Here is a 57,671-nt window from a genome sequence, read left to right on the forward strand (position 1 = left end):
TCGGCGCCGTTGGCGGCCTCGGCGATCTGGTAGCCGGCGGCGGAGAGGGTGAGCTTGACCATTTGCCGGATGCTTGGCGAATCATCGACCGTCAGAATGGTTTTCATGGCTGTTCAATGGCCCCTGTCATCCAGAATGAATGGTCCGCCGCGGCGGCGGATGCTCCCGAACCCAGGAGGCCGCCGCGCGCCAGGGTGTCGAGCAACGCGCCGGCCGCGGGAGCCGAAAGTGTGATGGACTTACCGAGTTTGACCGCGGTGCGCCGGGCGGCGAGCAGTAGTTGGACGAAACTGAGGTCAACATCGGTGGCGCCCGAGCAGTCCACCTCGACCGAATCCCCATCGCGAAAGGCATCCAAGAGGGACGAGCGGATATGCGCGGCTTCCGGCACGGTGAGGGAGCCAGCAAAACGAACAAGTATTGTTTTCTTTTCGTTTACCATTCTCGAAATCTCAGGCATCCAACTGTAAAACTACTAAAACCTCTAGGAATAATTTAATACCGTCACCGGGTTTCGATACTGTTAAAGCTTGCTCATTCAGGCGATATCACGAAGGTGATAAGCTTGCGCTGTCATTTTATAGTTAGATCGACTTAGAACGTTCTTGCTTCATCGTGACGAAGGATGATGAACGATCCCAAATGGACCGCCATGCGACGGATCAAGAAACATCGTGGCGTCACCAAGGAAACGCTGTGATTTTCGCAGATCCAACTGATGTCGGTTGAATACCTTTGCCCTCCGCCGAGGGTACGAAGTTATGTGATAAACAGCATGGGGGATCTGGCCGCTCGTTTATTTTCGATAAATTGATCTAGTCGATCAGGAAAGCGTCGCCATGTGGCAACAAATCTATGCCCCGCTCGGCAACATCTACCTGTCGGCGCTGGGGGCCGCGGTTCCCATCCTGTTTTTCCTCATCGCCCTGACCGTCCTGAAGCTCCAAGGACTGGTCGCGGCGGTCGTGACGCTGGTCATCTCCGCCGCGGTGTCGCTGTTCCTGTTCGGCATGCCGGCTGAGAAGATCCTGAGCGCCGCCGTCTTCGGCATCGCCAGCGGGCTCTGGCCGATCGGCTACATCGTGCTGATGGCGGTCTGGCTCTACAAGCTGGCGGTCAAGAGCGGCAAGTTCGAGGTCATCCGGGGCAGCATCGCCACCATCTCCGAGGATCAGCGTGTCCAAGTCGTGTTGATCGCGTTCTGCTTCGGCGGCTTCCTCGAGGGTGCCGCCGGTTTCGGCGTGCCCATCGCGATCTGCGCGGCGCTGCTGGTCGAGCTTGGCTTCCGGCCGGTGAAGGCGGCCATGCTGTGCCTGCTGGCGAACGCCGCGTCCGGCGCCTATGGCGCCATCGGCATCCCGGTCCTGGTCGGCGCCCAGCAGGGAGGGGTGGACTTGGCCGACATGTCGCTGGTGATGATCGCCATCGTGCAGTTGTCCACCTTGTTCGTCCCGACCCTGCTGGTCCTGGTGCTCGACGGCTTCCGGGGAGTTCGGGAGACTTGGCCGGTCCTGGTCCTGATCGGCGGGCTGTTCAGCGGCGTCCAGTCCGTGACGCTTTACCTGCTTGGACCGGAGCTGACGGATATCGGGGCGCCGCTGGTCTCGATGGGCGCCCTCGCCCTCTTCATGCAAGTCTGGCGACCCAGGCACATCTACCGCGAGGCTGGAGCGCCGCCGATGTCGGACCGGCGCTGGCCGCTGAAACAGGTGATCGCGGCGTGGTCGCCCTTCTACATCCTGACCGGCGTCATCCTGGTCTGGAGCCTGCCGGCCTTCAAGGGCTTGTTCGCCGTAGGCGGGCCGCTGGCCGACACGGTCCTGAGGCTGGCGATCCCCCATCTGCACTTGGCGGTCCAGGAAACGCCGCCGATCGCTGCGGCCGTCCGCGACTTGCCCGCGATCTGGAGCGTGGCGCTGGTCGGCGCGCCGGGAACCGCCATCCTGATCTCGGCCATCCTGACGACGCTGCTGTCGAGCAGGCTGTCCCTTCCCGCCGCCGGGCGGCAACTGGTCCAGACCGTGGCGGAGCTGTGGCGGCCGCTGGCCATGATCTGCCTGATCATGGCGGTCGCCTATATCGCCAACTTCTCCGGCGCCTCCTCCAGCATCGGGCTGGGCTTGGCCGAGACCGGGCGCCTGTTCCCGCTGATCTCGCCGGTGATCGGCTGGCTTGGCGTGTTCATCACCGGCTCCGTGGTCAACAGCAACACCCTGTTCGCCCATCTGCAGTCGGTTACGGCCTCGCAGATCGGGATCAGCCAAGCGCTGCTGGTGGCGGCCAACACCAGCGGCGGCGTCATGGCGAAGCTGATCTCGCCGCAGTCGATCGCCATCGCCGCCGGCGCCGTCGGTCAGGTGGGCAACGAGTCGGCCATCATGCGGACGACGCTGACGTACAGCCTGGCGCTGCTCGCCTATGTTTGCGTCTGGACCTTCGCGCTGTCGTTCCTGCTGTGAGTCAGGCCGTCCGCTCCAGGATGTCGAGCCCCCGGTTCCGGTCGATCACGTAGATCAACTCGCGGTCGTCGACGAACACGTCGTTGCTCTGGGCGCAGGGTTGGCCGGGGGGCGGTTCCGGGATGAACCAGCCGGTCTCCGTCGGCGCCGTGGGGTTGGAGATGTCGAGCATGCGGAGGCCGCCGGAGAACCAGGTGCAGTAGAGCGTGTCGCCGGTGACCCGCTCCTGGAACTGGTGCGCGCCGAAGCGGGCGCCGATGCGGGAGAACGGCGAGTCCAGCTCGCTCAGGTGGAACATGCCGATCGGCTTGATGTCGGTCCGATCCTCGACGTCGAAGAACCAGAGACCGCCGTGGAGTTGGCCGGGGGTGTGGTCGTGTTCCTCGTCCACCGCCACCGCGATCTGGCGCCCCTTCCACTTGACGGGCACGGGAGCGATGGTGTGGGTCGGTTCGGGAAACGGCGGATGGTAGTCGTAGGCGCCGATCGTCCGCGGCTTGGTGACGTCGGAGATGTCGATCACCCGCAAGCCGGCGTACCAGACCGATGCCCATAACTCGTCGCCGAAGCGGAGCGCGTGGTGTAGGCGGTTGCGCTGGCCGGACCAGAAGGGCGTCTCGCCGCCGGCGACGTGCTGTCCGGGCATCCACCAGCGGGAGACCTCGGTGGGCTGGGCCGGATCGGCGATATCGTAGACGACCAGGATGTTGCCGACATAGCCGTCCATCTCGGTCGAGATGTAGGCGTGACGGTCGTCCATGTCGAAGCGGTGGACGCCGACGCCGTGCGTCCTGACATAGGCGATCTCGACCGGCCGGGACTTGTCCGAGACGTCGTGGACCTTGAAGCCGCCGTCCCCATAGCCGTGCTCGAGCACGTGGCGCAGGCGCGGCAGCAGGCTTTCCGGAACCTTGAGGTCCGCCGCCACCTCGGCGTCGGTGGGAGGACGCCCAAGGCTGGCGGTCAGGGCGGCCGTGGCCTCCGCCAGCCGCGCTCCCCGGCGGAGCGCGTGGCGGTCGTTCTGCTCGACATTGGTGATCATCAGGTCGCCGACCACCCGAACCTTGTGGGTGTGGGAATCCTCGGTCGGCAGCTCGATCGACGCGGTGACGCGCGGGCGGGCCGGGTCGCGGACATCGATGATGGTGGTCCCGTGCGGCGGCTTCATGTGGCCGACATAGGCATGGCCGCCGGAGACGGTGACCTGCCCTCCGCCGGGCAGGTCGAGGTGACCCACCAGACGGAGGTTCTTGGACAAGTCCTTCGATGGGGGCATGGTCGACATCAGGCTTGGTCTCCGGTCAGTGCGGCGGGCGCCCGGTCCTGGAGGTTCCTTTGCTGGCGCTCCTGCTGCTTGCCCCGCAGCCAAGGCAGCACCACCGAGAGCACGACGAAGCCCCACAGCACGTTCGCGGTGGTCGATGAGAACAGGATGGTCAGGTCGCCCTGCCCGATCCGCAGCGAGCGCAGCAGGTACTGCTCGAACAGCGGCCCCAGGATGATGCCGATCAGGATCGCGGTGACGTGGTAGTTGGTCTTGCGGGCGATGTAGCCGATCACGCCGAACACCAGCGCCAGTCCCATGTCGAAGACGTATTCGCGGTTGGCGAAGGCGCCGACGATGGTCAGCGACAGGATCAGCGGTACCAGGATCCTGGTCGGGATCAGCACCACCTGGCTCATGTAGCGGGCGAGCGGCAGGATGGTGAAGATCATGACGATGTAGGACAGCGTCATCGAGAAGAAGATGCCGTACGCGATGTTGGGTGATTCGATGAACAGCCGGGGGCCGAGGACGATGCCGTGGTATTGCAGCACGACCATCATGACGGCGGCGGTGCTGCCGCCCGGCACGCCGATCGCCATCAGCGGCACCAGCGTGCCCGAGGTGACACCGTTGTTGGCCGATTCCGGAGCCACCACGCCGGGGGCGAAGCCCTTGCCGAATTCGTCGGGTGTCTTGGAGAACATCCGCGCCTGCTGGTAGGCCACGAACGACGCGATGCTGGCGCCGGCGCCGGGCACCACGCCGATCACCAGACCAACGAAGCTGGTCCAGATCGTCAGCCACCAGTATTTGAGGCTGAGCCGCAGGCCATCGAGGGTGTCGGCCCACTGCGCCTTGGTGTCGACGACCGACGAGCGCGGCACGACGGTGGAGCGCTCCATCATGCTGAAGGCCTCGGAGATCGCGAACAAGCCAATCAGGGCCGGCACCAGCGGCACGCCGTCGTACAGTTCCAGGAAGCCGAAGGCGGCCCGCGGCGTGCCGTAGATGTGGTCGGTGCCGATCGCTCCGATCATCAGGCCGAAGAACCCCGCGATGATGCCCTTGAGCGGATCGTCGGCGGCGATCGCCGCGATCAGCACGAGGCCGAAGACCATCACCGCGACCATCTCGACGCTGCGCAGATAGAGGCCGAGTTGGGCGAGGTACGGCAGCAGGGCGACGGTCGCGAGGCTGGTGACCAGGCCGCCGACGGTGCTCGCCACGAAACACAGGACGAGCGCCTGCTGGGCCTTGCCCTTCAGCGTCATCTGGTAGCCGTCCAGCGTGGTCGCCGCGGCGCCCCCCGTGCCCGGCATGTTGACCAGGATCGCGGGGATGCCGCCGCCGAGATGGGTGGCGCAGTAGAGCGACACCATGAAGGCCAGCGCCACGTTGATGTCCATCGTGAGCGTCAGCGGCAGCAGGATGATCAGCGTGTTCTGGGCGCTGAAGCCGGGAATGGCGCCGACCACGATGCCGAGCAGCACGGCGGGCACCACGATCCAGATCAGCATCAGGCTGTCGGTGAAGAGCGATAGGAAGAGGGCGCTATCCCAACCCATGGTCAGAGCCCCCCGCCGAACAGCGGAGCCAAGCCGTTCTCGATCGGCCCGGCCGGAAAACGCGCTCCCAGCGTCACGATGAAGAGGAGATAGACCGTGGTGGAAACCCCGAGCGCCACGCCAAGCAGCGTCGATGGCGCCCGCACCCCGAGGATCCACATGGCGGCCAACATCACCGCGAACAGTCCCAGCGTCGTCCCGAGCCAGGGTATGGTGATGACGAACACGATCAGGGTGGCGATCAGCATGAGGCGCTGGGCCTGCGCCGGTGTCCATCGGCCGAGATCGCCGAATCCCAGACTGCCCGTGCTCCTGCGGAGTTGGATGACGACGCGGGCGACCTGGATCGCGATCAGGGTCAGGAGGGTGACGCCGACGACGGTCCCATTGGCCCTGGCTTCCCAGACCAGATTGGATGAGGTGATCAGGTAATAGAGGGTGAAGCCGGTCGCCAGGACCGGGATGATCAGGTCGGCGCCCAACCGCGCGTTCCGGCGTTCTCGCAACGCCCGGGATGCGTCTTCGCTCATGGTGTCGCTCCCTATCTCATCGAATTACCGTTGCGCGCTGAGCACCGGTTCGTAGCGCTTGGCCAGTTCGACCATGGCGTTGGCGTAGTCGGTGCAAACCTGACGATCGCCGAACTTGAGGGATTCGACCGGTGCGCCCGTCTTGACGAAGCCGTCGCGGAACTCGGCCGAGGCGTGGGCCTGCTCCGCCGTGCTTTGCAGCAGGGCGAAGTTCTCGGGATGGGCGTCGGCCCATTTGGCGTGGATGGCCCAGGCGCGCGAGGAATAGAGGTCGGGGATCGACGAGCCGAAGGCGGAATTGATGGTGGGCGCGTTCTCGGTGATGCCCGCGAAGATGTTCTCCTTGTTGAAGACGCCCAGCACCTTGAACTGGCTGGTCAGGGAGAGCACGCCGGTGATGGGCAGGGCTCCGATATCGGCCTCGCCGTTCATCACGGCGACATAGGTGGGGTTGCCGCCGCCATAGGGGATCAGGTTGTAGCTGGAGCCGGTGGCCTCGCCCAGCGCCAGCATCCCGATCGACGCCGGATGCGGGATGCGGCTGACCGCGACGTTGAGGGGCTTCTTCTTGGCCGCCTCGACGACCGACTTGATGTCCTTGTAGGGGCTGTCGTTGCGGACGAAGACGCAGCTGTCGTCGATATCGGTCCGGCCGAAATAGATGAAGTCCTCGGGGAAGCGGTAGTTGGGCTTCTGGACGGCGTACATGATCATCTCAGGGCCCATGTTGCCGAACAGCAGGTTGTGCCCGTCCGCCTCGCGCTGCTTGACGAACAGCTCGTAGCCGATCTGACCGGCGGCGCCGGGATGGAAGGTGTATTCGAACTGGCGCTTGAGCAGCTTGGACCAAGCGTCGTCGAAGGCGCGGGCCAGCCGTTCCGCCCCGCCGCCCTGCCCCGTCGGGATGATCACGCGGAAGTTCCGCTCCGGATATGTCCCCTGCGCGAAGGCTCGCGAGACCGGCAGGGCGGCCATCATCCCGGCGGCGGCCAGACCGCCGCAGAACGCGCGGCGGGTGACGAGCGGCGACTGTGTCGGCGAATAGGTCATTGAGGTCCCTCCCATTTTTTGTTGGTTCACCCGCCGGTCTTTCGCCGCGGGGTTCGCACGGGGTCAGCCTTGGGCTGTCCAGCCTATGGCTGGTCAGCCGAGATAGACGGGTTCCGGCTGCTCGAAGAACGAGATCAGGATGTGGTGGACCAGCGCGTGGTTCTTCTGCTGGAAGCTGGCGTGGGCGATGCCCGGCATCACCGCGAAATGCTTGTCCGAATTTGGCAGGGCCGCGAAGAACTTGAGCAGGTCGTCCATCCCGGCGATGCCGTCGTACTCGCCGCGCATGACGATGGTCGGCATCGTGATGCGCTCCGGGTTCACCAGCGGCAGGTTCTCGCACATGTCGATGTAGGTGCCGTTCGGCATCGAGTCATCGAGCGCCAGGATCGCGTCGGCGAAGGCGTCGACGGTCTTCTCGTCGGCGGTGCCGGGATGGTCGCGGCTGAAGATCGAGTGGACGAAGGCGCGGTCGATCGGCCGGCGCCTCATCTCCTTGAACTGGGGCAGCTTCTTCCGGCGGTCGGCCAGCGTCGGGCTTCCCTCCCCCGTCCAGACCATGGCGTCGAGAGCCAGGCGGGCGACCCTCTCCGGATGCCGTTCCGCGAACAGGGCGGCCCGCAGGGCTCCGGACGATATGCCGTAGACCAGCAGGGGACCGGCGCCGCGGGTCTCCTGGATATAGGCGGAGGCGGCCGCCAGATCGTCGGCGCCGTCCGATATGTTGGCCGTGACGTTTCGCGACTTCTCGGAGCGGCCATAGCCCTCCATGTCGACGCACCAGGTGTCGAACCCGCGCCGGCTGAACACGTCCATCACCGAGCTGTCATCGCGGCCCGGCACCTGGAGGTCGAAGGTCGGTGTCGACGCCATTGATGAGCCATGGACGAAAAGGATCGTCCCGCGCTTCGGCGTTCCGCCGACCGCTGGCTTTTCCCATAGGAACAGCCGCGCGTCGCCCTTATTGGTCCAATGTTCGGTGCCGGTGGGAGTGTTCTGGTTGCCTTGGCCCATGGTGATTTCTCCTCCCCTTGGGTACGCCAATTTCTAACCAATTTTCTATAGGTTCACATTGGGCGGCAGCTGCCCACCGTTGTCAAGCCCATGTTTCCTCAAGCATGTTGATTGCTGCGCAGCGGAAACCAATTTCAGATTGGTTGGACCGCCGGCCGAGCCTCGGGTCAGATGCCGAGCTTGCGGAGCTGGCCTTCGGGATAGCGGGGGCCGGAGGCGGCGCCGGGTGGGAACGCGGTGTCCAAGGCGTCGAGATCGGATTTGGCGAGACGGATCGCCGTCGCCGCCACGTTCTGCTCCAACCAGGAGCGGCGCTTGGTTCCGGGGATGGGCACGATGTCGGCTCCTCGGGAGAGCACCCAGGCGAGCGCCACCTGCGCTGGCGTCCGGCCGAGCCGGTGCGCCATCTGGTCCAGCGTGTCCAGCAGGTCGAGGTTGCGTTCGAAGTTGCCTTCCTGGAAACGCGGATGCGCGTGGCGGCGGTCGCTGGCGATCAGGTCGTCGCGCTTTCGGAACATCCCGGTCAGGAAGCCGCGGCCGAGCGGGCTGTAAGGGACCAGGCCGATGCCAAGCTCGCGGAGAACCGGCAGGATCCTGTCCTCGGCGTCCCGGCTCCACAGGGAATATTCCATCTGGACCGCCGAGAGCGGATGGGTGGCGTGGGCGCGGCGGATGGTATCCGGACCGGCCTCGCACAGCCCGATGAAGCGGACCTTGCCCGCCTCGACCAGCCGCGCCATGGCGCCCACCGTCTCGGCGATCGGAACGTCGGGATCGACGCGGTGCTGGTACAGGAGGTCGATGACATCCGTCCCCAGCCGCGCGAGGCTGGCGTCGCAGGCCTTGAGGACATGCTCGGGCTTGCCGTTGACCCTGCCCCGCTCGCCGTTGGGTCCCCGGATGTTGCCGAACTTGGTCGCCAGCACCAGACCGTCGCGCTGGCCCTTGATCGCGCCAGCGATCAGCTGTTCGTTGCGGCCATCGGCGTAGGCGTCGGAGGTGTCGAGGAAGGTGACGCCAAGCTCGATGGCGCGGTGGATTGTGGCGGTGGATTCCACGTCGTCGGGGATACCGTAGTCGCCGGTCATGCCCGAACAGCCGAGGCCGATGGTGGAAACGACCAAGCCGGCGCTTCCAAGGTTGCGGCGCTGCATTCTCCGTCCCTCCCGATGCTGTTTTTGGTTGTTTGACGTCTTGGTTCAGTCTCCCGCGTAGGCCACGATGCCTTGCAGGAGGTAGACGAGGCCGACGCCCAGCACGATACGTTGGGTCCAGTCGCGGAACTGAACGTCGGTCAGCCGTTCCAGGGTCGCCCGGCTGAGGCTGGTTCCCGCCATCGCCAGGACGACGGAGATCACCAGCACCGGCCAGCCAAGTTCGGCGCCGCCGTCACCGATGATCCGGCCGAAATAGACCAGCTTCAGCAGGTGGGTCGCGACTTGGCAGGCGGCCTTGGTCGCGACCACCGCCCGGCGGTCGAGCGGGCAGCGCACGAAGAAGACGTCGAGCAGTGGACCGGACACGCCGGACAACAGTTGGAAGGCCGTTCCGATGAAACCGCACAGTTCGGCGCCGCCGAAGCGGTCGGCGCGGGGCGCCAGACGCTCGGGCACCATCCAGGCGAGGAAGGGCGTCAATCCCAGCACCAAAAGCACGAGCGCCGGATCCGGCACGAAGCGCACTAGGGTGAACGCGCCGAAGGCGAGCGCCGATCCGATCAGGTAGCGCAGCAGGATCCGCCACACCACGTAGCCGCGCCACAGGTAGGCCCGCCAGCCATTGGAGGCCGTCTGCGTGACGCCGTGCAGCACCATGGCCGCCGGGACGGGCAGTAGGAGCAGCAGCGCTCCCATGTAGATCATGCCGCCGGCCATGCCGAAGATGCCGGACAGGAAGGAGGTCGCCAGCACGATCACCGCGATGATCACGACCGCCCCGGCGCTCATCGCGGGGGCGTCCCGGATGGCGCCCTGGCCGTCACGGCGCCAATCCCAGGCCAACCGCCCATCAGGAGACCGCCGAACCCAGCAGGTTGGAGCGGACCAGAAGCAGGTGGTCGCGCAGTTCTGACCGCGCGGTGTCGGCGTCCCGATCGGCCAGCGCCTCCACGATGCGCCTGTGCTGGTCCTGGTAGACCTGGCGCCGCTCCGGCGTCAGGGAGCGATGCTTGAGCCTCAGCCACTCCGGCTGGTTGCGGGTCTCGTTCATGGTCGAGTACAGGTCGATCAGCAGGCTGTTCTTGGACGCCGAGACGATGGCGACATGGAGTTGCCCATCCCACAGCTCGAAGGTGCCGACATCCTCGGCGGCCTCGGACTTGGCGACGCATTCCCGGAACCGCCGGACGTCCGCGGCGTTGGCGCGGAGCGCCGCCAGTTCGACCGCGGCGGGTTCGATCACCAGCCGGACCTCCATGATCTCCGCCGGGCTGGCGCCGTGGATGCGGCGGACGAGGCTGTCGGCGGCTTCCGGATCTGGGCCAGGACCTGTCGCCTGTCCCGGGGTCGCGACGAACGAGCCCCGGCCGACGTGCCGGACGATCCGGCCCTGGTCCTGGAGCAGCTTGAGGCTCTTGCGCAGGGTGTTGCGCGAGACGCCGAACTGCTTTTCCAGATCGCGTTCGGGCGGCAGCCGATATCCCGCCGTCCAAGACCCGTCCGCGATGTTGTCCTCGATCATCTGGACCAGGGCGCTGGCTCCCGTCGCTGCGTGACTTCGAATGTTCCGTGTATCCATGGGCAGCTCCAGAGGTCCGCGATGGTGAACCAAACAGAGCCCATTTCTAGCCGTCGGCGCCAAAGGCGGCAATACCGTCGAGAGCGGCGAACATGAGCGTTTTCAGCGGGTATTCCAGACGAGGCGGTTTTCGGCGCGGCGGTGAATCTTGATCCATCATTGCGTAACCAGCGCCATTTGGCAATAATGGTTTTGGTAATGGCTCACTATTGGATCAGGAGACACCGATGAAGTTCGCCACACTTGGGGACATGGGCGCGAGGGATGGCCAGGGAAAGGTCGCGCTGGTCGATCCGGTCGCCGGCACGGCGTGGCCGGTCGACGCGATCCTGGGAGAGCGCGTCGCCGGCATGGTCGACCTGATCGAGCGCTATGGCGACCTGAAGGCCCGCATCCGCCCAACCGGCGACGCCATCGATCTCTCCTCCGCGCGGATCGAGGCGCCGATCCCGCGCCCCGCCCGCAACATCATGTGCGTCGGCAAGAACTACTTCGACCACGCGCACGAGTTCAGCCGGAGCGGGTTCGACAGCAGTTCCAAGGACAAGTCCGACGCGATCCCGGAGGTGCCGATCATCTTCACCAAGGTGCCGGAATCGGTGATCGCCGACGGTGACGACATCCGGTATCCGGAGGGCGTCAGCGACAGCATCGACTACGAGGCCGAATTGGCCATCATCATCGGCGAGGGCGGCCGCGGCATCACGAAGGAGCGGGCGCTCGACCATGTCTGGGGCTACACCATCATCAACGACGTGACGGCCCGCGACGTTCAGGGGCGGCACAAGCAGTGGTTCCTCGGCAAGTCGTTCGACACCTTCTGCCCGATGGGTCCCTGGATCGTCACGGCGGACGAGGTGGACGCCGCTTCGCTGGGGGTGCGCTGCTGGGTGAACGACGAGCTGCGCCAGGACGCCAACACCAGCGACCTGATCTTCGACATCCCGACCCTGATCGAGACCATCTCCGCCGGCATCACGCTGCGGCCCGGCGACGTGATCGCCACCGGCACGCCGGCGGGAGTCGGCATCGGCTTCAACCCGCCGCGTTACTTGAAGCGCGGCGACCGGGTGACGATCGAGATCGACGGCATCGGCCGGCTGACGAACACGCTGCGTTGATCGGAGGAATGGCCATGCTGACGGAAGCCGATCACACCAAGGCCGGTTGGCGCAGTCTGCTGTTCGTACCGGCGACGCGGCCCGACCGCTTCGCCAAGGCGGCGGCGAGCGGCGCCGACGCGGTCTGCGTCGATCTGGAGGACGCCGTGCCTCCCGATGCCAAGGACGGAGCGCGCGAGGAGGCGGTGCGCTTCCTCACCGCCCCGGCGGCCGCGGGATGCCAGAGCGTCGTCCGGATCAACAGCGTGCGCACCGAGAGCGGGCTCCGCGACGTGCTGGCGATCCTCGAGGTGCGGCCCGGAGGGGGCTTCATCGCGGTCCCGAAGATCGATTCCGCCGAGGAGGTGCAGTGGATCGACCAATTGCTGACTTCGGCCGGTGTCGGGCTGGGGATCGTGGCCCAGATCGAGACCCTGCGCGGCATCGAGAACGCCACCGCCATCGCGGCCGCCTCTCCACGGATCGCGGCCATCATGTTCGGCGGCCTGGATCTGGCGGCGGAACTCGGCTCGTCGGTGACGTGGGACGCCCTGTTCCGCAGCCGCGCGCGGGTCGTCCACGCCTCGGCCCTGGCGGGCGTTCCCGCGATCGACATGCCATTCGTCGATGTCGGCGATCCGGACGGCTGTGCCGGGGAGGCCAGACGGGTCCAGGGGCTTGGCTTCTCGGCCAAGATGGCGATCCACCCGACCCAGGTGCCCGTCATCAACGCCGCGTTCTCCCCGACCGATGAGGAGGTCTCCCAGGCCCGCCGCGTCATCGCGGCGCTGGATGAGGCCAACGCCGCGTCGGCCGGCGTCGCGTTGTTGGATGGCAGGATGATCGAGCGGCCGGTGGCCCTGGCGATGCGGCGCGTCCTGGCCCGGGCGCGCTAGCGCGGGCGGGATTTCCGCGACGGCGGCCGCTTCCTCGGCTAGGGTCGATCCAACGTCGTGAACGACAACGCCTGGGAGGGCGAGTGATGGACTACCGGTATTTGGGCAAGAGCGGCGTCAAGGTCTCCCCGATCACGCTGGGCACCATGATGTTCGGCGGACCAACCGACGAGGCGACCTCGCGCCGGATCATCGACAAGGCGCGTGACCGCGGGATCAACCACATCGACACCGCCGACGTCTACAACAAGGGCCGGTCGGAGGAGATCGTCGGCCGCGCCATCGCGGCGGAACGCGACTGGTGGTTCGTCGCCACCAAGCTCGCCAACCCGATGGGCGACGGCGTCAACCAGGGCGGGCTGTCGCGGAAGTGGATCAATCAGGCCGTGGACTCCAGCCTGAGGCGACTGGGCACAGACCACATCGACCTGATGTACCTGCACCGCGCCGTCTTCGATTCACCCCTGGAGGAAACGGTGCGGGCGCTGGCCGACCTGATCCGGCAAGGCAAGCTGCGCTATTTCGGCGTGTCCAACTTCCGCGGCTGGCGGATCGCCGACATCTCGCGGATCGCGGACCTGGTGGGCATCGATCGGCCTGTCGCCAGCCAGCCGCTTTACAACATCGTCAATCGGACCGCCGAGAGCGAGCAATTGCCAGCGGCGGGCCATTTTGGGCTGGGCGTCGTCTCGTACAGCCCCCTGGCGCGCGGGGTCCTGACCGCGAAATACGCGCCGGACGCGGCACCCGATCCGGAAAGCCGCGCCGGCCGGTCGGACAAGCGCATCCTTGAGACGGAATGGCGGCCGGAATCGATCCGGATCGCGCGCGAACTGGCGGCGCACGCCGAGGCGCGTGGCACGACGGCCGCCAATTTCGCGCTGGCCTGGGTGCTGAACAACAAGCTGGTCGCCTCCGCCATCGCCGGCCCGCGCACCGAGGCGCATTGGGATGGCTATCAGGCGGCGCTGGACTATCGGTTCACCGCCGAGGACGAGGCGCTGGTCGATCGGCTGGTGGCGCCGGGGCACACCTCGACCCACGGCTTCACCGATCCGGCCCATCCGATCGAGGGGCGGGTTCCGCGCAACGCGATCGGTGACGTCACCGGCGGCGTCACTGCCGGGTAGCGCCAGCAGGGGAAGACGGGAGGGCCGCCGCCGTCGCGTCGGTCAGCGCGAGGCGGTCGGCGATCCTGACCAAATCGGGCAGCGACTTGGCCTCCATCTTGAGCATCATCCGGCCGCGGTGGATCTTGACCGTGATCTCGCTGAGGCCGAGTTCGGCGGCGATCTGCTTGTTCATCAGGCCGGAGGCGACCAGCGCCATGATCTCCCGCTCGCGTGGGGTCAACCGCTCGAAGCGCTCGCGGAGTTCGCCAACCAAGGCGCCGCGCTCGCGGCGGAGCCGATCGCGCTCGATCCCCTTGTGGACCGCGTCCAGGAAATCCTGATCGCGGAAGGGCTTGGGCAGGAACTCGATCGCTCCCGCCTTCATCGCGGCCACCGACATGGGGATGTCGCCGTGGCCGGTGATGAAGATGACGGGAAGCTGTATCCCCGCCGCCACCATCTCGCGCTGGAACTGGAGCCCGCTCGACCCCGGCAGGCGGATATCGAGAACGAGGCAGCCCGGCGATTCGGTATGGCCGGCCCGCAGGAAATCCTCGGTCGAGGGGAACGACATCGGCTTTAGGCCGACGGAACGCAGCAACGTCTCCAAGGACCGGCGCATCGACGGATCGTCATCGACGATGAAGACGATGGTTTCGTCCGGTATCAAAGCTTTTCCCCCGTGATCGATGGGCCCCGTCCGCCACCCGCGACCGAGACGGGCTGAATAGACATACCATTCTGGCCGGACCTTCGCAGCCAGCTTCGGGCGGCGTCACCATGGACCTTTTCGACGACGCCACGTGTTTCCATGGTATCCACCAACAAGGTGAACTCCCATGCGTTTCACGATCAACGGTCGTTCGTACGAACTCGACCCGGATATCCGAACATCGCTGCTCGACCTGCTGCGCGAGCATCTCGACCTGACGGGCAGCAAGAAAGGCTGCGATCACGGGCAATGCGGAGCCTGCACCATCCTGGTCAATGGGCGGCGGATCAATTCCTGCCTGACATTGGCCGTGATGCACCAAGACGACGACATCACGACGATCGAGGGGATCGGGACACCCGAAAACCCGCACCCGATGCAGCAGGCCTTCGTGCGGCACGACGGGTACCAGTGCGGCTACTGCACTCCCGGCCAGATCTGCTCGGCGGTCGGCATGCTGGATGAGGTCGCGAAAGGGTGGCCGAGCCACGTAACGGCCGATCTTGGCGCGGTGGAGTTGGACGAGGCCGAAATTTCCGAGCGGATGAGCGGCAATCTGTGCCGTTGTTCCGCCTACCCCGGCATCGTCGACGCCATTGGCGATGTCGCCGGAGCCAAGCCATGAGGACCTTCGACTACGCCAGGGCGGACACCCCGGAAGCGGCGGTGGCCGGCTTCGCCCAGACTGGAACCCGCTTCATCGCGGGCGGCACCAACCTGCTCGACCTGATGAAACTCCAGATCGAGACGCCCACGCGGCTGGTCGACATCAGCCGCCTGCCGCTGGCGGACATCGAGGAGCGCGAGGACGGCGGGCTGACGATCGGCGCGCTGGTGCCGAACAGCGATCTGGCCGCCGACAAGCGCGTGATCGCCAAATACGAGATGCTGAGCCGCGCCCTTCTGGCCGGTGCTTCGGGCCAGCTGCGCAACAAGGCGACGACGGGCGGCAACCTGCTGCAGCGGACGCGCTGCAACTACTTCTACGACACGGCGGCGCCGTGCAACAAGCGGGCACCGGGGACCGGCTGCGCCGCGATCGGCGGGTTCAACCGGATCATGGCCGTGCTGGGCACCAGCGACCATTGCATCGCCAGCCACCCCAGCGACATGGCCGTGGCCATGCGGGCGCTCGACGCCACCCTGGTGACCTTGCGAGCCGAAGGTGGACAACGTCGCATCCCGATCGCCGAGTTCCACCTTCCGCCGGGGGACACGCCCCATATCGAGACGGTGCTCCAGCCCGGCGAGTTGATCACCCATATCGAACTACCTCCCCCACCCGCCGGCAGGCAGATCTACCGCAAGGTCCGGGACCGGGCGTCCTACGCCTTCGCGCTGGTTTCCGTCGCCGGCGCCGTGTCCGTCGAGGACGGCAGGATCGCCAGCGCCACGTTGGCGTTCGGTGGGCTTGGCGTGATGCCATGGCGCGACCCCGCGGTCGAGCGGGCGCTGATCGGGCAGGCACCCGGGAGCCCCGCCTTCGAGGCGGCGGCGGATGCGCTGCTGGCCCCCGCCAAGGGCCACGGCTCGAACGACTTCAAGATCCCGCTGGCGCGCAGGACGCTGATTTCCTGCCTGCGCCACCTGACCGGAACGTCGCTGTGACCGGCGCCGGAATAACGCGACACCAGAGGATCGCGCATGTCTGAATACCAGATGAACGAGAAGCATGCCGGCATGGCGCTGGACCGCGGTGTCCAGGGCGTGCTCGGCCAGCCGATCAGCCGGATCGACGGGCTCGCCAAGGTGACGGGCACGGCGACCTACGGGCTCGAGCACCGGATCGACAACCTCGCTTACGGCGTCGCGATCACGGCGCCGATCGGCAAGGGCCGCGTCACCGCGATCGACACGGAGGCGGCGCGCCGCATGCCGGGCGTGATCGACATCATCGCGGGCGAGGCGTCTATCCCCCGCGAGACGCCGGTTTTCGGCCAGAAGAGCGCCCACGGGTACGACGGCAAGGTCGAGAGCTATGGCGAGATCGTCGGCGTGGCGATCGCCGACTGTTTCGAGGCGGCGCGCGCCGCGGCGATGGCCGTGGTCGTGACCTGCGTGGCGGAACCCGGCCGGTTCGACATCCGCGACGGCGAGGCCGACGCGGAATCACCGCCTGAGGGAGCCCTGCTGCCGGACACGGTCATCGGCGACATCGACAAGGCGATGGGCGAGGCGGAGGTGACGCTTGACGTGACCTACACGACACCACCCCAGGTCCACGCCGCCATGGAGCCCCATGGCACGATCGCGTCGTGGGAGGGCGACCGGCTCACGATCCGGGCACCGGTCCAGATCGTCGGCGGCGCCATTCCGGTGATCGCCGCGACGCTGGGCATCGTGGCCGAGAACATCCGCGTGTTGACGCCCTATATCGGCGGCGGCTTCGGCGGCAAGACCATGTCGGCCGACATCATCCTCGCCGCGGTCGCGGCGAAACGGACGGGGCGCACGGTCAAGGTTCCACTCAGCCGCCAGCAGATCTTCCATGTCACCTATGGCAGGAGCGATACCATCCAGCGCGTCCGCTTGGGCGCCGACCGCGCGGGGAAACTGTCGGCCGTGGGTCAGGACAGTCTGGTCGGGCAGAAGGCCGGCGCGTCGCAATTCTTCGAGCCGGTGGCGCTGGGAGCGGTGGCACTCTACGCCGGGGCCAACCGGAGCTTCACGACGCGGACGGCGCAAGTCAACCTGACCGCGCGCGGTCCGGTGCGCGCACCCGGCGAGGCGGTCGGCATGATCGGGATGGAATGCGCGATGGACGAGATGGCCGCCAAGCTCGGCCTCGACCCGATCGCGTTCCGCAAGGCGAACGAGCCGGAGGTCGATCCCTCCACCGGGAGCCCGTTCTCGTCGCGGCGGCTGATCGAGTGCTACGACGAGGGCGCCCGGCGCTTCGGATGGGCCGATCGCCGGAAGCGGCGCGAGGGTGACTGGCTGATCGGGCACGGCATGGCGACCGCGTCGCGGGTCAACTTCCTCGCGAAATCGGCGGCTCGGGTAAGGCTTGGGGCGGATGGCCGCGCGTTGATCGAGACCGACATGACCGATCTGGGGACGGGCACCTACACCATCCTGGCCCAGGTCGCGGGGGAGTCGCTGGGGCTGCCGATCGGGAGCGTCGATGTCCATCTCGGCGACAGCGATTTTCCGACCGGCGCCGGGTCGGGCGGTTCGTTCGGGGCGGCGTCGAGCGCGTCGTCGGTCGCCTTGGCCTGCGAGGATGTCGTGGTGGAACTGGCGCGGCGCATGGGTGCCGATCCGGCCGACATGACGCTGAAGGATGGACACGCCATCTCCGGCAATCGGCGGGTGTCGCTGGCCGAGTTGGTGGGCGGGTCGCCGATCGAGGGCATGGGAACGATCCAGCCTGGAAGTACCGGTCAGGCGTTCAGCCAGTCGACCCACGGCGCCCATTTCGCCGAGATCGGGGTCAACGCGGTGACCGGCGAGATCCGGGTGCGGCGCATGCTGGCGGTGTTCGACTGCGGCCGCGTGCTGAACCACAAGACGGCGCGCAGCCAAGCGATCGGCGGGATGATCTGGGGCATCGGCTATGCCCTGCACGAGCACGCGGTGGTCGATACCCGGACGGGAGCCTATGTGAACCGCGACCTCGCGGAGTATCACGTGCCGACCAACGCCGACGTGCCCCAGATCGAAGCGTATTTCGTCGAGGAGATCGACCGTCACGCCAATCCGGTCGGTGCCAAGGGCCTTGGCGAGGCGGGCATATCGGGTGCGGCGGCCGTGGTCGCGAACGCGATCCACGACGCCTGTGGCGTGCGGGTGCGCGACTTCCCGATCACGGCGGACAAGCTGCTGGAGGGCCTGCCGCCGGTGTGACCAACCATTTACAATCGTAGGTCGGGTAGAGCGGAGCGGCACCCGACAAAGCAGGCGAGTTGGTGTCGGGTGCCGCTTCGCTCTACCCGACCTACGCATAATGAATTTTCAATTCTCGGTAGTGCGCTTCCAAAGCTTCGGCAGGGGGCCGCCGGCGCCTGCGACGGGGTCCGTGTCGGGGAACTCGATGTGGGGCAACCGGGCCGCCATCTCGGCGGTCGGGGCCTCGCGGCGGATGTCGCCGGTCTGGCCGGGCGGGTAGGCTCCGACGACCATGAAATCCGGCGCGGCGGACAGACGGCGGTGGCCGGTGCCGGCGGGAAGCACCGCGACGTCACCGGTGCCGACCTCGACCTCGGGGCCACCGGGACCGCCAAGCATGAGCCGCGCCGATCCGGCGGCGAAGCCCAGCACCTCGTGCGAGGCCGGATGATAGTGGTGGTACGGGAAGACGCCATTCCGCCATTGAGCCGGCCAGCCATGGCGGTCGAACAGCGCCTCGAACTCGGACGCCGTTCCATCGGCGTCCTTGCCGGTGACGACACCGCGATAGAGCAGCACGGGCAGGACCGGGTTGTTGGGAACCCAATCGCTGGCGGGAAGAAGCAGGGTCTCGGGTTTCATGCGGTCCCTTTGACGTTTCCTCGGGGGGATGACGGATCAATCCTTGAAACACCCGACGGCATGGATTGAGTTCCACATGATTTTCCGTCATCTTTCCAGGGCTCTCCCTGGAACGAGGTGCGCCTTCATGTCGAATGAAAACGTGTCCCTCAAGGTTGGCGCCAGACTGCGTCACGCGCGTTTGCTGAAGGGAATGCGAATGCGGGATCTCGCGGCGATTGTCGGATGCGATGAAAGCATGATTTCAAAAATTGAATCAGGGAAGGTTTCACCTTCGCTTCCCATGCTTGGCAAGCTGGTGACCGCGCTCGACCGCGACATGGCCTCTTTTTTCGGCTTGAGGATCGATGATCACAAGTTGGTCCAGAAACCCGAGGACCGTTTGAAAGTCTTCGTCGACGCCTTGAGGGGCGGTGTTGGGGTATCCTATGAGCGTCTGGTTCCCGCTGGGGCGGGAAATCTACTCGAGGCCAATATTCATGTGGTGGAGCCCGGTGGCGAGAAGATCGACCTGATCACCCATCAAGGCGAGGCGGTCGGATATCTTGTTTCCGGTGAGATAGAGCTGACGATCGACGACACGACGTTCCGCATGTCTGCGGGTGATTCATTCTTTTTCAAAGCCTATTTGACCAACCGGTATCGGAATATTGGCGATACCGAAGCGCGGATTGTTTGGGTCAACACACCCCAAGTCCATTGAACGTCCAGCGCGGACTTGTCCAAAGCGGCATGGCGGCGCTCCGGAGCATGATTTTTAAGCATGTGCTTCGATATCCGCCATTCGCGATGGGGAAACGCCGCGGCCAATCCTTCGAACCCGATTGAAATCCAGAAACGGCGCGGCGTCGCGGAAACGGCACGGGCTTTGCGATGGGTGGACCGGACGCCGCGATCCCGAGGTTCCTAGCGGCGCCAGCGCATTCAACCGGGTCGGACTGGAAGGCAGATGCACTTCATCTGGAAACGCCTGCTCGCCACCATACCAAGCCTGTTCGGCGTCGTGATCCTGACGTTCCTGCTGTCGCACGCCCTGCCCGGCGATCCCGCCGCCTATTTCGCGGGTCCCGCAGCCAACGCCGACAGTATCGCGGAGGTTCGGCAGAAATTGGGATTGGATCGGCCCCTGATCGTCCAGTTCCTCCACTATGTGGGCGATCTGGCGCGGGGCGAATTGGGGAACTCGCTGACCACGGGCCAGCCGGTGCTGAAGGATCTGGTCGACCGCCTGCCCGCCTCGCTGGAACTGTCCGCCTTCGCGCTGCTGTTCGCGATCGGCGTCGCCATCCCGATGGGCGTCCTGGCGGCGATCCGGCTGAACGGGCCGGCGGACCACGCCTGCCGGGCCATCGTCACGGTTTGCGCCGCGTTTCCAACCTTCTTCATCGGGCTGCTGCTGGTCTACGTCTTCTATTTCCTGCTGGGAATGGCGCCCGAGCCGCTCGGCCGCCTGAACGAGATCCTGTACACGGCGCCGCCGCGGGTGACGGGCGCCTTCACCGTGGACGCGCTGATCGCCGGTGACATGGAGGTCTTCCGGGCCTCGCTGGCGCAGCTGGTGCTGCCCGCCATCTCGCTGGGGCTGTTCGCGCTGGCCCCGATCGCGCGGATCACCCGCGCCGCCATGCTGGAATCCCTGTCCAGCGACTTCGTCCGCACCGCCCGCTCCAGCGGGCTGCCGACATCCAAGGTGCTGTTCACCTACGCGTTCCGGAACTCGCTGCTGCCGATCTCGTCGGTGATGGGCATGGTGTTCTCGTTCCTGCTCGGCTCGAACGTGCTGATCGAGCAGGTGTTCGGCTGGCAGGGCGTCGGCGCCTACGCGGTTTCCGCCGTGCTCGCCTCCGACTACGCCGCCGTCCAGGGCTTCGTCCTGATGATGGCGATCCTCTATATCCTGCTGAACCTGGTGGTGGACGTGCTCGCGACCTTGATCGACCCCCGCGTCCGGTTCGAGGGCTGAGCGATGAGCTTCACCACCCTCGCCCGCAACACCGGCCACGCGTTCGGCGAAAACCCGCTGACGCTGGTCGCGGTCGTCATCCTGGCGCTGCTGCTGGTCTGCGCCCTGTTCGGCGGCTGGATCGCCCCCTACGATCCACTGACGACCGACGCCACCGCCAAGCTGGCGCCGCCCAGCCTGGACCATTGGTTCGGGACCGACGCGCTGGGACGGGACATCCTGAGCCGGGTCATCGTCGCGACCCGGCTCGACCTGGGCATGGCGTTCTCCGCCGTGGCGCTGTCGTTCGGCGTCGGCTTGGCGCTGGGCTCCGCGGCCGGCTATCTGGGCGGCTGGACCGACAGGATCATCGGCCGCCTTATGGACACCATCATGGCCTTTCCGCTGTTCGTGCTGGCGATGGGCATCGTCGCGGCGCTGGGCAACAACGTCGCCAACATCATCATCGCCACGATGATCATCAACCTGCCCTTCTACTGCCGCTTCGCCCGCGCCGAGGTCAACGTGCGGCGCGACCTGGGTTACGCCGAGGCGGCGCGGATGGGCGGCAACCGCACCCTGACCGTGCTGGTCGTCCACATCATCCCGAACATCCTGCCGCCGATGATGGTGCAGGCCTCGCTCAACATGGGTTGGGCGATCCTGAACGCGGCCGGCCTGTCGTTCATCGGGTTGGGCGTGCGTCCGCCGACGCCTGAATGGGGGATCATGGTGTCGGAAGGTGCCAGCTTCATCGTCTCGGGCGAGTGGTGGGCCTTCGTGTTCCCCGGCGCCGCCCTGGTGCTGGCCGTCTTCTCGTTCAACCTGCTGGGCGATGGCTTGCGCGACCTGCTCGACCCGAGGAAGCGGGTATGACCGATCACCTGACCATCAAGGACCTCGGCCTGGAGTTCCGCACCCGGCACGGTGTCGTCCGCGCGCTGGAGGATGTCAGCCTGACGGTCAAGCGGGGCGAGATCGTCGGTGTGGTGGGCGAGAGCGGGTCCGGCAAGTCGGTCATGGCCTATTCCGTGATGGGCCTGAGCGACGCCGCCGCCGAGATCAAGCGCGGTTCGATCGTGCTGGGCGGCATGGACCTGCTGGCGACCAAGGGCGAGGCGTTGCGCGCCATCCGGGGCCGCGAGATGGCGATGATCTTCCAGAGCCCGCGCACGGCGCTGAACCCGATCCGCAAGGTGGGCCGCCAGATCGAGGACGTGCTGATGGAGCACGAGGCGATTCCGCGCCGCGACCTGAGAAAGGCCGCCATCGCGGCGCTGGAGCGGGTCCGCATCCCCGATCCGGAACGGCGCTACGACGCCTATCCATTCGAACTGTCCGGCGGCATGTGCCAGCGGGTGATGATCGCGATAGCCCTGGCCTGCTCGCCGTCGCTGCTGATCGCCGACGAGCCGACCACCGGGCTGGACGTGACGACCCAGGCGGTCATCATGGACCTGATCCGCGACAAGAGCCGCGACGGCCGCATGTCGACGCTGCTGATCACCCACGACCTGGGGTTGGCCGGCGAATACTGCGACCGCATCGTGGTGATGCACGCGGGCCACGTGGTCGAGGTGGCCCCGACCGAAGTCCTGCTGTCCCGGCCGGCGCACCCCTACACGCTGCAACTGCTGGCCGCCACGCCGACGCCGACCTCGACGCTCGACACCCTGCCCTCGATCGGCGGGCAGTTGCCCGACCTGCGGCGGGACCTGCCGCCGTGCCGGTTCAGCGAGCGCTGCGCGCGGAAACTGCCGCAGTGCGACGTGCCGCCGCTGCCCTGGACCACACTGTCCCCCGATCACATCGTCCGCTGCCGGGTGCCGCTATGACCGCCCTTCCGGAATACGCCGCACATCCAACCCCCCTGCTCGACGCCCAGCGGCTGAGCAAGCTCTACCCGGTCAAGGGGAGCGCCAAGGGGACGCTGCTGCACGCGGTCGACGATGTCGATCTGCGGATCGGGGCCGGCGAATGCGTCGGACTGGTCGGCGAGAGCGGCTGCGGCAAGTCGACCATGGTGCGGCTGCTGGCACGCCTGATCGATCCGACCTCCGGCCAGATCCTGATGGGCGGCAAGGACATCACCGGCATGACTCAGGCCAAGTTCGTGGCCTCGCCCGACCGGGGCCGCATCCAGGTGGTGTTCCAGGACCCGACCGAGAGCCTGAACCCGTCGTTCCGCGTGTTCCAGGCCATCGCCGATCCGCTGAGGCGGCTGCTGAGGCTGTCCGACGCCGATGAGATCGCCACCCGGGTCAACCGGGCCGCGACGCTGGTGGGTTTGCCGCGCGAACTGGTGCAGCGCTATCCCCACCAGTTGTCCGGCGGGCAGCGGGCGCGGGTCGGCATCGCGCGGGCGATCGTGGTCGAGCCGGAACTGCTGATCCTGGACGAGCCGACCTCCGCGCTGGATGTCTCGGTACAGGCGGTGATCCTGCGCCTGCTGGCCGATCTGCGGGCGAGGTTGGGGATGAGCTACCTGTTCGTCTCCCACGACCTGAACGTCGTCCGCCTGCTGTGCTCCCGCGTGGTCGTGATGTATCTCGGCAAGGTGGTCGAGGTCGGGCCGGTGGAACAGCTGTTCGCCAACCCGCGCCATCCCTATACCCAGGCGCTGATCGCCTCGATCCCCGACCCGGCCCGGCGCCGGGAGGCCCGGCCGCGGCTGGACGGCAGCCCCTCCAGCCCGATCTCGCCCGACCCGAACGTCTGCCGGTTCCAAAGCCGCTGTCCGAGGGCGGCCGCCGAGTGCGTCACGACCATGCCGGCGCTGCGGGATTTGGGCGGCGGCCAGTCCGCCGCCTGTCATTTCGCCTGAAGACCGGTCGCCTGAACATCGTTGAATAAATAACAACCAGGGAGAGGTGCCATGAGCCAGGAGAACGAGATCTGCCGCATGGACGCCGTGACGGTGGCGGCCAAGGTCGCGGCCAAGGAGCTGTCGGCGGCCGAGGTCACCGAAGCGGTGCTGAAGCGGATGGATGTGCTGGAGCCGCATATCCACGCCTTCTGCACGCCGACGCCCGACGTGGCGCGCGCGGCGGCGAAGGCGGTGGACGCGAAGATCGCGGCGGGGGAGGACCCCGGGCCATTGGCCGGCGTGCCGATCGGCATCAAGGACCTGGTCGCGACCAAAGGCATCCTGACGGTGATGGGCTCGCATCTGTACCGCGACTTCATCCCCGACGAGGACGACATCGTCGTGGAGCGGCTGAAGGAGGCCGGCGCCGTCATCATCGGCAAGACCAACGTGCCGGAGTTCGGCTATTCCGGCGTCGGCCACAACCCGGTGTTCGAGGCGACGCGCAATCCGTGGAACCTGGACCTGACGTCGGGCGGGTCGAGCGCCGGGTCGGCGGCGTCGGTCGCGACCGGGGTCGCCCCGTTCGCGATCGGCAGCGACGGCGGCGGATCGATCCGCATCCCGTCGGCGCTGTCTGGCCTCTATGGCATCAAGGCGTCGATGGGGCGCGTGCCGCTCTATCCCGGCTGCCGGGACGAGCGCTATCCCGGCGTGTCGAGCTGGGAGTCGCTGGAGCATGTCGGTCCGATGAGCCGCACGGTGGCGGATTCGGCTCTGATGCTGAACGTCATCACCGGTCCCGACCCGCGCGACCGCTATTCGATCCCGGCCGCCGATTTCGACTACCTCGGCGCCACGACCGAGAGCGTCAAGGGGCTGCGGATCGCCTATAGCGAGGACTGGGGCTACGCGCCGGTCGATCCCGAGGTGCGCCGCGTCGTCTCGGAGGCGGTCAAGGTGTTCGAGACCGATCTGGGCTGCGTGGTCGAGCGGGTCGATCCCGGCTGGGAGGATCCCCTGCCCCATTTCTGGACCATGGTCGCCGCCGACACCGACCTGACCGGCATGCGCCGCCTGATGAAGGGGCGCGAGCACGAGATATCGCCGCATCTGCTCGATCTGGTGTTCCGCGACTGGAAGGCCGAGGAGTTCACGGACGCCAAGTTCGTCCGGCAGGGTGTCTGCAACAAGATGTGGCGGCTGATGGCCAACTACGACCTGCTGCTGACCCCCACCTTGGCGGTGCCGGCCTTCCCGCTCTACATGCAGGGACCGGAGATCATCGAGGGCAAGATGGTGCGGTCGGCCGCGTGGCTGGCCTTCACCTTCATCTGCAACCTGACCGGCCAGCCGGCCGCCAGCATCCCCGCCGGCTTCACCAAGGATGGGCTTCCGGTCGGCCTCCAGATCATCGGACGCCATTTGGACGACCGCACCGTGCTGGCGGCGTCGGGCGCCTTCGAGCGCGCCCACCCCTGGGCCCATGCCTGGCCGAAGCTGGTCGGCGACCTCGGCCTTTGATCACCGAACCTATTCTTATCGTCCTCCTCCATCCGCCACAGGAGTTCCCCATCGATGAAGATGACTAGACGCGTATTCGCCATGTCGATGCTGATGGCGTCCGTCGCGGTTCCGGCGACGGCACCGCTCGCGGCGCCGGCGCCAAAGGACACCCTGGTCATCGTCTCCGAGATGGGACCGAACGGGTTGGACACCATGGTCCCGACCGCCAACGACCACAGCCGCCTGGTGTCGTGGCACGTCTATGACCGGCTGGTCAGCCATGGCGAGAAGACGCTGGCGGACGGCACCGTCTCCTACGACGCCAAGGTGATGACCCCCGAGCTGGCGGAGAGCTGGGACGTCAGCGAGGATGGGCTGACCTATGTCTTCCACCTGCGGGAGGACGCGACCTTCCACGATGGCGCCAAGGTGACGGCGAAGGACGTCAAGTGGTCGTTCGATCGCGCCATCGCGGCGGGAGGCTTCCCGGCGATCCAGATGGCCGCCGGCTCGCTGGTCAAGCCGGAGCAGTTCTCGGTGATCGACGACCACACCTTCAAGGCGACCTTCGATCAGGTCAACAAGCTGATCATGCCGGACCTGGCGGTGCCCGTGCCGGTCATCGTCAATTCCGAACTGGCAAAGAAGCACGCCACGGCCGCCGATCCCTGGGCGTTCGACTGGGTGTCGCGCAACGACGCCGGTGGCGGCGCCTTCAAGATCGAAAACTGGACCTCGGGGCAGCAGACCGTCTTCGTCCGTTTCGACGAGTGGAAGTCCGGCGCCTTGCCGAAGCTGAAGAAGGTGGTCTACCGCCAGATCCCATCGGCCGGCACCCGCCGCGCCCTGCTGGAGAAGGGCGACGTCGACATCTCGGTCGGCCTGCCGCCGAAGGACTACGCGGAACTGGCGAAGGACGGCAAGGTGAAGGTCATCGGCGTGCCGGTGCAGAACGACCTCGTCTACCTGGACATGAACGTCCAGATCCCGCCGTTCGACAACCCGAAGGTCCGCGAGGCGGTCTCCTACGCCCTGCCCTACAAGGAGATCCTGTCATCGGCCCTGTATGGCCGCGCCAAGGGGATGTTCGACGGCGACCCGGCGACGCCGTATGAGCCGACCTGGCCGGTGCCGATCAAGCATGGGCAGGACTTGGCGAAGGCGAAGCAATTGCTGACCGAGGCCGGCTTCCCCGATGGCTTCAAGACGACCCTGTCGTTCGACCTGTCGGAGGCGACCGTCCGCGAACCCACCGCGATCCTGATGCAGGAGGCGCTGAAGAAGATCGGCGTCGAGGTGACCTTGGAGAAGGTCCCGGGCTCCAACTGGTTCGCCCAGATGGCGTCGAAGAAGATGCCGATGGTGATCGGCGAGTTCTACGGCTGGCTCGACTATCCCGACTATCACTTCTTCTGGACCTATCACGGCGCCAACAACTCGGTGTTCAACACCGCAAACTACGTCAACCCGGCGCTGGACAAGGACATCGACACGGCGCGCTTCACCTCCGATCCCGCCGTCTACAAGGCGAGCCTCCAGAAGATGGTGGATACCGTGATGACCGACCTGCCGCGCATCCCGCTGTATAACCGGTACGCCGACTACGCGATGCAGAAGAACGTCGAGGGGTTCGAGTATTGGTTCCACACCCATCCGGACTTCCGGAAGCTTTATAAGAACTGACCAGCGGTTAATCGAGTTAGCGGTAGGTCAGGTGGAGCGGAGCGGCATCCGGCAAAGCGGGCGAGATGGTGTCGGATGCCGCTTCGCTTTATCCGACCTACGCCTACCGTCATTTATCATTGAAGGGGGACATGTGATCAAGGACGCGCTTGGCGCCTTCGTTCCGGGAACGGATGTTCGGGTGCAGGGTTCGGCGGAGGGACCGCTGAGCGGGTTGAGCTTCGCGGTCAAGGACCTGTTCGACGTGGCTGGCCACGTCACCGGCTGCGGCAATCCCGACTGGGCGGAAAGCCACGCACCCGCCGAGAGCCACGCCTGGGCGGTGCGGACCCTGCTGGACGCGGGAGCCAGCGTCGCCGGCAAGACCATCACGGACGAAATCTCGCTGGGTTTGGTCGGCATCAACCGCCATCACGGCACGCCGGTCAATCCCCGCGCCCGCGATCTCGTGCCTGGCGGATCTTCGAGCGGATCGGCTTCCGCCGTGGCCGGTGGGGTGGTGGACTTCGCGCTGGGGACGGATTCGGGGGGATCGGTCCGCACGCCGGCGAGTTTCTGCGGGCTGTACGGGCTGCGTCCCACCCATGGCCGCATCCCTGTCGAGGGGTTGATGACCCAAGCCCCGAGCTTCGACACGGTCGGGTACTTCACCCGTGACGCCGGGATGTTCGCGCGGGTCGGCAGCGTGCTGCTGGGAGAGACGATCGGCGAGGACTTGCCCCCTGGGATCCTGGTCGCGACCGACTGCTTCGGGATCGCCGACGCCGCCGTCACCGACGCCTTGCGGCCAGTGCTGGATCGGCTGAGGGCCGTCGTGCCGGAGACCCGTGATTGCCGCTTGGCGGACGATGGCGCCATCGCGGACTGGTCGCGTCATCAGCTGGTGCTGCAATCGACCGAGTTTCAGGACACCTTCCGCGACTGGATCGACCGGGTCAATCCGCGCTTCTCCAGCGAGGTCGCCGGCGCCTTCGCCAGCGACGGCACGGTCCCCGCCGAGGTGGTGGAATCCGCAAAGGCGTTCCGGATCGCGGCGCGCGAGCGACTGGAGGGATTGCTGGATGGCAAGCGGGTGCTCTGCCTGCCGACCGCGCCGATTCCGCCGATCCGCCGAGACGCCCGCCTGTCGGAGATCCGCCGCGCGGTCAGCAGGGTCATCGATTTGACGGCGATCGCCGGGCTGACCGGATCGCCGCAGGTCAACCTGCCGTTCGGCTGGGCCGGCGGGATTCCCATCGGTTTGTCGCTGATCGGCTGGCACGGCGGCGACGCCGCCTTGATCGGGATGGCGAAGGCGATGGAGCCGTTGTTACGATCAAAGGTGGCATTACCGCTTTGTTGACGGACCAGAATTAAACTCCACATTGGCACCTTTCATCGGAGTGCCGCGCCTGACCTGAACGTCGGGAGCAGGGTCGCCTTGACGTGATGAGGGGAAGGTTTTGGTCGCGATGAATGACTTGGACGAATCGCGGGAGACGCGCCGCCTCGACACGCTGCTGGCCTATGACATCCTGGACACCGAACCCGAGGCACCCTTCGACCGTCTGACCAAGGTGGCGGCCGGCCTGTTCGACACGCCGGTGGCGCTGGTTTCCCTGATCGACGAGAAGCGGCAGTGGTTCAAGTCGTGCCACGGCCTTTCCGTGCGCGAGACCCCCCGCGACATGGCGTTCTGCGAGCACGCCATCCGCGCCACTGGCGTGATGGTGGTCACCGACGCCTCGCGCGACCCTCGTTTCCAGTCGAACCCGCTGGTGGTGGGGCCTCCCCATATACAGTTCTACGCGGGAGCGCCGTTGCGGGCTCCGGATGGGTCGGTGCTGGGAACGCTCTGCGTCATCGCCTTCGAACCGCGCGATCCGGCTCCCGAGAAGATCGATCTGCTGGCCTGCCTCGCTGATGCCGTGATCGACGCTTTGGAATTGCGGCGGCTGCTGGAGCGCCAGCGCGGCGAGATCGACCGTAGGACGCGCGCGGAGGCGGCGCTACGGGAGAGCGAGGCGTTGAACCGCTCCATCCTGGAAAGCTCACTCGACGCCATCGTCACCGTCGATGATGCCGGCCGCATCGTTGAATTCAACCCGGCCGCGGAAAAGCTGATCGAGCAGCCCCGATCGGCGGTCCTTGGCCAGGAGATGGCCGGTTTGCTGGTGCCGGAGCGGTTCCGTGCCCGCCATTCCGCGGCCATGGCGGCCTATCTCGCCAGCCACCAGTCAAACATCCTGGGCCGCCGGATCGAGCTGCCGGTGCTTGGGTCCAAGGGACGCGAGTTTCCGGCGGAACTGGCGATCGCCCCGATCCGGGTCGGCGAGCGGACCTTCTTCACCGCGCATATCCGCGACCTGACCGAGCGCAAGGCGGTGGAGGAGCGCATAACGCTGCTCCAGTCGGCCGTGCTGCACGCCAATGATTCGATCCTGATCACCGAGGCCGAACCGATCGACGGCGGCGGCCCGAAGATCGTCTACGTCAATGACGCCTTCACCACGATCACCGGCTATACGGCGGACGAGGTCATCGGCGCCACGCCGCGCCTGTTGCAGGGTCCCGGCACCGACCGCGCGACGCTGGACAGCATCCGCGCCGCCCTGACCGCTTGGCAGCCGATCCGGGTGGAACTGTTGAACTATCGCAAGGACGGGTCGGAGTTCTGGGTCGAATTGGATATCGCCCCCGTCGCCGACAGCCTTGGATGGTACACGCACTGGATCTCGATCCAGCGAGACACGACCGAACGGCGGCGGGCGGAGGAGGCGGCGCGCGAGCGCGAGGCGACCGTGCGCCACCTGCTGGAGCGGCAGACGGGATTGCTCGACGCGCTGCCGGCCCATGTGGCGCTGCTGGACGCCTCCGGCGTGATCGTCTCCGTCAACAAGGCTTGGCGCGCGTTCGCGCTGGAGAACGACTATCCGGGCGGAGGGGTGGCGATCGGCGCCAATTACGTTTCCGTCTGCGAGGCCGCCTCGGGCGACTGCGCCGAGGAGGCGAAGCCGATCGCCGTCGGGTTGCGCCGCATCCTGCGCGGGGCGTCGCCCTTCTTCAGTCTCGAATATCCCTGCCACTCACCGACCGAGGATCGCTGGTACCGCTTCATGGCGGCACCCCTGACATCCGGCAGGCGCGATGGCGCCGTGGTCATGCATGTCGACATCACCGAGGCCAAGCACGCGGAACAGGCGATCATCCGCGCCAAGGGAGAAGCGGAGCGCGCCGGACGAGCCAAGTCGGAATTCCTGGCGACGATGACCCACGAGATCCGCACCCCGATGAATGGGGTGATCGGGTTGGCCGGACTTCTGCTGGACACCGGTCTGGACCCGTCGCAGCGGCGGCTGGCGGCGGCTTTGCGGGCGTCGGCGGACCATCTGCTCCAGATCGTCAGCGACGTGCTGGACTTCTCGAAACTGGAGGCTGGGCAGACGAAGTTCGAGGAGATCCCATTCGACCTGGAGCAGGTGGTCAACAGCACGCTCGACATGCTGGTCCCCCGCGCCCACGCCACCGGCCTGGAGATTGGCTTCGTGCTTGGCGAGGGCGTCCCAACCCGCCTAATCGGCGATCCCAGCCGCCTGCGGCAGATCCTGCTCAACCTGATCGGCAACGGCATCAAGTTCACCCAGCAGGGCGGCGTCTGGCTGGAGGTCGATCTGCTGGCGCTGGATGGTGACGACGCCGTGCTGGGTTTCTCGGTGCGCGATACCGGCATCGGCATAGCGCCCGACGCCATCTGCCGGCTGTTCCGCGAATTCTCCCAAGTCGACGGCAGCACCGCCCGGCGCTATGGCGGCACCGGCCTGGGACTGGCGATCAGCCGTAAACTGGTCGCCCAGATGGGTGGCGACATCGCGGTGGAGAGCGATCCCGGCGAGGGCAGCCGCTTCCACTTCGACGTCGTGCTGGTTCGGGACGCGTCGATCGTTCCCGATGGCCCGCCACGCTGCATCGTCCGCGGCTTGCGGGTTTTGGTCGCCGACCCCAATCCGGTGGGACGCCGCATTCTCGAACGCCAGTTGAGAGCCCTCGGCGTGGAGGTGGAGACCCGCGCCTCGCTTGGCGAGGCGCCGCTGGCCGGCCGGCCCTTCGACATCTCGCTCATCTCCCTGGATCCGGCGGACGGCGGCGCCGAGGCCGGCGGTTTCCGCTTCCTGACGGCGACCCGTCTGTCGCCAGTCGCCCAGCCGGGTTCCGTCCCCGACATCGTGCTGAGGAAGCCGGTGGCATTCTCCGAACTGACGCTCTGCTTGGCGACGCTGAGCGGGCGAGCCGACGGCGTGGCGCCGAAGGGCTTCGAGCCGGCCGCCCGGCGAAAGCGGGCGGCGCTGCCGAGATTGCGGATCCTGCTGGCCGAGGACGATAGGACAAACCAGCTGGTCGCGGTCACCATGCTGGAACGTCTGGGTCTCCGCGTCGATGTGGCCGCGAACGGGTTCGAGGCGGTCGAAGCCGTGAGTTCCCGGCCCTACGACTTGGTGCTGATGGACGTGATGATGCCAGACATGGATGGGATGCAGGCGACGCGGGCGATCCGCGCCCTGCCCGGAGCCGCCGGACGGATCCCGATCCTGGCGGTCACCGCGAACGCCTTCTCCCACGACCGGGACGCTTGCCTGTCCGCCGGGATGAACGGGTTCGTGTCCAAGCCGATAGCCTCGGATCGGCTCATCCAGGCGATCGAGGAACTGACCCATCGGACACCGGACGCGTCACCGGAAGGCGACTTGTCCCGGATCGGCACGGCCGCCCTGTTCGACGTGGTGGCTCCGACGCTGCTGCTCCGCGACATCGGGATCGACGGCGTGCGGGAAACCGTCGTCGTGATGGTCGAGGAAACGCAGGCCCGGCTGGAACGGATGCGGCGGTTGGCCGATGATGGCGACATCGATGGGCTGACGCGCGAGGCCCACTCCCTCAAGAGCGCCGCGGCCAGCTTTGGACTGTCCAGGCTCTCGGAACTGGCGGGCGCGCTGGAGGCGGCGGGGCGCGGGGGCTCGGACCAGAACCGCGCGACGTTGATCGACGCGCTCGGACATGCCTTCGACGAGAGTTGGCGCGGATTGCGGCTGTGGATGGAGGCGCTGGAGCCGGTCGGCTAGTCGAGCCTGTCGGAACCCGACCACGCGCGTCGTTTGCGGTGGATCGTCGAAACGTTGATGCCCAACTTCTGCGCGGCTTTCGATAGGTTGCCGCCGCACAGCCTGATCGCGCGTTCGACCGTTTCCCGCTCGACCTCGGCCAGGGGAATGATGGCGCCGTCTTCCAACCGGCCGGGTGCGGGTCCGCGCCCCTCGACATGGCCGGCCGCCGCGGCCGTCCGCGTGGTCCCGCCAGGCGGATCGTCCGGCAGCATGGCCGCGGTGATGGTCAGGGCGTCGTTCAACACCACGACGCTGCGCAAGGTGTTCTGCAATTGGCGGATATTGCCTGGCCAGGCTGAGCGCAGCAGGCGATCCTCCGCGTCTGGACCGAGATCGCGCGGAGCCGTGCCTTCCTGTTCCGCGATGCGGGCGAGCAGGTGCCGGACGATCAACAGCACATCGCGCCCACGCTCCCGCAGCGGCGGCAGGTGGATGGGCAGGACATGGAGCCTGTAGTAGAGATCCTCGCGGAAACGGCCGGCGCGGACCTCCTCCAGCGGGTTCCGGTTCGTGGCGCAGACCAGCCGGACATCGACCTGGACGGTGCCGGCGCCGCCGACCGGCTGGATGGTGCCGGTCTGGGCGAAGCGGAGCAGCTTCGCCTGGGTCGACAGATCCATCTCGCACAGTTCATCCAGGAAGAGCGTCCCGCCATCCGCCTGGGCGACCAGGCCCACCCGATCGCGCACGGCTCCGGTGAAGGCGCCGCGGGCATGGCCGAACAACTCGGCCTCCACCAGGTCACGCGGGATCGCCGCGCAGTTTACCGCCACCAGGGGTTTGTCCTGGCGCGTACCACGGCGGTGAATCGCCTCGGCGCAGAGTTCCTTGCCGGTGCCGTTCTCGCCGGTGATGAACACCGGTGCCGTGCTGCGGGCCGCCATGTCGATGACGCGGTAGACCGCGCGCATGGTCATGTCGGCTCCGATGAAACCCTCGAAGCGGTCGCCATCCGCCTCCCCACCGAGGATCTCCACGACACGCGACAACCGGCGCCGCTCCAGCGCGTTGCCGATCGTGGTTTCGAGCCGGGGAGCGTCGAAGGGCTTGGTCAGGAAATCGTCGGCGCCCGCCCGGATGGCCGATACGGCGGTCTCGACCGAGCTGTTGGACGTGATGACGACGATGACGGTGCTGGGGCTGGACCGTCTGACCTCGCCGATCAACGACATGCCGTCGCCATCCGGCAGGTGCAGGTCGCACAGCACGATGTCGGGCTTGTGTCGGGCGAACATGTCACCGGCTTCCACCAGCGACGCCGCGTGCAGGGCCGACAGGCCGGCTTGTTCGAGGTAGCGGAGATAAACGCGCGCCAGACTCAAGGTATCCTCGACCAGCAACACGAGCCTGGCGTCAAGCAAACGACCCCTCCAATCGCATCCACCGCTCCCAACAATCAAAATTCTTTTTTGATCGATGCAAAATAGGATGGTGTCGCAAAATGCCATGGCGAAATGCCTCTCGGACATCCTGAAACCTGAAAATTAGGGTTTGATTCATCAATGACGACGCCAATCGATAGGAGCTGACATGAACTGGCACATTTTCTGCTAATTAGTCCCGTATCTCGAATGAGGAACTGGCGCGATGCGGAAAATCCTGGTTGTCGAAGACGATAGAACCTACCGGACCATCATGGTCAAGGCGCTTTCCCGCGCCGGCTATCTCGTCTCGGAAGCCATTTCCGGCGTCGAGGTCATCACTCTCCTGAAATCCGATCCACCCGACGCCATCGTGACGGACATCCTGATGCCCGACATGGATGGCCTGGAGTTGATCCGCATGATTCGTGCCATGAACCGCGACATCGTGATCATAGCGGTGTCCGGCGGCGCGCCGAACTTCGACTTCCTGCCCGCCGCGGCCCTGTTCGGGGCCAACGCGACGATGCGGAAGCCGCTCGCCTTGGGTGAACTGATCGCCTTGGTCCAATCCAAACTGGACGGCCAAGCCCCTCTGGTGGCCGCCGAATAATTCCCCTCGGCGCGATCGCACCCCCTCTTCACTGAAAATCGTGAAAGAATCCATCAAGATGTTCAGCATCCGCAAGTCCAGCGCCCTGAAGGAACTCACCGCCCAGTTGGACGCCATCGGCAAGTCGCAGGCGGTCATCGAGTTCGAGCTGGACGGCACCGTGATCACAGCCAACGGCAACTTCCTGGCGGCGCTCGGCTACACGCTTCCCGAGATCCAGGGCAAGCATCACCGCATGTTCGTTGAACCTGATGTGGCGGCGAGCGCCGAATACGCCGACTTCTGGCGGAAACTGCGTGAGGGGGAGTTCCAGGCGGCACAGTTCAAGCGCGTCGCCAAGGGTGGCCGCGAGGTTTGGATCGAGGCCTCCTACAACCCCATCCTCGACTCGAACGGCCGGCCCTACAAGGTGGTCAAGTTCGCCACCGACATCACCAAGCGCAAGCAGTGGGACGCGGAGATGCAGGGGCAGGTCAACGCCATCAACAAGTCGCAGGCCGTGATCGAGTTCGAACTGGACGGCACCGTGATCACCGCCAACGAGAACTTCCTGTCGGCGGTGGGCTATTCCCTGGACGAGATCAAAGGCCGGCACCACCGCATGTTCGTTGAGCCGGAAATGGCGGAAAGCGCCGAGTACCGCGCTTTCTGGGCCAGCTTGGCTCGGGGGGAGTTCCAGGCGGCGCAGTACAAGCGGCTAGCCCGCGGCGGCAGGGAGATCTGGATCGAGGCCTCCTACAATCCGATCCTGGATGCCAGCGGGCGGCCCTACAAGGTGGTCAAGTTCGCCACCGACATCACCCGCCAGGTCCGCTTGCTGGTCCATCTGAAGACGTTGATCGACCGCAACTTCGGTGAGATCGGCGCTGCGCTGATCCAGTCGAGCGGTCAGGTCGATGGGGCGATGGACGCGGCGACGCTGACTTCCGAAACCGTGCAGGCGGTCGCGGCCGCAGCCGAGGAACTGGCCAGCTCCGCCCAGGAAATCTCGTCCAGCATGGCCAAGTCGCGGGCCACGGCCGACACCGCCCAGCGACAGGCGGAGGACGCCGACCACGCCACCGGTCGGATGGCGGCCGCCACCCGCCAGATGAACGGCATCGTCGACTTGATCAGGAACATCGCCGGGCAGATCAATCTGCTGGCGCTGAACGCGACTATCGAGGCTGCGCGCGCCGGTGAGGCCGGACGGGGGTTCGCCGTGGTCGCCACGGAGGTCAAGAACCTCGCCAGCCAGGCCGCCAAGGCGACGGACCAGATCTCGACCGAGATCGAGGGCATCCAGTCGATATCCGGCGATGTGGTCGGCGCCCTGTCGGGCATCCGCCAGTCGATCGAGACTGTTCGCGACTACGTCCTGACCACCGCCAGCGCCGTCGAGGAGCAGACCTCGGTCACCACCCAGATGTCGCGCAGCATGCAGGGCGCCTCGACCTCGGTCTCCGCGATCACCCGCAATCTCGGCGACATCGTCTCGTCGGTGCGCCAAGTCACGGCGGCGGTTGACAAGACCGCGGAGGCGGCCCGCGTCCTCGCCCGCTGACGCGGCCTCGCCCGCCAAGGCGGGCGATGGAGTGGTGCGGTCACGCCACCGCCAGCGCCGCCTTCTCCAAGACGATCCGCAAGGTGTGGACGCCACCGTCGAGCGGGACCGCCAAGGGGCCGTCGGACGGATCCACCACGGCGCCGTCGAGTTCGGTAAGGCCGATCCCGCGGCAGCAGCCGGCGGGGTTCTCGACCGAGATGTCGTAGCGGGTGGCGCCCCGGCGCACGGCGACCTGGAAGCCCGGCCAGTCCGCGGGGATGCACGGATCGATCAGCAGAAGGGCGCCCCGCTGGCGGATGCCCAGGACAGCCTCGATGCCAGCCCTGTACATCCAACCCGCCGACCCGGTGTACCAGGTCCAGCCGCCTCGTCCGGCGTGGGGGGCGACGGAGTAGACATCGGCCGCGACGACATAGGGTTCGACCTTGTAGCGGGCGGTCCCGGCAGGGTCGCTGGCGTGGTTGATCGGGTTGAGCAGCGACAGCAAGGCCCCCGCGCGATCGCCTTGGCCGAGCTTGGCGAAGGCCATGATCGCCCACATGGCGGCGTGGCTGTACTGGCCGCCATTCTCGCGGAGACCCGGCGGATAGGCCTTGATATAGCCGGGATCGAGGGGGGTCTTGTCGAATGGCGGCGTGAACAGGAGGGCGAGCTTCTCGTCCCGGAGGATCAAGTGCTCGTCCACCGACGCCATCGCCCTCGCCGCCCGGTCGGGGTTGGCCGCCTCGGACAGCACGGCCCAGGATTGCGCGATGGAATCGATCCTGCACTCCGCGTCTCCGGCGCGGCCGAACGGCGTTCCATCGTCGAAGATGCCACGCCGGTACCAGGCGCCATCCCAGGCTTCCCGTTCCAGGGAGACCCGCACGCTGGCGGCGTGCTCTCGCCAAGCGGCGGCGCGGCCGGGGTCGCGGTCCTCCGCCATCGGCGCGAACAGGTCGACCGTCCTCAGCAACAGCCAACCGAGCCAGACGCTCTCGCCCTTGCCCGCCTCGCCGACGCGGTTCATGCCGTCGTTCCAGTCGCCCGTCCCCATCAGGGGCAACCCATGCTCCCCGGTCAGGGCGACGCACTGGTCGAGGCCGCGGGCGCAATGCTCGAACAGGGTCGCCGCCTCGTCCGAGACGGTTGGCTGGAAGAAGGCGTCGTGCTCCCCCAGCTTCAAGTGCTGGCCTTCGAGGAAGGGCACCATCTCGTCCAGGATCGACCTGTCCTCCGTCACCTCGATGTAACTGGCCACGCCGAAGGCCAGCCAGACCCGGTCGTCGGAAATACGGGTCCGGACGCCCTGCCCGGTCGCGGGCAGCCACCAATGCTGGACGTCGCCCTCGACGAACTGGCGCCCCGCCGCGCGCAGCAGGTGATGGCGCGTCATCTCGGGCCGGGCGAAGGTCAGCGCCATGCCATCCTGGAGCTGGTCGCGGAAGCCATAGGCGCCGCTCGCCTGATAGAAGGCCGAGCGCGCCCAGATCCGGCAAGCCAGGGTCTGGTACTGGAGCCAGCCGTTCAGCATGATGTCCAGCGCGCGGTCGGGTGTTTTGACCTGGATCGTCCCGAGGAGATCCCGCCAGTGCGCCTCCACCTCGGCCAGCACGTGGTCGAGGTCGATGGCGCGGTACCGCTCGATCAGAGCCGACGCCGCCTCGGCCGAGCCGGTCTCGCCCAGGAACATGACGATTTCGATCGAGGCTCCGGGCGCCAGTTCGAAGGAGGTCTGGAGGACCGCGCAGGGATCGAGGCCAGCACCGGTGGCTCCCGACAGCGGTGCCCCGCCCCGCAGCGCCTCGGGCGACGCCAGTGTCCCGTTGCGGCCGATGAACTCGCGCCGATCGGCGGTCCAGGCGGTTTGGCGGCCCGCCATGTCGGCGAAGGCGACGCGCCCGCCCAACGGGGCGTTCCATGGATTGCCAGCGAACAGGGCACCCGTCGCGGCATCGGCGCTGGTCACGATGAAGGGGGCGGAGGCGCCGCGCGAGGTTCCCAGCACCCATTCCACATAGGACGTCACCGACAAGTGGCGCGGCCGGTTCGATAGGTTGCGGACCGTCAGGCGCGAGATCTTGATCGGGTCGTCCAACGGGACATACTGGAGCAGATCGAGGGCGAGGCCGTCGGCGGCGTGCTCGAAGCGGCTGTGACCATGGCCGTGACGCGCGACATAGGTTCCGCCGTCGCGGATCGGCAGGGCTGTCGGGCCGAACAGGGCGCCGGAGTCCTCGTCGCGCAGGTAGACCGCCTCGCCGGGCGCGTCGGTGACCGGGTCGTTCGACCAGGGCGTCAACTGGTTCTCGCGGCTGTTGCCGGCCCAGGTATAGCCGCCGCCCTCGGTCGCGACGTGGAAGCCGAAGCCTGGATTGGCGATGACGTTGATCCAGGGAGCGGGTGTCGACTGGCCCGCCCGCAGGACGGTGACATACTGGCGACCGTCGTCGGCGAAGCCGCCGAGGCCGTTGAAGAACTCCAGGCCGTCGCCCAATCCCTCCGCCAGCCCCTCCCGCGGGGCTGGCCGGTAGATCGACACGGAGGCGGTCACGGCCTTGGCGCGGCTGTCCGGCCGCTCGCGCGGGATCTCCTCCAAACGGCCGAGCTGCTGGGCGATGCCGCCGCCCCGGGCGTTCAGCACCACCCGTGCGACGGAATGGAGCAGCGCCCGCCCCTCGGCGGTGATCAGGTCCTTCCGCAGCACGAAGACCGTGCCGCGTGCTGGTTCCTCGCCGAAGCGGGCGCGCGACTGGCTGGTCCGGACGGCGGTCTCGATGGCGATCTGAAGATCCTGGACATAGGACGAGGTCCGCTCGTTCAGGATCACCAGATCGACCGGAAGCTGCTTCATGCGCCAGTATTCGTGCGCCCTCAGCAGCTGGCGGACGGCCTCCATGTCCTCGACGTCGTCGATATGGACCAGGACAATGGGAATGTCACCTGAGATTCCGTGCGGCCACAGCCCGCTCTGCGGACCGGCGCCGCGGCGGATCGTCTCCGACGGTGGCCTCAGCCGCGGGTCCGCGTGGATGATGTGGCCAGCCAGATTCTGGAAGTCGGCGGCCTCTTCGGGCTTGACGCCAAGATGCCGGAGTTGCACCTGCGCCTGGGTCCAGGCCAGGGTGGTGGCCCGCTCGAAAGCGTTCCGATCCTGGTGCTTGTCGATCAGGTCGAGCAGTTCGGCGCGCGACGCGGCGAGCATGGTCCAGAAGGCGACGCGGGCCGTCTTGGACGGCGCCACGACGACGCGGCGGCGCAGCGCGAAGATGGGGTCGAGCACCGTGCCGACCGTGTTCGACAGCGGCCCGCCGCCGTGGATCGCGACCGCCTGGCCCAAGGCATGGCCCCGGCCGATGAAGCGGGCGCGGTCGGTCTCGATCTGCGCGTCTCCCGTGGTCACTCCCTCGACCACCGCGAGATGGGCGGCCCAGACCTCCGGCTCGCTCGGCGAGCGTCGACGGCGCGTGGCGACGATCGCCCCATATTCGGGCAGGTACTCGGTCTGGACGAACATCTTCGAGAAGGCGGGATGCGCGCTGTCGGAGGCGGTGGCGGCCAGCACGATCTCTGCATAGGAGGTCAGGTCGATCTCGCGCGTCTGGCGGCCGCCATTCGCCACCGAAACGCGCCGGACCTCGGCGTTGTCCTCCGCAGAGACCACGATCTCCAGCGTCGTGACCAGGGTGCCGTCGTGCCGGATATACTCGGCGCGATCCTCGCTGAAGGTGATGTCGTGGCTGTCCGGCTCGGCGCCGGTCGGTTGATATCCCGCCGACCAGACCGCGCCGCTCCGCGCGTCGCGCAGGAAGACGTAGCTGCCCCAATCGTCGCGGGTCGCGTCCTCGCGCCAGCGGGTGACCGCCAGATCCCGCCAGCGGCTGAAGCCGGAACCGGCTGAGGTCAGCATGACGGCGTAGCGGCCATTGGACAGCATCAGGGTCGCCGGCGAGGTACCGGCGTGGAGCTTGAGGCGGCGAACCTGGGGCGACGCGGAGCCTGGATCGGTGGCGGCGATCCGCACCTCCTCGGCCCTGGGATGGGCGACCGCGACATCGCGCGGCGTCCGCTCCTGCAACAGGAGCTCGACCGCCTGGATCATCGGCTCGGCATGGAAGCGCGCCCGCATGCGGCCCGCCTGGAGCGTGTTGGCGATGGCTGTTATCGTCATGCCCTGATGGTGGGCCATGAAGTTGCGGACGATCGCCACCTGCTTGCCTTCCGGCAGGCGGGTGCGGGTGAAGTCCAGCGCCTCGTGGAAGCCGTAGCGTCCGCTCGCCCCCAGGTCGGCGAGGCGGGCGAAGTTCGCGACGGCGCCCTTGGGATCGACCATGGTCGCGAGACCGGTCGCGTAGGGCGCTATGACGGCGTTTTCCGACAGGCCCCGCTTCAGCCCCAGTCCGGGCACCCCGAAGTTGGAGTACTGGTAGGTGAACTCAAGGTCGCGCGCGTTGTAGGCGGATTCCGAGATGCCCCAGGGTATTCCCAGCGCGTGCCCATAGGCCTGCTGACGCTCGACCACGAGCTGGTTGGTCCGCTCGAGCAGGCTGCCGGCGGGAGCCCGCATGACGAGCGACGGCATCAGGTACTCGAACATCGAGCCCGACCACGAGATCAGGGCCGCGCCATGGCCCAGCGGCGTCGCGGTCCGGCCGAGGCGGAACCAATGCCGCGCCGGGACATCGCCCTTGGCTATGGCGAAGAGGCTGGCCAGGCGCGCCTCGGAGGCGAGCAGGTCGTAGCAGTTGCGGTCGAGCGCGTTGTCGGGAACCGAGTAGCCGATCGACAGCAGTTTCCGTTCGGGATCGAGCAGGAAGGCGAAATCCATGGCGACCGCCATGCCGCGCGCCGTGGTTTCCAGCGCCGCCAGCCGTTGGCGCGCGCCGTCCGGATCGGCCATCTGTTCCAAGGCGTCACGCTGGTGGGCGGCGGCGACGCGGTCGAGCGCGCTTGTCCAGAAAGCCAGATCCGCGGCGTCGTCGGTCTCCGCGGCACCCGCGGCCGTCTCCGCCAGATCGGCCGCCCGGCCGGTCAACGCCTTCAAGGTGCCGAGATACCCGTCGCCGGGTGCCGTCCCGGTGGGGACCTGTGACAGGAGGTCCCTGACGCCATCCAGCGCCGCCTCGATCTGGCGCGCGTCTTCAGCGGCGGCGTCCTTGGCGCCGGCCACCAGCCGAGCCAAGGCCTCGCGGGCGAGATCGTGATCGTCGATCATGCCGGCCCGCGCCGTGGCCCACGACGCCACGCCGTCGGCGGGAGCCAGCGCCCATTCCTTGCAGGTGTTGGCCAGCGCTATCAGGTGCCCCGCCAAGTTGCCGCTGTCCACGGACGAGACATAGGCCGGTTCCAGGACACGCAGGTCGCGCGTCTCGTACCAGTTGAACAGGTGCCCCCGGAAGCGCCGCAGCTTGCCCATGGTGGTGAGCGTCGCTTCCAGCCGCTCGATCGTCTCCAGCCGGCCAGCCCAGCCGAAGTCACGGGCGGCGACGGTGGACAGCAGATAAAGCCCGATATTGGTCGGCGAGGTGCGGTGCGCCACGACCGGCCGGGGATCCTCCTGGAAGTTGTCCGGCGGCAGATTGTTCTCCGCCGGAGTGACGAAGGTCTCGAAGAAGCGCCAGGTCCGCCGGGCGATCAGCCGCAGGGTGCGGGCCTCGTCCTCGGACGCGCCCAACTGGCTGGCCGCCGTCGGCGACCGGCTGGTCCACAGCGCCACGGCCGGAGCCGCGAGCCACAGCGCCACGAAGGGAAGCGCCACCGGCCACGCCGCCGGCGCAAAGGCGACGACCGCCAGCCCGGCCGCGACGCCGAGCACGACGCCACCGGCCATCTGGCCATAGAAGCCGGCGAGATCGAGGCGCGGGCTGACCCTGGCCTGTGCCGCCGTGACCCATTCCAGCAGATGCCGGCGGGTGACGAACAGGCGGACGAGCGTCCGGGCGACCGCGTCGCCCATCAGCCAAGCTTGGTCGGCGAGGAAGGCGACCTGCAGGAAGAACCGCGTGCCCGCCATCGAAAGATCGTCCCGGAGCGCCCCGAAATGGCTGCGCGGCGTGATCCCCGACCGGCGCGGCACGATCGCGAACAGCACGGGCAGGAAGATCGGAACGGCGATCGTGACCAGGATGAAGGCGGTCCAGCCCAGCGCCAGATCAAGCGGCAGCAGCAGCCAGCCCGCGACCAGCGACACGAGCGTCGCCGGCGCCAGCAGGGTGCGCCGCAGGTTGTCGAGCATCTTCCACAGCCCGACGGCGGGAATGCCGCGCCGTCCCGGCCGCTTGCCGACTTTTTCGAGGCCAGCCGCGATCCAGGGCAGCAACTGCCAGTCGCCGCGCGCCCAGCGATGCTGGCGCTTGGCGGCCACGTCGTAGCGCGCGGGGGAATCCTCGACGACCTCGATATCGGAGGCGAGCGCCGCGCGGGCGAAGGTGCCCTCGAACAGGTCGTGGCTGAGCAGGGTATTGTCGGGAACCCGCCCGGCCAGCGCCGCCTCGAAGGCGTCGATGTCGTAGATACCCTTGCCGGTGTAGGAGCCTTCGCCGAACAGGTCTTGGTAAACGTCGGAGACGGCGGCGGCGTAGGGGTCCATGCCGCCGGGTCCCGAATAGGCCCGCTGGTAGAGGGAGCCCTCGCGACCGACCGGCAGCGCCGGCGTGACGCGCGGCTGCAGGATCGCATAGCCGTCGACCACACGGCCCGTCCGGGCGTCGAAGCGGGGCTGGTTGAGCGGATGGGCCATCTTGCCGATCAGCCGGCGCACGGTATCGCGCGGCAGGCGCGTGTCGGCGTCCAGCGTCACGACATAGCGGATGCCCGCCGGAGCGGCGGGCGCCCCTCCGTTGGGGCCGATGAAACCGGTATCGGAGGCGCCGCGCAGCAGACGGTTGAGTTCATGTAGCTTGCCGCGCTTCCGCTCCCACCCCATCCACCGGTTCTCGCCCTCATTGAAGACGCGGCGGCGATGCAGCAGGAAGAAGCGGTCGTCCTCGCCAGTGGATCCGCCAGGCGATCCATACGCGGCGTTAAGGCGCGCGATGGCCTCGGCGGCGGCGCCAAGCAGTTCGTCGTCGCCGGCGACCTTCTCCTCATCCGCGTCAAGCCAGTCCGTCAGCAGGGCATAGCGGAGCTCGCCGCCGGGGCTGGCTAGATGATGGACCTCCAGCCGCTCGATCTGTTCCGCCAGATCCTCGGCGCCGGTCAGCAGGGTGGGAACCGCGACGAGGGTTCGAAGGTTCGGCGGGATGCCGTGGGCCAGTTCCAGGGCTGGCAGGGCGGTCGCCCCGAAGATCCGCGCCACGGCGCGGTTGACCAGGGCGGTCGCGGCGTCCATCACCGGGAACAGTCCGATCAGCGCGAGCAGCGCCAGATGCCAGCCCATCGACCACCCGCCGGGCCAATCCCCCGCCGCCGCGTCCCAGGCCAGCCAGGCGAAGGACAGAAGCAGGAGCGCGGTCACGGCGGCGATGGCGCCGACATAGCCCCTGATGCCCATGTCGACGCTGAGGCGTCCCAGACGCCGGCGGAACGGGGGCCGGAAGCCTATCGCGTTTTCGAAGGCCCGCCTGCCCCCGGCGATCAGATGATAGCCGGGGTCCCGCGCCCTGCCATCTTCGCCAGTGGCGCCGGAGGCGTTCCTGGCGGCCTCCAGGACACGCGTGGTGACGTCGATCTCGGTCAGTCCCGATCCGCGCGCCAGTTCCTCGATCGCGCTGCGGTACAGGTTGCGGGTCGGAAAGTCCATTTCCGCGAAGGCGGGGTCGGACCGCAGGCGGTCGTCGACAAGGCTGATGGCCTCGAACAGATCGGCCCAATCGGTGTCGGAGATCAGCCGGATGCTCGTGATGATGTTCCGCACCGTCACGTTCGACGCGCCCTGCCTTTGCTGCGCGCCGCGCACGACCTCCTCGATCGAGGTGCCCTGGGAGCCCAGGCGCTCCTCCAGCCAGCCTTGGGCTGGCGTCACCCGGGGATCCTGCCCGCGCAGCCGTTTGGCGAGCTGCGCCGCGAGCAATTCCGGCAGGGGGGAGCCGTCGAAGGACTTGACGGGAGCTGCGGTGGGCGGAGTGGCCGGATCGTTGGTGCCGAGCATTCGATCGGCGAGCTTGTCGGCTTCGGCCCTGATCTGGTGGGCGTCGGTGATCTGGACGGCCAGCCGGCGCAGGTTCTCCACCAGCACGATGCGGAGCGTGATCGCGACGGCCCATAATTCGCCGATCGTCAGCGGCTGGACGGTCTGATAGGCGCGGACGAAGCGGCGCAGCATCTCCGGATCGAAATGGCTGTCGGTGTGGGCGACGAAAGCCCAGGCGATGCCGAAGACGCGCGGATAGCCGGTGAAGGGGCCGGACGCCAGTTTCGGAAGCTGCCGGTAGTAGCCGGGCGGCAGGTCCTCGCGGATCTCCCGGATCTGTTCCTCGACCAAGTGGTAGTTGTCCAGCAGCCATTCGGCCGCCGGAACGACGCCATGCCCGGCTTCCAGCGCGGCGGCGCTGGATCGGTACGCCGACAAGAGCACCGCCGCGTTGTCGTTGACGCGCGACGCCAGCGGCGGAACCTTGACCGGCGATGGCGCGGTGAGTTGCGCCGCCGCCAAGCTCCGGGCGTGATCCTCCAGGCGCTCGACGCTGAAAAGCTCCTCCCGGACAGGCGCCGCGTCGTCCCAGGGGGAATGAACGCTCTCGAGCCCGAGAGCACGACGCAGAAGCCTTTTCACGAAGACCTTTCCAATCGAAGACCGCCATGGTTCTCGATAGTAAAACTGAGATTATGATTTTGGTGGGGACGCCGAATCAAGCGTACTCACTTAACGATATGGCGACCCTTCGTGAAGAACCTAGAAGTTATTAGTCTTCGACATTTGAGCTAAAACAGCCATCCATTCATTTGCAGGATGAGCATGACGGCGCCGAGACCGATACCCACCGCGAGATTGGGCCAACCGCCGGCCTTCTGGTCGCCGGTCTGGGCACCGGTCGTCGCGTCACCGGTCGTCTCGGCACCGGCGTTGGAGCCGCCTTCCGGCAGGAACTCGACGAGGCGCTGGGATAGCTTTTCGCGATCCGAGGATTTCAGATGATCCGCCGGCAACCGCTCCAGGATCGAGGCCAGGGCCGCCGCCGCCGAGGATCGCGGCATATCCGCCAGCCGGGCGGCCTCGCGCCAGGGGTCCAAGTCCAGTCTCGCCAAGGCCGATAGCATGTTGAGAGTGGTTCCATTCTCCTCTTCCCAAACAGGCGTGGAAAGAAAATCCTGGAGATTGGAGTGATGCATATTGAACGCACTGCGCATTGCCATCGAATTTTTCCCGCAGGCAGTAAGTAAAGACCAACCCGCATATGGAATTAACAATCTATTTTTCAACACGTTTGTTGATTGTCTGGCACTGCCGCCGACCCATCATTTTTCCTTTTTATAGAAGGGAAAGGGGGCGGGAAAATCCCGCCCCACCAATTTAGGGTTTCGCTTCCAGCACGATGTTGAATGGCGTTTCCGCGGCGCGCCTCACGCTCCCGAAGCCGGCTCGCGTCAGGATCTCCGTCAGCCGCGCCTCGCCCGCCTGGGCTCCCAACGCCAAGCCGACTTCCTGCGCGAGGGACGCGGGCGTGCAGATCATGGTGGACGCGGCGTAGTAGACGCGACCGACCGGATTGAGGTTGTCCTCCAGCCGGTCATGGGCGAAAGGCTCGACCAGCATCAGGGTTCCATCCGGCGAGAGGGACCGCAAGGCGTGCGCGGCGGCGCCGACCGGGTCGCCCATGTCGTGCAGGCAGTCGAACATGGTCACCAGATCATAGCCACTTCCGGGGAAGCCGCTGGCGCCGCTCACCTCGAAGGACAGGTTTCCACCAGCACCTGTCCCGATCCTCTGGGACGCCCGCTCGATCGACCCTCGATGATTGTCGAAACCGATGACGGTGGATCGCGGAAATGCCTTGGCCATCAGCGCGGTCGTGACCCCGTGGCCGCATCCGACATCCGCGACCCTGGCGCCGCGCTCGAGTTTCTCGACCACTCCATCCAGGGAGGGTAGCCAGCCTTGGATCAGGTTGGCCTCATATCCGGCGCGAAAGAAGCGCTCGACCCCCGTGAACAGGCACTGATGATGGTCATGCCAGCCAACGCCGTGACCGGTGCGGAAGGCCTCGGCAACCTTCGGCGTGTCGATGGCGCTGGCGTAGGCGATCTCGAAGGCACCCAGCATGCACACCGGGCTGTCCGGATCGGCGAACACCATCATCTGCTCGGGCGTCATCGAGAAGTGGCCGGAGGCGCCGTCATATTGGACATATCCAGCCGCCGCATGGGCGGAAAGCCACTCCCTGACATAGCGTTCGGCGGTGGCGGTGCGGCGGGCAAGTTCCCCGGACGACAGGGGACCGTGGGCGGCCAACGCCTTGTAGAGCCCCAGTTCGTCGCCGATCCGGACGAGCGGGACGATGTAGGCCGCTCCGAGATCGCCCAGCATCCTGCCGACGAATTCCTGTAGCTTCGCCTCGTCGGCCGTTTCGGTCCGAACGATGGTGTCTTCCATGATATCGCTCCCTCTTGGGTTCGCGCTTGGATTTTCGCTAGATCTCGAAATCCGGCTTCGGGATGTCGCCGCCCTGGGTCAGCGATCTGAAGCGTTTCGCCAGGATCGCCGCGTGCAGTTCACGGACGGTCCGGCCGCCGGTCGTGACGAAGAGGAACGGGAACAGTCCGTGGACGCAGCACGCCAGTCCGCCAACGATCATCCGGACGCCGAACTTGAAGGCGAATTCCAGGTGCCGCGGATAGGTTTCGCCGACGGAGGCCGGATGCCCGCCGAACAAGTTCAGGACTGGGGATGCGTGACCTTCGTCCGACCGCCCGCGCCGTCCCCGCGTGTTTGGCGCCCGCCTTGGAATCAGGTTTTCGCGTCGCCGGCCATTCGACAGGGCGCCAAGCTGGGCTTCGTGGGTCATTTCGTTCGGCCTCGCGTTCCGGGTTTGGATGGCGCCTTTTGTAGGAGGGCCGTGTTTCACGCCGATTTCACGCCGCGGCCGATGTTGTTTCAATTGTTTCCGCGACCGGCGCCTTCTCCGCCCTCGGAGCCGCCAGCGCCCCCCTCACCGTGAAACGCCGCCGTCCGGACGGCGATGCCGCCGCAGCCGAGGTATCGAATCGACGCATCGCTTGGCGAAGCCTGAATGTGTTGAGCGGCAGCAGGATGATCTCCATCAGGATCACCGGATAGCTCTGGATGACGAGGCCATAGGTCAGGAAGGAGACGCTGCTGAGAAGAGCGGTGACACGGAGCGGGACCATGCTCTTCATGGCATAGGACCCGATGGTGAGGATGGTGCCTAGAAAACCAATGGCATCGATCAGCATGAACGCCTCTCCCGGTGCGCGAACCACGCGCTGGTACTGAATTTTGGAAACACACCTTGTCCTCCAAGGAATTCCCAATTCCGAGGACAAGTGGTCGTCGGAACACTGGCTGATGACAGCCAGTGTTCGGCGCTTTTTATTTAAGGTACGAGCGCTTTGTGAGCACGTTCTATAAGGATGATGAGAGGCTTCCAAGGGGATACCGCTCGAAATAGATGCCGTCTGCAGGAATCAAGCTTTGATAGTCTGCCGTAAAAAAGATTACTTCTGGAACTTTCAAGACTGGATAAAGAGCCAGCGAGCCGCGTGTGAGACATCGGGCGGTCATGACCTTTCGTTTCGACGCGGCCATGCTTCGACGGTGTTAAGATCACGCTGGTCAGTCAGGCCACCAGTTTAACCGTCGCGAGGGAACGGTTATGATGGACAAGGCTCATATCCTCGTCATCGATGACGAGAAGGAGGTGCGCGACCTGATCACGGAGTACCTGGGCAAGCAGGAGTTCGAGGTCAGCTCGGTCGGCGGCGTCGTCGCCGCCCGCGAAATCCTGAACGCCGGGACCGGGGGGCGTCCGGTCGCCCTGGTCATTTTGGACCTGAGGATGCCCGGCGAAAATGGTCTGGTGCTGGCGCGCGAGCTTCGGGACCGGGGCGATGTCGCCGTCATCATCCTGACGGCGTCCGGGGAAACCATCGACCGGGTCGTCGGACTGGAGATGGGCGCCGACGATTACATCGCCAAACCCTTCGACCCCCGCGAGCTTCTGGCCCGGATCCGGAGCGTCCTGCGCCGGGTGGGAACAGGTGCCCGGGCGACATCCGGACAGGCGGCCGGCGCCGAAGCCGTTCCCCGCGAGGCCGTCCGGTTCGGCCGGTGCCTGATCGACCGGGAGGCGCGCCGGATGTTCGAGAAGGACGGCACCGAGGTTCCCCTCACCGCGATGCAGTTCAGCTTGATCGAGGCCTTCCTCGACAACCCCAACCGCGTGCTGACCCGCGACCGCCTGCTGGACCTGTCGCACAAGCGCGGCGACGATCCGTTCGACCGCAGCATCGACATCCGGATCACCCGCCTGCGGCGCAAGATCGAGGAGCACCCGGAAAAGCCCAAGACCATCAGGACGGTGCATGGCGTCGGTTACGTCTACGCGCCGGCGGAGACATGAGCGTCGTCGAAAGCGCGCTGCGCCGCTGGCACAGGGTTTCGGCGGCCATCGGGGCGCGGCTGGCGAATGGAAAGCCGACCAGACGGGCATTGGAGGAAAGCGAGGCGCGGTTCCGGGCCATCGTCGACGACCAGACGGAGTTCATCTCCCGCTGCTCCCCAGGTTACCTGTTCACCTTCGTCAACCGGGCCTATGCCCAGCAGTTGGGACGCGGGCGCGGGGAGATCATCGGCTCCAGCGTGCTCGACCTGATGACCGCCGAACAGCGGATCCGGTTCGTCGACCAGCTTTCCAAGCTGACCCCGTCCTGTCCGACGGTCTCCTACGAGATGTCATCGACCACCCCCGACGGGCGGCCGATCTGGGAGGAATGGACGGACCGGGCGCTTTACGATGGAACGGGGCGGCTGATCGGGTACCAGTCGGTCGGGCGCGACATCACCGCCACCAAGGCCGTCGAGGCGACGCTGACGGAGAGCGCCGAGGAGTTGGCGCTGATCGCCGACTGCATGCCGGTCGCGATGGCGATCACGCGCGCCGACCGCTGGGAGGTCCTGTTCTCCAACATTGCGGCGAGGGAGACGTTCGGGCTCTATCCGGGGTGCCCGGAAGGCCAGCTGCTCTCGACCTACGTCGATCCCGCCGACCGAGCCCGGCTGGTGGAGCGGGTCGACCGCGAAGGCGGTGTCCAGGGCTTCGAGCTATCGCTGCGCCGGATCGACGGCGTCATCGTCAGGGCGCTCATCTCGGCCCGTCCGATCCAGTTTCGCGGCTCCCCGGCCCTGGTGGCGGCGGTCACCGACATCACCGACCGTCAGGAGATCGAGCAGGCCCTGAGGACCAGCGAGGCGCGGCTGAACGCCTTCATGAGGCACGCCCCGGCGGGCATGTACCTGAAGGACCTGGAGGGACGCTACGTCATGGCGAACCCCGAGATGGAGAAGGTCCAGAACCGGCCGGTGTCCGAGATCATCGGGCGCACTCCGGAGGACGTCTTTCCGGTTACCCTCGCCGCCCGGATCAGGAGGCACGATGGCGAGGTCCTCGCCACGGGCGCCACGGTCTTCAGCGAGGAGCATGTCCCCGACCTTCCCAGCTATGTCTGGAGAATGGTCGTCCGCTTCCCAATCCGCGACGAGACCGGCCGCTTCACCCATATCGGCGGTTTCATCTTCGACATGAGCGACCAGAAGCGGGTCGAGGCGGAGGCCAGCCGGCAGCGCGCGGTGACATACCAGCGCGAGAAGCTGGCCGCCCTGGGTTCCCTGCTGGCCGGCGTGGCGCACGAGCTGAACAATCCACTCTCGGTCGTGCTGGGACGCGCCATCATGCTGGAGGAGAGCTGCGGCGATCCCGAGACCAGGGATTCGCTGCGCCGGCTCCGCACCGCCGCCGAGCGATGCGCGCGGATCGTCAGAAGCTTCCTCTCCCTGGCCCGGCAGAAGGCGCCCGAGGTCAAGCCGGTCGATGTCCGGAGGGTGCTCGACGGCAGCGTCGAGATGCTGGCCAATGGCCTACGGAGCGCCGGGATCGAGGTGACGCGCGAAGACGCTCCCGATCCGCCCAGGGTCATGGCGGACGAGGACGAGTTGCACCAGGTCTTCATGAACCTGATCGTCAACGCCCAGCAGGCGATCGAGATGGCCCCGCCACGGAGCGACGTGGCCGCCCGCCGGGTATGGCTCACGACATCCGCCCCCGGTGACGGGTTCGTGCGGATCGAGGTCGCCGACAACGGCCCCGGCGTGCCCGAGGCGTTGCGCGACCTGATTTTCAACCCGTTCTTCACGACCAAGCCGATCGGCGCGGGCACGGGTCTCGGCCTGTCGTATTGCCACGGGATCGTCTCATCCCACGGTGGATCCATTGGCGTCGGCGCGCGGTCGGGCGGAGGTGCGCTGTTCACCGTGACACTGCCGGCTTGCGCGGCCAAGGCCGATATCGAGGCACCGGCCGCGCGGGCGTTCGATCCCTTCGGCGGGAGCGGGGCCGTCCTGATCGTGGACGACGAACCGGAGGTCGTCACGATGCTGACCGAGGTGCTCGCCGGTGACGGCCATGAGGTTTCGACCGCCGAGGACGGCGTGGCCGCCCTGGAGATCCTGCGCGAGGGAAGCTTCGACGCGATCCTGTGCGACATCCGCATGCCCCGGCTGGACGGCGTAGGACTGCTGCGCGAACTCGAGGCGTGCCGGCCGGAACTGGTGCCGAGGGTCCTGATGATGACGGGGGACGTCCTCCGCGCGGCGGCGGCCTTGCCGGTGGACCGGGCCGCCCAGCTTCTGGAGAAGCCGGTCGACCCGGCGGAAGTCCGCCGCAGGGTCGCGGAGTTGATCCGCCAGACGCGGTGAGCGTGGAACGGGGATCGGCCCCCGTCATTCAAAGCCGTCACTCCTTCCAGAATGGCTTCGCGTGTTCCATCAGGACATCGGCGCGACTGATGCCGATGTCCGAGAGCATGTGGTCGGAGAGGCGCGCGAGTTGCCGCCGCTGCCGGGCGCGCTCGCGCCACTCGGCGAGCGTGTCGAAGACGGTCACGATCACGCGGGCGATCCAGCGAAGCCGGGCGATGGGATCGATCGAGGAAACAAGATGGGACCCTACCCCACTGGCGAGGAGCACTTTCATGGAAACCTCCATTTCTGATGTTTCAGGCCAGGACCCGGCCGTCCGCGGCGCAGGTCAGGCAGATGCGTTCGATATGCCGGTGATCGGTGCCGCAGCAGCCACCCAAGATGGTGATGTGCGGGAAGCGGGCGCGCATATCCCGGTACTGGAGGGCCAGTTCCACCGGATCGCCGTCATCCAGGTCGGTCGAGCCGTCCAGTTCGGCGTGGCTGCGCCGGGACGCGTTGGCCCGGACGCCGCGCAGCCGGGTGATCCAGGCGCCACCCGCCGCCCCATCATCCAGCGCCTGCATGAAATGCGTCGGATGGGCGCAGTTGATCATGTAGTAGGCGGGACCCTGGCCGGTGGCCCGGTCGACCGTCTCGATGGCGTCGCGCAGCGTCTGCCCCGACGGCAAGCGTCCGTCGGTCTCCAAGGTGAAGGAGATCGCCGATGGCACTCCCACCGCGCCCGCCGCCCGCGCCACGCCGATCGCCTCGTTGGCGTTGGTCAGGGTATAGGCGGTGACGAGATCGACGCCGGCCACCGCGAGGACTTCGATCTGCCGGATGTGATACGTCGTAGCCTCGCCGGGGCTCATCACCGCGCCCGGATCGTAGCCATCGCCGCGCGGTCCAACACAGCCACTGATCACCATGGGGCTTCCAGCGGTTTCGAAGGCGGCGCGGAGATCGAAGAGCAGGTCGATCGCCTTGGTGTTGGCGAGGTCCAGCTCCCGTAGCGAATAGCCGAGCTTCGCCCCCCAATCCCGATTCGCCCGCCAAGTCGCGCTATCCAGGATGAAGCCGCTCCCATTGTCACGGGCAATGGCCGCGTGCCGCGCGTGGTAGCGGCGCAATGTTTCGGTGCCGGCTTCGTGCCTCAGCAGGTCGAAGGCGGCGAAACAAGGCAGTTCCATTCCCTCATGGAAGATCAGGGTGGTCTCGATGCCGCCATCCATGAGGAACACCTCGTCCTCGAGCTGGGGCAGGTTCCGTCGATACTTCGTCATCACCGGACATCTCATTGTGGAGTATGACGCGGCCTGGGTGCTCCCGACCGCCTGGAGACCGGTGATACCCGGTTCGTGTTTCCAGTGAATTTCCAGGAGGACGATGCTTTGTTTCTGTTGTTTCGCGGGGCTGTGGCGCGGGATGGATGGATGGACGGCGGAGACCAAAAAGGCGCCGTCGGGATCGACCCGGCGGCGCCTTGGGAGGGGATCGACACCGGCGGGAATGGCAGAGCGAACCTTGTTCCCGGTCGCGATGGCCGTCCCGGCCTCTTCCATGACCTCTTCGACCAGTGCCGCCGGCCCCCGGATCAGCTCGTCGGCGACGCGGCCCCGGACGCGCCCGCGAATTGGGCCGCCGGCCCAACCGCGATCGCGATCTTTCCGCGAAGACCGTTGTTCGGGGACTCCAACCGGGCATGGGCGAGCGGAATCTCGTCGAGGGAATAGACGGCGCCAACATGTGGCCGGAGCTGACCGCGTTCCACCAAGGCACTCAACTCATCGAGCTTGCCGCGGTTTTGTCTCGTGAAGACGAAGTGATAGCTCGCGTTCTTGCCCCAGGCCTGGATGACGTTTTGTGGCCGTGCGATGTCCACGATCGTGACGACGCGGCCAAGCTGCGCGAGCGCGTCGGGGCTGCGGGACAGTGTGTCGCCGCCGATGGTGTCGAACACGACATCCACTCCGCGGCCACCCGTTTCCCGCATGATGGCGTCGACGTAATCCTCTTTTCCGTAGTCGATGACCACATCCGCGCCCAAGCCCCGCGCGAACTCGAAATTCGCTTCGCGCACGGTCGTGAACACCCTCGCGCCGATGGCTTTCGCGAGTTGGATGGCGACATGCCCGACCCCGCCCGCGCCGCCGTGCACCAGAATGCTCTCCCCCACTCTCAATGCCGCACGGACGACCAAGGCTTCCCAGGCCGTCCCGCCAACCAAGGTCAGGCTAGCCGCCTCAAGATGGCTCAACGATGGAGGCTTCTTCCCGATGATGCTTGCGGCGGCGACATGGTACTCGGCGTAACTTCCCGGCCCATCGAATATTTGTGGGGTGTACCAGACTTCATCTCCTGGAGAGAAGGTCGTCACGCCTGGCCCGACAGCTTCGACAACGCCGGATACGTCATGTCCGGTAATGGCCGGCAATGGCACCAAATCGGCATAATCGCCACGTCGGACCTGGAAGTCCAACGGATTGATGGAAGTCGCATGGACACGGACCAGGACTTGTCCGGCATTCGGCACAGGCTTGGGCACGTCGCGAATCTCGAACGATTCCGGGCCGCCAAATGATCCAAGTGTCATCGCTTTCATAACGGTTCCTCGTTTCGGTGAAAAGGGATATCGGGAATTGTCGATATATCTGAGCGCAAGTTTACTGTTGGCTGCTACTCTGAAAGGTTACAATTCGCGCCCTATGATGTCGGCGAGAGCGCGGATGGTGGCTTCGTTCCGCTTGTAGTAGGTCCACTGACCGATGCGCCTGACTTCCACCAAGCCCGCCCGTTGCAGCGTCGCGAGATAATCGGACACCGTCGACTGCGACAGTCCGATTCCTTCTTGTATACTACTGACGCACACTCCCACCGTGTGAACGTCACCTTCATCCTGTGGAGGAAAGTTCTTCGCGGGATCCTTCAAACCTTGCAAGATTTGAAGGCGCGTACGGTTCGACAGGGCTTTGAATATCTCGAGCAATTCCATACCCCGAATATATCGAGATTTCCCGATATGTCAATAGGAAATCCAAGGGCCGGCGGGTGGCCCGTCCACCGCCGGGCCGCGGGCGCATGCCGCCCGCGGCGGGTGGCCGCCGTTCTAGAACTTGCCGAACTTAAGATAGGCTTCCTGGGGATCGACCCCCGACAGGATGGCGGTGCGGACCTTGTTCTCGGTCGCGATGGCGGTCTCGGCCTTGTCGATGATCTCTTCGACCAGCGCCGCCGGCACCCGGATCAGCCCGTCGCGGTCGCCCAGCATGTAATCGCCCGGCTGGATCACGACATCGCCGATCTTGATGTCGACCTCGATGGCGGCGGGCAGCCAGTGACCGACGATGTCACGCGGCGTGTGCCCGCGCGACCAGGTCTGGAATTCCATCTCCATCAGGAAATTGACGTCGCGGATCAGGCCGTCGGCGACGCAGCCCCGGACGCCCTTGTTCTTGAGGGTCTCGGCCGACAGCTCTCCCATGTGGGCGACGACGCGGTCGTTCGGCTGGCTGACCCAGATCGAGCCGCTGGGCGCCTTGGAGAGCAATCCTGTCCAGCCGAGCAGCGTCTCGTGCGCGTCGGCGTCCGGATCGACCTTGCCCATGATGGTGAAGGCGGGGCCCGCCATGGCGCGCTCGGGCAGGATCGGGCGCAGTTCCGGCGGCAGGGTGAAGTCGCGGAGCGACATGGCGCGCATGACGTCGTGGACGACGCCGGTGTAGCAGCGCTCGAGGCGCTCGGTCAAAGAGGACATTCTGGCGGTCTCCCTGGGATTCTTGGATTTGGGGATTTCTCAGCCCGGCAGGCAGGCGGGGCCGAGCGGTTCGAAGCTCTTGTAGGTGAGGATGAACTCGCGGTGCCCAAGCTCCTCGGACACGGTGCGCCTGCCCTCTCCCAACGACAGGACGAGGTCGCGGATCTCCCGTCCCACCTCCATCAACCCGGCCTTGCCCTCCAGGATGCGTCCGGCATCGACGTCCATGTCATCCGACATCCGGCGGTAGGTCTCGGGGTTGGCGCAGATCTTGACGACCGGCGAGATGGCCGAGCCGACGACCGAGCCGCGTCCGGTCACGAACAGGACGGCGTGCGCGCCGCACGCGATCAGTTCCGCGATCTCGGCGTTGTCGTTGATGTTGGGGAAACCGAAGCGGACCTCCCCGTCGGGAACCACGTCGAGCAGGTACAGCCCGCCCCGAGGGGGCCGGTCGCCGGGCTTGATCAGTCCGGTGATCGGCGAACCTCCCGACTTGGCGTAGGCGCCCATCGACTTCTCCTCGATGGTCGAGAGACCCCCGTCGGCGTTGCCCGCCGCGAAGGAGCCATAGCCGAGGGTCGCGTAGTAGCGGGCCGCCTTCTCGACGCTCTTCTCCAGTTCGATGCCGAGTTCGGGCGTCGCGGCACGGGCGGCCATGATGTGCTCGCAGCCGATCAGCTCGCCCGTCTCCTCGAAGATGCAGGCGGCGCCCGCCTCGACCAGCAGATCGAAGGCGACGCCGGCGGCGGGGTTGCCGGTGATGCCCGAGGTCCCGTCGGAGCCGCCGCAGACCGTGCCGACGATCAGCTCGGACGGGTCCATCGGAACGGTGGGGGCTCCTTCCCGTGCCTTCAACTGCTCGGCCACGAAGGCGCGGCCCGCGTCGACCGATTTCCGTGTCCCGCCCGCCGCCTGGATGACGACGGTGCGGACCGGCCGCCCGCTCTCGCGGACGCTGTTGGCGAGGCCCCATTTGTCGAAGCTCTCGCACCCGAGCGAGACGAGCAAGACGGCCGCCACGTTCGGGTGGGTGCAGAGCCTTTCCATCATGGTCTGCGCGTAGGGGTTCGGGTAGCAGCCAGGAAAGCCGATGACGTGGACGTCGGCGTCCTGGAACGGCGACGCGATCTCGCGCGCGACATGGTGCGCGCACTCGACCAGATATCCCACCACGATGATGTCGCGGATGCCCTTGCGGCCATCAGCGCGGAGATAGCCACGCATCAGCGGTCTCCCTCGCCCCGGTGGGGCGCGTCGGTCAGGTGATAGGTCGGGGTGTAGTCGCTCTTGACGTTGTGGACGTGGACATGCTGGCCCAGCGCGATGTCGAAGGTCGCTGACCCGATCGGCACCGCGTATTTGATGATCTTGTGGCCGGTCGGGATCGCCCGCCGCGCCAGCTTGTGGCCCAGCGGGAGATCTCCCGTCAGCGTCACCTCGGTTCCCATCACGGCGATCCGCTCGCCGGCCGGGATGCGCCGACGCGCCACGAAGACGTTGTCGCTCTCGTTGAGCAGCAGCAGCCTGTCATCGGAACCGGCCACGTCAGGCGGCCCTGACGGTGGCGCCGTAACCTCCCCGCCATGGATAGGCATCGCGGATCTCCTGTGTCAGCTTAAGTCCAAGACCGGGCGCGGTCGGTGGCAGGATGTGGCCGCCGTCGAAACGGATCGGCTCGACCAGCAGGGCGTCGCGCAGCGGGAAGCCCCAGGTCGGGATCTCCTGCACCATGATGTTGGGCTGCGTGAAGGACCAATGCACGTTCGCCATGACGGTGGCGCCGCTGCCCCAGGCGTGGGGCGCCACCCGGACCCCGAACAGGGAGGCCGCCGCCGCGATCCGCATGCATTCCAGCATGCCGCCCGAGGTGCAGGCGTCGGGCTGGACGATGTCGAGCGAGCCCGCCTTGAGGAAGTGGCCGAACTCTATCAGGCCGAAGGTGGTCTCGCCGCCGCTGATCGGCACCGGCGATTCCCGGCGAACCTCCGCCAGGCCCTCGTAGTCGTCGGCGGCGCAGGGCTCCTCCAGCCACGTGATGTCGTAGCGGTCGATCGCCTTGGCGAAGCGGATCGCGGTCTTGCGATCCCAGGGCTTTGGATGCGATCCCATGACGGCGTCGACCATGATCTGGATGTCGGGCCCAAGCAAGCGGCGGCAAGTCTCGACCTTCTCGACCGCCCGGTCAAGGTTGGTCGAGACGCGGATCTTGACCGCCGGGACCTTGTCGCGGACGTATCCGGCCATCTCGCGCTCCAGCGCGTCGGCCGGCTTCTCCTGGCCCGCCGAGGCGTAGTAGGGCATCCGCTCCTGGGCGAGGCCGCCGAGCAGCTTCCACGCGGGAACGCCCGCCTCCTGGCCCGCGATGTCCCAAAGCGCGTTCTCGATCGCGCTGATGACGTTGATCGCGGCCCCGACCCGGCCCCAATACTTGCACGAGGCGCGCATCCGCTCTGTGAGGAGCGCCACGTTCAGCGGGTTCTCGCCGACCAGGACGCCGCTGAAATGCTTGGCCACCGCGCCGGCGGCCTCCGGATAGAACCAGCCGCCCGCGTAGGTGTCGCCCAATCCCACGATTCCGGCGTCGGTGTGCACCAGCAACATCGACACGCTCGCCACGGTCATCTCGCCGCCGGACCAGCGCGTCGCCGAATCCTCCGACAGCGGGGCACTCAGGAGGACGCTCTCAACCCCAGTGATTTTCATTTTTGTTTTCTCTTGCAAAAACCGTTTTCACATTTAAGATGACCGGCATCAAGGTGGCTGTCAAGTTGTCAGAAGCGGCAATCGACCTCCTTCCAGATTCCATGACGAAGCCTCAACGAAAAATCATGTTCCGGTGAAAAACCGAGGCAACGACCCACAATGGGAGGAAACAACAATGAAGCGGATTTTCGCCGCCATGGCGGCGCTTTGCCTGATGGCATCCGGCGTGACCCATGCCGATACTCTGTCGAAGATCAAGAGTTCCAAGAAGATCGCCATCGCGATCGATCTTGGCGCCGCTCCTTTCGGCTCCTACGACAACGACATGCGCGAGGTCGGGTCGGATGTCGACACGGCAAAGCTGATCGCGGGCGGCCTGGGCGTCGACCTCCAAATCGTGCCCGTCACCAGCACCAACCGCATCCCATTCCTGCTCACCGGCAAGGTCGACGCCGTGATCTCCCAGTTCGGCATCACCGACGAGCGCAAGAAGGTGGTGGCATACTCCCTGCCCTACGCCTCGGTTCCCGTGATCCTCGCCGGGCCGCCGGACGCCGCCATCAAGGAGTGGGCCGATCTCGCGGGCAAGAGTGTCGTGGTCACCCGCGGCACCAACAACGATCTCGACGTGACGCGCAACGCGCCGGCCGGCACGAACATCGTGCGCTATGACGACGACGCGACCTCGATGACGGCGATCATCAGCGGCCAGTACGATCTGTTCGCGACCTCGCCGGCGCTGATCAACACGATCAACACCAAGAACCCGGCACTCAAGCTCGACCGCAAGTTCGTGATCCGCGACCTGCCGTTCGGCGTCGGCCTGCGGAAGCAGGACACCGACCTGAAGGAGAGCATCGACGGGATCATCC

47 protein-coding genes (2 of these 47 running past the window's edge) are annotated in these 57,671 nt (G+C 66.6%); 21 read left to right on the forward strand and 26 right to left on the reverse strand.

The window, feature by feature from the left end; all coding sequences use genetic code 11:
- Both N825_RS05670 and N825_RS05675 read right to left on the reverse strand, forming a co-directional pair.
- A protein-coding gene (locus N825_RS05670) for a response regulator (protein ID WP_037448157.1) crosses the window boundary here: on the reverse strand, positions 1-107 show its start. 259 nt of this gene lie to the left of the window's left edge; only the first 107 of its 366 coding nucleotides appear in the window; it begins with the start codon at positions 105-107; its stop codon lies beyond the left edge, outside the window.
- On the reverse strand, positions 104-442 hold the full coding sequence (locus tag N825_RS05675; RefSeq protein WP_051511594.1) for an STAS domain-containing protein: 339 nt from the start codon (positions 440-442) through the stop codon (positions 104-106). Before N825_RS05675 ends, N825_RS05670 begins: the two co-directional genes overlap by 4 nt.
- 397 nt (positions 443-839) lie before the next feature.
- On the opposite strand from N825_RS05675, the gene N825_RS05680 reads away from it, so the two are divergent.
- Entirely contained in the window at positions 840-2,459 is a 1,620-nt protein-coding gene (locus N825_RS05680) for an L-lactate permease (protein ID WP_037448160.1), read from the forward strand.
- A gap of 1 nt (position 2,460) precedes the next feature.
- On the opposite strand, the gene N825_RS05685 is transcribed toward N825_RS05680, so the two are convergent.
- The 8 genes from N825_RS05685 to N825_RS05720 all read right to left on the reverse strand — a co-directional run bounded on the left by N825_RS05685 (position 2,461) and on the right by N825_RS05720 (position 10,621).
- Positions 2,461-3,744: an LVIVD repeat-containing protein gene (locus tag N825_RS05685; RefSeq protein WP_037448163.1), complete on the reverse strand. Its 1,284-nt coding sequence runs from the start codon at positions 3,742-3,744 to the stop codon at positions 2,461-2,463.
- On the reverse strand, positions 3,744-5,291 hold the full coding sequence (locus N825_RS05690) for a tripartite tricarboxylate transporter permease (protein WP_063833635.1): 1,548 nt from the start codon (positions 5,289-5,291) through the stop codon (positions 3,744-3,746). The genes N825_RS05685 and N825_RS05690 overlap by 1 nt, the downstream gene beginning before the upstream one ends.
- Positions 5,292-5,293: 2 nt before the next feature.
- Positions 5,294-5,821 (reverse strand): hypothetical protein, encoded by a 528-nt coding sequence (locus N825_RS05695; protein ID WP_157618999.1) that lies wholly within the window; start codon positions 5,819-5,821, stop codon positions 5,294-5,296.
- 24 nt (positions 5,822-5,845) lie between these two features.
- Positions 5,846-6,871, reverse strand: coding sequence for a tripartite tricarboxylate transporter substrate-binding protein (locus tag N825_RS05700; protein ID WP_037448168.1), 1,026 nt, complete (start codon positions 6,869-6,871; stop codon positions 5,846-5,848).
- A gap of 93 nt (positions 6,872-6,964) precedes the next feature.
- Positions 6,965-7,885 carry an alpha/beta hydrolase gene (locus tag N825_RS05705; protein ID WP_037448171.1) on the reverse strand — a complete coding sequence of 307 codons (921 nt, stop codon included), beginning with the start codon at positions 7,883-7,885 and terminating at the stop codon, positions 6,965-6,967.
- 167 nt (positions 7,886-8,052) lie between these two features.
- Positions 8,053-9,039, reverse strand: a complete 987-nt coding sequence (locus tag N825_RS05710) for an aldo/keto reductase (RefSeq protein WP_037448173.1) — start codon at positions 9,037-9,039, stop codon at positions 8,053-8,055.
- 45 nt (positions 9,040-9,084) lie between these two features.
- Positions 9,085-9,831, reverse strand: a complete 747-nt coding sequence (locus tag N825_RS05715) for a sulfite exporter TauE/SafE family protein (RefSeq protein WP_037448674.1) — start codon at positions 9,829-9,831, stop codon at positions 9,085-9,087.
- A 61-nt stretch (positions 9,832-9,892) separates the two neighbouring features.
- Positions 9,893-10,621, reverse strand: a complete 729-nt coding sequence (locus tag N825_RS05720; RefSeq protein ID WP_037448176.1) for a FadR/GntR family transcriptional regulator — start codon at positions 10,619-10,621, stop codon at positions 9,893-9,895.
- Positions 10,622-10,848: 227 nt separating this feature from the next.
- On the opposite strand from N825_RS05720, the gene N825_RS05725 reads away from it, so the two are divergent.
- From N825_RS05725 to N825_RS05735, 3 genes are all read left to right on the forward strand, one after another.
- Entirely contained in the window at positions 10,849-11,742 is an 894-nt protein-coding gene (locus tag N825_RS05725) for a fumarylacetoacetate hydrolase family protein (protein ID WP_037448179.1), read from the forward strand.
- Positions 11,743-11,756: 14 nt separating this feature from the next.
- Positions 11,757-12,617, forward strand: a complete 861-nt coding sequence (locus N825_RS05730; RefSeq protein ID WP_063833644.1) for an HpcH/HpaI aldolase/citrate lyase family protein — start codon at positions 11,757-11,759, stop codon at positions 12,615-12,617.
- A gap of 86 nt (positions 12,618-12,703) precedes the next feature.
- On the forward strand, positions 12,704-13,747 hold the full coding sequence (locus N825_RS05735; RefSeq protein WP_157619000.1) for an aldo/keto reductase: 1,044 nt from the start codon (positions 12,704-12,706) through the stop codon (positions 13,745-13,747).
- Here the strand turns inward: N825_RS05735 and N825_RS05740 are convergent.
- Positions 13,734-14,399 (reverse strand): response regulator transcription factor, encoded by a 666-nt coding sequence (locus N825_RS05740; protein WP_245613021.1) that lies wholly within the window; start codon positions 14,397-14,399, stop codon positions 13,734-13,736. The two genes, N825_RS05735 and N825_RS05740, sit on opposite strands and share 14 nt — an antisense overlap.
- A gap of 169 nt (positions 14,400-14,568) precedes the next feature.
- Here N825_RS05740 and N825_RS05745 point away from each other — a divergent pair, with 169 nt between their 5' ends.
- The 3 genes from N825_RS05745 to N825_RS05755 are packed head-to-tail and all read left to right on the forward strand — an operon-like array spanning position 14,569 to position 18,287.
- Complete coding sequence (locus tag N825_RS05745) at positions 14,569-15,066, forward strand: 2Fe-2S iron-sulfur cluster-binding protein (RefSeq protein ID WP_037448185.1); 498 nt, start codon at positions 14,569-14,571, stop codon at positions 15,064-15,066.
- On the forward strand, positions 15,063-16,049 hold the full coding sequence (locus N825_RS05750; RefSeq protein WP_037448188.1) for an FAD binding domain-containing protein: 987 nt from the start codon (positions 15,063-15,065) through the stop codon (positions 16,047-16,049). The genes N825_RS05745 and N825_RS05750 overlap by 4 nt, the downstream gene beginning before the upstream one ends.
- Before the next feature lie 36 nt (positions 16,050-16,085).
- Positions 16,086-18,287 carry a xanthine dehydrogenase family protein molybdopterin-binding subunit gene (locus N825_RS05755; RefSeq protein WP_037448191.1) on the forward strand — a complete coding sequence of 734 codons (2,202 nt, stop codon included), beginning with the start codon at positions 16,086-16,088 and terminating at the stop codon, positions 18,285-18,287.
- 108 nt (positions 18,288-18,395) lie between these two features.
- Here N825_RS05755 and N825_RS05760 read toward each other — a convergent pair whose 3' ends face one another.
- Positions 18,396-18,911, reverse strand: a complete 516-nt coding sequence (locus tag N825_RS05760; protein WP_037448194.1) for a cupin — start codon at positions 18,909-18,911, stop codon at positions 18,396-18,398.
- Positions 18,912-19,038: 127 nt separating this feature from the next.
- Here N825_RS05760 and N825_RS05765 point away from each other — a divergent pair, with 127 nt between their 5' ends.
- From N825_RS05765 to N825_RS05805, 9 genes are all read left to right on the forward strand, one after another.
- Complete coding sequence (locus tag N825_RS05765; protein WP_037448681.1) at positions 19,039-19,614, forward strand: cupin domain-containing protein; 576 nt, start codon at positions 19,039-19,041, stop codon at positions 19,612-19,614.
- 246 nt (positions 19,615-19,860) lie between these two features.
- Entirely contained in the window at positions 19,861-20,874 is a 1,014-nt protein-coding gene (locus tag N825_RS05770; RefSeq protein ID WP_037448197.1) for an ABC transporter permease, read from the forward strand.
- A gap of 3 nt (positions 20,875-20,877) precedes the next feature.
- Positions 20,878-21,729, forward strand: a complete 852-nt coding sequence (locus N825_RS05775) for an ABC transporter permease (RefSeq protein ID WP_051511597.1) — start codon at positions 20,878-20,880, stop codon at positions 21,727-21,729.
- Positions 21,726-22,688 carry an ABC transporter ATP-binding protein gene (locus tag N825_RS05780; RefSeq protein WP_037448200.1) on the forward strand — a complete coding sequence of 321 codons (963 nt, stop codon included), beginning with the start codon at positions 21,726-21,728 and terminating at the stop codon, positions 22,686-22,688. Before N825_RS05775 ends, N825_RS05780 begins: the two co-directional genes overlap by 4 nt.
- Positions 22,685-23,677: an oligopeptide/dipeptide ABC transporter ATP-binding protein gene (locus tag N825_RS05785; RefSeq protein WP_037448202.1), complete on the forward strand. Its 993-nt coding sequence runs from the start codon at positions 22,685-22,687 to the stop codon at positions 23,675-23,677. The genes N825_RS05780 and N825_RS05785 overlap by 4 nt, the downstream gene beginning before the upstream one ends.
- Before the next feature lie 51 nt (positions 23,678-23,728).
- Entirely contained in the window at positions 23,729-25,183 is a 1,455-nt protein-coding gene (locus tag N825_RS05790) for an amidase (protein WP_037448203.1), read from the forward strand.
- 54 nt (positions 25,184-25,237) lie between these two features.
- On the forward strand, positions 25,238-26,848 hold the full coding sequence (locus N825_RS05795; protein ID WP_037448205.1) for an ABC transporter substrate-binding protein: 1,611 nt from the start codon (positions 25,238-25,240) through the stop codon (positions 26,846-26,848).
- Between the two features lie 133 nt (positions 26,849-26,981).
- On the forward strand, positions 26,982-28,190 hold the full coding sequence (locus N825_RS05800; protein WP_051511598.1) for an amidase: 1,209 nt from the start codon (positions 26,982-26,984) through the stop codon (positions 28,188-28,190).
- Between the two features lie 109 nt (positions 28,191-28,299).
- Entirely contained in the window at positions 28,300-31,944 is a 3,645-nt protein-coding gene (locus tag N825_RS05805; protein WP_157619001.1) for a PAS domain S-box protein, read from the forward strand.
- Here the strand turns inward: N825_RS05805 and N825_RS05810 are convergent.
- Entirely contained in the window at positions 31,941-33,347 is a 1,407-nt protein-coding gene (locus tag N825_RS05810; protein WP_037448211.1) for a sigma-54-dependent transcriptional regulator, read from the reverse strand. The genes N825_RS05805 and N825_RS05810 overlap by 4 nt on opposite strands.
- Before the next feature lie 226 nt (positions 33,348-33,573).
- Here N825_RS05810 and N825_RS05815 point away from each other — a divergent pair, with 226 nt between their 5' ends.
- Both N825_RS05815 and N825_RS05820 read left to right on the forward strand, forming a co-directional pair.
- The gene (locus tag N825_RS05815) at positions 33,574-33,960 is read left to right on the forward strand and encodes a response regulator transcription factor (protein WP_051511599.1); all 387 of its coding nucleotides are present in this window, start codon (positions 33,574-33,576) and stop codon (positions 33,958-33,960) included.
- A gap of 40 nt (positions 33,961-34,000) precedes the next feature.
- Complete coding sequence (locus N825_RS05820; protein ID WP_342666009.1) at positions 34,001-35,503, forward strand: methyl-accepting chemotaxis protein; 1,503 nt, start codon at positions 34,001-34,003, stop codon at positions 35,501-35,503.
- Between the two features lie 40 nt (positions 35,504-35,543).
- Here the strand turns inward: N825_RS05820 and N825_RS05825 are convergent, their stop codons facing one another.
- From N825_RS05825 to N825_RS05845, 5 genes are all read right to left on the reverse strand, one after another.
- Complete coding sequence (locus N825_RS05825) at positions 35,544-44,198, reverse strand: glycoside hydrolase family 94 protein (RefSeq protein ID WP_084164396.1); 8,655 nt, start codon at positions 44,196-44,198, stop codon at positions 35,544-35,546.
- 149 nt (positions 44,199-44,347) lie between these two features.
- Entirely contained in the window at positions 44,348-44,683 is a 336-nt protein-coding gene (locus N825_RS05830; RefSeq protein ID WP_037448214.1) for a hypothetical protein, read from the reverse strand.
- A gap of 253 nt (positions 44,684-44,936) precedes the next feature.
- Positions 44,937-46,016 (reverse strand): class I SAM-dependent methyltransferase, encoded by a 1,080-nt coding sequence (locus N825_RS05835; RefSeq protein WP_051511600.1) that lies wholly within the window; start codon positions 46,014-46,016, stop codon positions 44,937-44,939.
- Between the two features lie 37 nt (positions 46,017-46,053).
- Positions 46,054-46,428, reverse strand: a complete 375-nt coding sequence (locus N825_RS05840) for a DUF6356 family protein (RefSeq protein WP_198038195.1) — start codon at positions 46,426-46,428, stop codon at positions 46,054-46,056.
- A gap of 67 nt (positions 46,429-46,495) precedes the next feature.
- Complete coding sequence (locus N825_RS05845; protein WP_051511601.1) at positions 46,496-46,837, reverse strand: YgjV family protein; 342 nt, start codon at positions 46,835-46,837, stop codon at positions 46,496-46,498.
- Between the two features lie 422 nt (positions 46,838-47,259).
- On the opposite strand from N825_RS05845, the gene N825_RS05850 reads away from it, so the two are divergent.
- Entirely contained in the window at positions 47,260-48,003 is a 744-nt protein-coding gene (locus tag N825_RS05850; RefSeq protein WP_198038196.1) for a response regulator, read from the forward strand.
- Positions 48,000-50,354 (forward strand): PAS domain-containing hybrid sensor histidine kinase/response regulator, encoded by a 2,355-nt coding sequence (locus N825_RS36225; RefSeq protein WP_051511602.1) that lies wholly within the window; start codon positions 48,000-48,002, stop codon positions 50,352-50,354. The genes N825_RS05850 and N825_RS36225 overlap by 4 nt, the downstream gene beginning before the upstream one ends.
- A 37-nt stretch (positions 50,355-50,391) precedes the next feature.
- Here N825_RS36225 and N825_RS05860 read toward each other — a convergent pair whose 3' ends face one another.
- The 8 genes from N825_RS05860 to N825_RS05895 form a co-directional block, all read right to left on the reverse strand.
- Complete coding sequence (locus tag N825_RS05860) at positions 50,392-50,631, reverse strand: DUF1127 domain-containing protein (RefSeq protein WP_037448700.1); 240 nt, start codon at positions 50,629-50,631, stop codon at positions 50,392-50,394.
- A 22-nt stretch (positions 50,632-50,653) separates the two neighbouring features.
- Complete coding sequence (locus N825_RS05865; protein ID WP_037448702.1) at positions 50,654-51,622, reverse strand: homocysteine S-methyltransferase family protein; 969 nt, start codon at positions 51,620-51,622, stop codon at positions 50,654-50,656.
- A gap of 311 nt (positions 51,623-51,933) precedes the next feature.
- A complete protein-coding gene (locus tag N825_RS05870; protein WP_037448221.1) occupies positions 51,934-52,941 on the reverse strand; it encodes a zinc-dependent alcohol dehydrogenase family protein in 1,008 nt (335 codons plus the stop codon).
- Positions 52,942-53,028: 87 nt separating this feature from the next.
- Entirely contained in the window at positions 53,029-53,331 is a 303-nt protein-coding gene (locus N825_RS05875) for an ArsR/SmtB family transcription factor (protein ID WP_037448224.1), read from the reverse strand.
- A 114-nt stretch (positions 53,332-53,445) separates the two neighbouring features.
- A complete protein-coding gene (locus N825_RS05880) occupies positions 53,446-54,093 on the reverse strand; it encodes an RraA family protein (protein ID WP_037448229.1) in 648 nt (215 codons plus the stop codon).
- A gap of 39 nt (positions 54,094-54,132) precedes the next feature.
- Positions 54,133-55,320, reverse strand: a complete 1,188-nt coding sequence (locus tag N825_RS05885; RefSeq protein ID WP_037448231.1) for a UxaA family hydrolase — start codon at positions 55,318-55,320, stop codon at positions 54,133-54,135.
- Positions 55,320-55,640 (reverse strand): UxaA family hydrolase, encoded by a 321-nt coding sequence (locus N825_RS05890; protein WP_037448233.1) that lies wholly within the window; start codon positions 55,638-55,640, stop codon positions 55,320-55,322. The genes N825_RS05885 and N825_RS05890 overlap by 1 nt, the downstream gene beginning before the upstream one ends.
- Position 55,641: 1 nt before the next feature.
- Positions 55,642-56,799 carry a mandelate racemase/muconate lactonizing enzyme family protein gene (locus tag N825_RS05895; protein WP_037448235.1) on the reverse strand — a complete coding sequence of 386 codons (1,158 nt, stop codon included), beginning with the start codon at positions 56,797-56,799 and terminating at the stop codon, positions 55,642-55,644.
- 175 nt (positions 56,800-56,974) lie between these two features.
- Here N825_RS05895 and N825_RS05900 point away from each other — a divergent pair, with 175 nt between their 5' ends.
- Positions 56,975-57,671, forward strand: the 5' portion of a protein-coding gene (locus tag N825_RS05900) for a transporter substrate-binding domain-containing protein (RefSeq protein ID WP_037448237.1). 95 nt of this gene lie beyond the right edge of the window; 697 of the gene's 792 nt are visible here — the first part of the coding sequence; the start codon lies at positions 56,975-56,977; its stop codon lies beyond the right edge, outside the window.

Source organism: Skermanella stibiiresistens SB22 (genome assembly GCF_000576635.1).
Lineage (GTDB): Bacteria > Pseudomonadota > Alphaproteobacteria > Azospirillales > Azospirillaceae > Skermanella > Skermanella stibiiresistens.

Coding starts and splice junctions, on each gene's coding strand:
- N825_RS05845 (WP_051511601.1), bottom strand. CDS start 46,837: ATGCTGATCGATGCCATTGGTTTTCTAGGCACCATCCTCACCATCGGG.
- N825_RS05680 (WP_037448160.1), top strand. CDS start 840: ATGTGGCAACAAATCTATGCCCCGCTCGGCAACATCTACCTGTCGGCG.
- N825_RS05775 (WP_051511597.1), top strand. CDS start 20,878: ATGAGCTTCACCACCCTCGCCCGCAACACCGGCCACGCGTTCGGCGAA.
- N825_RS36225 (WP_051511602.1), top strand. CDS start 48,000: ATGAGCGTCGTCGAAAGCGCGCTGCGCCGCTGGCACAGGGTTTCGGCG.
- N825_RS05875 (WP_037448224.1), bottom strand. CDS start 53,331: ATGGAATTGCTCGAGATATTCAAAGCCCTGTCGAACCGTACGCGCCTT.
- N825_RS05705 (WP_037448171.1), bottom strand. CDS start 7,885: ATGGGCCAAGGCAACCAGAACACTCCCACCGGCACCGAACATTGGACC.
- N825_RS05805 (WP_157619001.1), top strand. CDS start 28,300: ATGAATGACTTGGACGAATCGCGGGAGACGCGCCGCCTCGACACGCTG.
- N825_RS05770 (WP_037448197.1), top strand. CDS start 19,861: ATGCACTTCATCTGGAAACGCCTGCTCGCCACCATACCAAGCCTGTTC.
- N825_RS05840 (WP_198038195.1), bottom strand. CDS start 46,428: ATGACCCACGAAGCCCAGCTTGGCGCCCTGTCGAATGGCCGGCGACGC.
- N825_RS05675 (WP_051511594.1), bottom strand. CDS start 442: ATGGTAAACGAAAAGAAAACAATACTTGTTCGTTTTGCTGGCTCCCTC.
- N825_RS05795 (WP_037448205.1), top strand. CDS start 25,238: ATGAAGATGACTAGACGCGTATTCGCCATGTCGATGCTGATGGCGTCC.
- N825_RS05725 (WP_037448179.1), top strand. CDS start 10,849: ATGAAGTTCGCCACACTTGGGGACATGGGCGCGAGGGATGGCCAGGGA.
- N825_RS05745 (WP_037448185.1), top strand. CDS start 14,569: ATGCGTTTCACGATCAACGGTCGTTCGTACGAACTCGACCCGGATATC.
- N825_RS05735 (WP_157619000.1), top strand. CDS start 12,704: ATGGACTACCGGTATTTGGGCAAGAGCGGCGTCAAGGTCTCCCCGATC.
- N825_RS05685 (WP_037448163.1), bottom strand. CDS start 3,744: ATGTCGACCATGCCCCCATCGAAGGACTTGTCCAAGAACCTCCGTCTG.
- N825_RS05865 (WP_037448702.1), bottom strand. CDS start 51,622: ATGACGAAGTATCGACGGAACCTGCCCCAGCTCGAGGACGAGGTGTTC.
- N825_RS05790 (WP_037448203.1), top strand. CDS start 23,729: ATGAGCCAGGAGAACGAGATCTGCCGCATGGACGCCGTGACGGTGGCG.
- N825_RS05880 (WP_037448229.1), bottom strand. CDS start 54,093: ATGTCCTCTTTGACCGAGCGCCTCGAGCGCTGCTACACCGGCGTCGTC.
- N825_RS05850 (WP_198038196.1), top strand. CDS start 47,260: ATGGACAAGGCTCATATCCTCGTCATCGATGACGAGAAGGAGGTGCGC.
- N825_RS05710 (WP_037448173.1), bottom strand. CDS start 9,039: ATGCAGCGCCGCAACCTTGGAAGCGCCGGCTTGGTCGTTTCCACCATC.
- N825_RS05720 (WP_037448176.1), bottom strand. CDS start 10,621: ATGGATACACGGAACATTCGAAGTCACGCAGCGACGGGAGCCAGCGCC.
- N825_RS05755 (WP_037448191.1), top strand. CDS start 16,086: ATGTCTGAATACCAGATGAACGAGAAGCATGCCGGCATGGCGCTGGAC.
- N825_RS05730 (WP_063833644.1), top strand. CDS start 11,757: ATGCTGACGGAAGCCGATCACACCAAGGCCGGTTGGCGCAGTCTGCTG.
- N825_RS05785 (WP_037448202.1), top strand. CDS start 22,685: ATGACCGCCCTTCCGGAATACGCCGCACATCCAACCCCCCTGCTCGAC.
- N825_RS05860 (WP_037448700.1), bottom strand. CDS start 50,631: ATGAAAGTGCTCCTCGCCAGTGGGGTAGGGTCCCATCTTGTTTCCTCG.
- N825_RS05830 (WP_037448214.1), bottom strand. CDS start 44,683: ATGCTATCGGCCTTGGCGAGACTGGACTTGGACCCCTGGCGCGAGGCC.
- N825_RS05895 (WP_037448235.1), bottom strand. CDS start 56,799: ATGAAAATCACTGGGGTTGAGAGCGTCCTCCTGAGTGCCCCGCTGTCG.
- N825_RS05715 (WP_037448674.1), bottom strand. CDS start 9,831: ATGAGCGCCGGGGCGGTCGTGATCATCGCGGTGATCGTGCTGGCGACC.
- N825_RS05870 (WP_037448221.1), bottom strand. CDS start 52,941: ATGAAAGCGATGACACTTGGATCATTTGGCGGCCCGGAATCGTTCGAG.
- N825_RS05835 (WP_051511600.1), bottom strand. CDS start 46,016: ATGGAAGACACCATCGTTCGGACCGAAACGGCCGACGAGGCGAAGCTA.
- N825_RS05700 (WP_037448168.1), bottom strand. CDS start 6,871: ATGACCTATTCGCCGACACAGTCGCCGCTCGTCACCCGCCGCGCGTTC.
- N825_RS05815 (WP_051511599.1), top strand. CDS start 33,574: ATGCGGAAAATCCTGGTTGTCGAAGACGATAGAACCTACCGGACCATC.
- N825_RS05780 (WP_037448200.1), top strand. CDS start 21,726: ATGACCGATCACCTGACCATCAAGGACCTCGGCCTGGAGTTCCGCACC.
- N825_RS05690 (WP_063833635.1), bottom strand. CDS start 5,291: ATGGGTTGGGATAGCGCCCTCTTCCTATCGCTCTTCACCGACAGCCTG.
- N825_RS05760 (WP_037448194.1), bottom strand. CDS start 18,911: ATGAAACCCGAGACCCTGCTTCTTCCCGCCAGCGATTGGGTTCCCAAC.
- N825_RS05885 (WP_037448231.1), bottom strand. CDS start 55,320: ATGCGTGGCTATCTCCGCGCTGATGGCCGCAAGGGCATCCGCGACATC.
- N825_RS05750 (WP_037448188.1), top strand. CDS start 15,063: ATGAGGACCTTCGACTACGCCAGGGCGGACACCCCGGAAGCGGCGGTG.
- N825_RS05765 (WP_037448681.1), top strand. CDS start 19,039: ATGTCGAATGAAAACGTGTCCCTCAAGGTTGGCGCCAGACTGCGTCAC.
- N825_RS05695 (WP_157618999.1), bottom strand. CDS start 5,821: ATGAGCGAAGACGCATCCCGGGCGTTGCGAGAACGCCGGAACGCGCGG.